Consider the following 56,417-nt stretch of genomic DNA (forward strand, 5'->3'; position numbering starts at 1 on the left):
CGATCAGGAACAACTCTTTGCGGGTCTGCTTGCGCTTACCGGCGTACTCGGCGTCGGCGAAGGTCATCTGCTTCATCGGAAAACTCGGCGGGTGGAGTCTGGGTATTTTGCCAAAATCAGGAAGTCTTTTTCAGAGTTTCCCTCACTGAGCGGGCTGTTTCATTGTGTAGTACTACATTACCAACCGACCCCGAAGCCCAGGCTGTAGCGAGTCTCGTCCAACTCACCTTCAGAACCGCTGACCAGATCCTTCTCGGCCTTCATATTCAACGAGGCCCAGTCGGTAAGTTTGTAGCGCAAGCCCACCGCCGCATCGAGTGTGTAATCGGCGACATTATTCAATGGCTTGCCCACCTCGCCATCACTGAACAGCTCGACACTTTTGCCGATCAGGTAACGGTTGTAATCCCACTTCATGCTTACCGCATAGAAATTTTCACGCTCACCCGTGTCGAATTCATAGTCAGAACGGTTAATCAGCCCAGCAATGGAGAAAGCGCCCAACTCGTTATCCCAGAACTGATAACCCGGACCTGTACCCAGCGTCCGCTGCCGGCGCACTTCTTCGATGCGGTCACGCTTGTACTCCAGACGCCCCTGCCAAAACCATTTCTCCGTGAGAAAACGGTCCAGCGCATATTCGGCGCTCCAGTTATCCGTGGTCACCACGTCGTCTTGGTACTCACGGTTGTAATCCGCTTGCGCGTTATGCCGCCATAGGCCGTGCCGAGCCTGGGTTTTCAGGCTGATATCGTAATCATCGGTGTCGCGCTCAGCACGCTTGTAGTCCAACGAGGCATCGACATTGCCTTTCCAGACAAGATCTTCAACCAATGGCTTGGGCTTGAGAATTTGCTGAATACTGGCCAGTTCGACCGTTTTGGGCGCTCCGCCGTTGGCCAGCGTGACCTTGCCGGGCTCAGCCGATTGCAGGGACTTGGTGCGCTCACCAGTGATGGCATTTTCCTTGATCAGCAACTCCTGATCACTTTCCAGGGTCGCGATTTTGTTCCAGTCCAGAGCAATCGCTCCACCGTAGTCGGTGGCCAGCAGTAATTTGCCGCCATCATAGAACTTGATTTGGCCGGTCAGGCGATCGCCATTTTTCAGCCAAACGGTATCCGCAAAAGCGGAGGTAGCAGCCACAGAAAGGGCCAGGCACAACAGGGATCTGGATAGCATAAGGAAGATGTGTCTTTCTTAGGGTGGCGAAAGGTCGAGCATTATCCGTAAGCACGACACCAGAGCAAGCAAAGACCGACGGAATCATCGTGAGTTCACTCGTTTAACCTACCAACCCACCCCCACGCCCAACAGATAACGCCGCTCACTGCTGGTCTGCCCAAGTCCACGCGCCTGATCCAGCTCATACAGCAGTGATAGGCGTGCCCAGTCCGTCAGCCGGTAACGCAGGCCCATTTCACTGTCGAGCACATAGTCAATTTCATCTATATCTGGCAGCTGCAGCTCGGCCGTACTGTAGAACTCCAGGCGGGTGCCCCAGAGCAGGCGTTTGTAATCCCATGAGAACGAGTAGGTATTCAACGCCAGCTCGCCGGCACGAGTGTCTAGCTGCAGGCGATTGAACTGGCCAATCACATCCAACCGGCCCAGCTCATTATCCCAGAAGCGATAACCCGGACCGGTACCCAGCGAACGCTGACGATTCAGGAAGGCGAACTCGTCCTCGTCCTGCTCGGCACCGACCCGCCAGAACCAATGGTCCGTGATAAAGCGATCGAGATCGTATTCCAACTGCCAGTTACCGGCAGTCTTCGCGTCATTTTTGACCTTGCGTTCCAGCTCACCGGCTAACACGTGACGCCAGCGGCCGTGTTCCATACGCGTATTGCCTTTGAGCTTCCACTCATCGCTTTCGCTGTCATCGCGTTTCATTTCCAGTTTCGCGTCCAGATTGCCTTCCCATAAGCGGTCCTGTAGCACCGGGCGCGGAGGAATCAACCGATTGATGCTGGCCAGAGGAATGGTTTGCGTACTGGCGTTGACCATCCGCACCATGCCTTTACCGGCCGCCTCCAACTGTTTGCTGTGTTCACTGTCGAAGCCTTCACGTCGGACCAGCAAAGGTTTCTCGGAACGCAGGGTATCGATATCCTTCCAGGCAATCAGTACCTGGCCGGCATACCTAGTTTTAAGCGCCAGCTTGCCGCCATCAAGCAAGATGATCTCGCCCGTCAGCCGGTCACCATTATTCAACCAGACCGTATCAGCCCAAGTCGGCGCGCCTAGCGCAATAAGTAGTAAGAAACACAGGGTACGTAGCCACATGATAAAAAAGCCGAATAACGAGCCCAAACAAGGAGCCAAGCATGCCGGCTCTGACCTGCATACAGCAAGCCAGGCCGAGCGGCGTACGGCTCTGTTTAGCGTGCTCGCGCACGTGCCAGCGGGCTGCGTGGTGAGTTATGGGCAGTTGGCTGCATACGCTGGCCTAGGTCGCGCCGCACGCTGGGTTGGCCGCACGCTCAGTCAATTGCCAGAAGGCAGTACGCTGCCCTGGCACCGGGTCATAGCAGCCGGTGGCCGCCTCAGTTTGCCCGCCGGCAGCCCCAGCGGGGACGAACAGCGAAACCGCTTACGTGACGAAGGCGTGCACATACACAACGATAAGGTGGACATGCCGCGCTATGGCTGGCGCCCAAGAGAGCACAGCGGGTAAGGTCTGCTGCAGTTTCATCGCCACCGCGCCTAGCCTGGCGAGATTTTTCGCGGCAACGCGGCTTGCACTTAAACGGCAACAGCCCCTAGAGTGCGCCCTTTATTAGGTCAACCTCAGGCTGATACCTCTGCAAATGCCCCGTAAAAGCTGGCGCGATGCCATTGCTGCCTACTCCAGCCCCTCAACACTGGTGCTACTGCTTCTAGGGTTTGCCGCTGGCTTGCCCTATATGTTGGTATTTTCCACCCTTTCCGTCTGGTTGCGCGAAGCCGGCGTGGCCCGCGAAACCATTGGTTTTGCCAGCCTGATAGGGCTTGCCTATGCCTTTAAGTGGGTCTGGTCACCGCTGCTCGACCAATGGCGCCTACCTCTGCTCGGAGGCCTGGGCCGACGTCGCTCTTGGTTGGTGCTGTCACAAATCCTGATCGCCATTGGTCTGGCCGGCATGGCCCTGTGTGACCCGCAAACACAACTGACCGGGTTGATATCCTTGGCGGTGCTGGTGGCTTTTGCCTCTGCCACCCAAGACATCGCGGTCGACGCCTACCGCCTAGAGATCGTCGACGACACCCGCCAAGCCGCACTGGCAGCCAGCTACATGGCTGGCTACCGCGTTGCCGCACTGCTGGCCACCGCAGGCGCACTGTATTTCGCCGAAGGGTTCGGCTCCACAGCCCTGCTCTATCAGCACGATGCCTGGGCCGGTACTTACCTGCTATTTGCCCTATTGATGCTCCCGGGCCTGCTCACCAGCCTGTGGATGCGCGAGCCGGCCGTACCACTACGCACCCAATTGGCCGCCGCGAGCTATGGCTTCAGCCACCAGATTGCCTCGGTACTGGTGCTGATCGTGCTACTGGTGTCGGTACCTGCGATGTTTACCCAGTTCTACAACACCGACTTCGCCAGCCTGATCAACGGCGAGGCCAGCCTGCTTGACCTGCTGCTGGAAGACCGCGCCTTCCTGCGCGCCCTGCTCTACACCATCCTTACCGCAGCCTGCCTGTCATCCATGGGCCGTCGTGGGCTGGCGCCCGTGCTAACCCCGGTTAATGACTTCATCCTGCGCTACCGCTGGCAGGCCTTTCTGCTCTTGGGCCTGATCGCCACCTATCGCATGTCGGACACCGTAATGGGCGTGATGGCCAACGTGTTCTACATCGACCAAGGTTTTACCAAAGATCAAATCGCCAGCGTCAGCAAGCTGTTCGGCCTCGTCATGACCCTGATTGGTGCGGGCTTCGGGGGGCTGTTAATCGTCCGCTTCGGCATCCTGCCGATCCTGTTTATTGGGGGTGCGACTTCGGCAGCCACCAACCTGCTGTTCCTTATGCTCGCCGGCATGGGTGCAGATTTGCAGATGTTGATATTCACCATCTCTGCCGACAACTTCAGTGCCGGACTGGCCACTGCAGCATTTGTCGCCTACCTCTCAAGCCTGACTAACCTGAAGTTCTCTGCCACGCAGTACGCCCTGCTCAGCTCGATCATGCTCTTGCTCCCGCGCCTAATCGGTGGTTACTCAGGGGTAATGGTAGAAAAGCTCGGCTACGCCCAGTTCTTCCTGATCACAGCGCTGTTAGGCGTGCCAACACTGATTCTGATTATTCTGCAGTGGCGGCGCGAACGAGCCCTTTAGATCCACGCGATTAACGTAGCAATCCTGACACCCTCCAAAAATCTGGCAAGAGTCTTGCTTGCACCCTGAGATTCGCATAGGGACATACCATGACAGTGGAATTCAGTAACGCTAGCTATTTCAACAACCCCACCAGCCTTGATAGCTGGTGGGAAATTCAGGGTGAATGGGTAGAAGAGCCGAACGATCGCAGAGGTGGTTGTAGCGGTGTTCAACGGATCCATAAAGACGGAAAGTTGCTCTACGCTAAACGCCAAACCGGGCACATACACCGCAGCCTACGCTACCCTCTGGGCCGCCCAACCGTGCTACGCGAACAAGAAGCGCTACTGGGTGCCCGAAAAGCAGGGGTAACAGTTCCCGAGATTGTCTATTGCGCGGCCGAACAGAGCGCTGAAGGCTGGCGTGCACTGTTAGTTACTAAAGCACTGGCTGGTTTTCAACCTATTGATGAGTGGTATACCGAGAATGACCGCGAGCAGTATGGCGAAACATTGCACCAACAACTGCTGGTTGAAGTAGCCCTAACGCTTGCACGGTTACACACTGCTCGCTGGCAACACGGCTGCATCTATATCAAGCATATTTTTGTGCGCATCAACACCGAGGGCTCTGCGCCGATACCGGAAGTAGCACTGCTTGATTTAGAAAAATGCAGGCGCCGCCTGACCAGTAAACAAGCCGCGTTGCACGACATGCTGCAGCTACGGCGCCACTCGCCCTGGGACCAAGACGACTGGCAAAGCTTAATAAGCCATTACCAGCAAGCCATGGGCCGCGACTTCAAGAGCATCTACAACGCCACTCGCCGCTAATGCGGCGAGGGCTCGTTAACGGGCGAGAGCTCAGCTGCTCTGCTGCACCAGATGCACAACCCGTTGCGGGAATGGAATACCGATGCCCGCCTCAGTCAAGCGCTCCTTGGCCTGCTCGGTAAAGGCAAAGGTTACCGGCCAGAAGTCCGCAGTATCCACCCAAATACGCAGCGACAGGTTGATCGCGTTATCGCCTAGCCCAGTGACAAACACCACCGGCGCAGGGTCGCGGTGCACGCGCGGGTCTTCGGCAATCTTCAGCAGCACTTCACGGGCCTGCTTGATGTCACTGGAGTAATCGATGCCCAGGCTGATATCAACGCGACGTTTGGGCTCGCGCGAATAGTTGGTGATATGACCATTCGACAGACTGCCGTTAGGCACGATCACCACTTTGTTATCAGCAGTCTTCAATATGGTGTGGAAAATATGGATGCTGTCGACACTGCCGCCAACACCTTGCGCCTCAATCCAGTCGCCGGCACGGAACGGACGGAACAGCATGATCAGCACGCCACCGGCAAAGTTCGCCAAACTGCCTTGCAATGCCAGGCCAATCGCCAAACCGGCCGCACCGATCATGGCAATGAATGAGGTGGTTTCTACACCGATCATTGAGGCCACGCTGACCAACAACAGAACTCTCAGCACAATACTAACCAGACTGCCGATAAAGCTACTCAGCGCCCGGTCAACCTGACGCATCTCAAGCAGACGGCCAATGCTGGCGGTGAGCCGACCGATCAGCCACCAGCCGATCAGCAGCGTGAACAGAGCCAAGGTCAGTTTGCCGCTGTACTCCAGCACAACAGGCAACCAAGCCTCCGACAATTTGACCAGTTGGTCGATGTTCATCTCCATGGGGTACTCCTGTTTCCTGTGCATAAAACGCAACCGCCATGGCTTGCCATGGCGGTTAAACGGATAGAGTTGGTTGCGACACTACTGCGCCACCATGGTTCAATCGCGAAAATTGTTGAACTGCAGCGGCATGCCGAAATCTTTACTGCGCAGGGCGGCAATGGCCTCCTGCAAGTCATCGCGTTTTTTCCCGGTGATACGGACCTGCTCGCCCTGAATGGCCGCCTGCACTTTGAGCTTGCTGTCCTTGATGTGCGCGACAATCTTCTTGGCCAGGTCCTTCTCGATGCCCTCACGCAAGACAGCCTCTTGCTTGACGCTCTTGCCTGACGGGTAGGCATCCTTGAACTCTACGCACTGCACATCGATCTTGCGTTTGATCAAGGCCAGCTTGAGAATCTCGACCATCTGCTCCAACTGAAAATCCGCATCAGCTGTCAGGTTGACAGTCAGCTCTTTCAGTTCAAAGCTACCTTTACCGCGTAGATCATAACGACGCTCCAGCTCTTTGATGGCGTTGTCGATGGCGTTGGTAACTTCATGTTTGTCCAGCTCGGACACCACGTCGAACGAAGGCATGGGTTTGCTCCAGATAGACGGCGCGCCCTACATCACGAATGGGACACGCCTGGCTTGACGATAAAAAAACGCGGCCATTATATAGCGGTAGCAACAAACACTGCCCGACGAAGTAGCGGGCCTATACGATTTCCCTCTAGTGAGCCTGCCCATGCCTAACCCCCACCTGAGCATTTTGGTCGTCGATGACGCCAAATTCTCCAGCGCTATGATCGGGCGTGCCTTGAGCCAGGCGGGCTATCAGGACTTACGCTTTGCCAGCAGCGCCGCCGAAGCGATCAAACTGCTTGAGCAACGCCCCGCCAGCGTATTGCTAGCCGACTGGTTGATGCCTGAAATGAACGGCCTGGAGCTAACGCTGCAGGTGCGCCAGTTTGACGAAATGGCCCATCACTACACCTACGTCATCCTCCTCACCGGCAAGGAGGGCGAGAACGTACTTAGCGAAGCCTTCGACAGCGGTGTCGACGACTTCATCAGCAAAGCCGCAATGAGCGAGCAACTGGTACCAAGGGTCTACGCCGCCGACCGCCTGTGTAACAACCTGCAGCGCCTGCTGCAGGAAAACCGCTTACTCACTGAAAACATTGCCAGCCTGGAAGAGCGCAACCTGATCGACTCACTCACTGGCCTGGGTAACACGCGCTACCTGCACCAGAAAACCCTCGGTAGCCTGCGCCAGATCGAGTCCCGCGGCGGTGCATTGTGTTACCTGCTGATCGGCCTGCAGGACATACACGAGCTGCATCAACAGTATGGCGATGCGTTCTACAACGAACTGCTGACTGGCGTGGCCCGTCGCCTGCAACAGCTAGTGCGGCCACTGGATGTACTGGTACGTATGGATGAAAGCCATTTCGCCTTGATCACCCTACTGTCAGACCTGCACGAATGCTCGCCGAGCAGCTTCAAACGCCTGCATGAGGGTATAAACCTCAAGGCGTTCAAAACCAGCGAAGGCTTTATCAGCCTCAAGGCGGGGATCAGTCTGGTCGGCCTGGATGCCAAGGGCCTGCCCTGCACGCCCGAGCAGATCATCGCTCACGCAGAACGTCTCCTGCCCGAATCGTACAGCAGCGGCCGGGTTACAGCCTTACGCCTGCCACTGCCGCACTAAGGGGCGCGTTTAATGTGGCATATCCTCGGCGCGGGCAGCCTCGGTACATTGTGGGCAACCCGTTTGGCACGCGCCGGTTTGCCCGTGCAACTGATTCTGCGCGATCAAGCACGCCTGCAGAGCTACCAACACGCTGGCGGTCTTACCCTGATTGAACAGGGCCAGGCGCAGCACTACCCCATAGCAGCCCAAACAACAGAGCATCCGCAGCCGATTCAGCGCCTGTTGCTGGCCTGCAAAGCCTACGACGCCGCCCCGGCAGTGGCCCAACTGACGCACCGGCTCAGCCCCGGCGCGGAAATTCTCTTGCTGCAAAACGGCCTGGGTAGCCAAGATGAAGTGGCACGCGAAGCCCCTCACGCTCGCTGCATAATGGCCTCCAGCACCGAAGGCGCATTTCGCCAGGCGGATTTCCAGGTGGTATTTGCTGGCCACGGTCATACCTGGCTCGGCGACCCGCTTGATCTGCAGCCACCCGCCTGGCTGGCAGACCTGCGTAAGGCCGGAATTGCCCATGAGTGGAGCCTGGATATCCTCAGCCGCCTGTGGCGAAAGCTAGCGCTGAACTGCGCGATCAACCCGCTAACCGTACTACACGACTGCCAAAACGGCGGGCTGCGCGAGCACCCCGCACACGTTGCCTGCCTGTGCAGTGAGCTGGTCGAGTTGCTGCAGCAATGTGGCCACTGCGCTGCAGCAGAGAACTTGCTGGAGGACGTGCAGCGGGTGATTGAGGCCACAGCGGCCAATTACTCATCAATGCACCAGGATGTCAGCCAAGGCAGGCGCACGGAAATCGCCTATTTACTGGGCTACGCCTGCAACGCGGGGCAACGTCACCAGTTGCCACTACCGCACCTGCAAGCCCTGCATAACCAACTACTGGCTCACCTCAACGCACGCGGTTTGCCCAGTCACTGAGCCGCGCGTTAACCTGCCTGCACGCTCACCACCACGACACACCTCAACATGCCTCTGCGTCAGCGCCTTGAAAACCTTCCTGTAGGCCGCAAACTGCTGGTCGCCCTGCTGGCCCTGCTGGCCACCGTACTGCTGGTGGCCAATCTGGCCTTTATCAGTGCGGCCTACTGGATATCCCAGGAAAGTGTCACGCCCCAAGCGCTGCACACGCTTGGTCGGTTGATTGCCAGCCCACCGCTGAGCGATCAGGCACTGAGTTCCCCGGTAGCCGCCAAAGCCCTCCTCAAACGCCTGGATGACTACTCACCTTTACGCGCAGCGGTGATCTATGACGCTGACGGCCTGAACCTGGCGCAATTGCAGCGCGGCGAAAAACTAGATCTACCGCAACATATCGAAGAAGTTGAGTCCTGGCGCTACAACGAATTTCGTATCAACCAACTGGTCGAGTTGCCACAAGCCACGGGCAAACCTGGCCATTTGCTGTTGGTGGCGTCCAGCGAGCTGCCCGGAGCGTTTTACACCGGTACCCTGACCGCCAGCCTGGTGATTCTTATCCTGAGCGTATTCTTCTGGCTGATCGTCTCGCGCCAGGTACGCCGCCTGATTACCCGGCCAATCCGCCGCCTGGAAGAACTCTCCCGCCAGGTCACCCGTGAGGAGAACTACGCCTTGCGCGCTCGGCGTGGCAACCACGACGAAATCGGCAGCCTAGCCGATGCGTTCAACACCATGCTGGTGCGCATTGAGGCTCGCGAGCAACAGCTCAAGCGCGCCCGTGATGACGCCCAGGAAGCCTTCGACCACGCCCAGCACCTGGCTGAGGAAACCCGCCACTCCAACCGCAAACTGGAGCTGGAAGTGCAGGTGCGCAGCAAGATCGAGAAAAAGCTCACCGGTTTTCAGAACTACCTCAACAGCATCATCGACTCCATGCCCTCGGCGCTGATCGCCCTTGATGAACAGCTCTACGTCACTCAATGGAACCAGGAAGCCAGCAGCCTCTCCGGCACCCGCATGGACGAAGCACTGAATCAGCCCATTTTTCTCGCCTTTCCACCGTTAAAACCCTTCCTGCCGCAACTGAAACGCACCGTCGAACGCCATGAGGTCGAAAAGATTGAGCGCGTGACCTGGGGCGGCAATGAGCAACCGCACCACTTCGCCCTGACTTTCTACCCGTTAGCAGGCGGTAGCGGGCGCGGCGTGGTGATCCGCATCGACGACATAACCCAACGCCTGAACCTCGAAGAAATGATGGTGCAGTCAGAGAAGATGCTCTCGGTCGGTGGCCTGGCCGCAGGCATGGCCCACGAGATCAACAACCCACTGGGGGCGATCCTGCACAACGTGCAAAACATCCGCCGACGCCTTTCGCCCGAGCTGGACAAGAATCGCGAACAGGCCGAACACGCCGGCATCTGCCTGGAGGCCATCGACCGTTACCTGACCGCCCGAGAAATTCCGCACCTGCTCGATGGCATTCAGCAGGCCGGCACTCGCGCGGCAAAAATCGTCAGTCACATGCTCAATTTCAGCCGCCGCAGTGATCGCCAGCTAGCACCTTGCCACTTACCGGCCTTGATCGATCAGGCAGTGGAAATCGCCAGCAACGACTTCGACCTGACCGACAGTTTCGACTTTAAGAGTCTCAGTATTCAACGCGAGTTCGCCACCGATCTACCCGCCGTGCCGGCCACCGCCAATGAACTGGAGCAAGTACTGCTCAACCTGCTGAAAAATGCGGCCCAGGCCATTCACCAGCGCACCGACAACCATCAGCCGGGGCAAATTATCCTGCGCGTGCGCCTGGCTGCGCCCTGGGCGGAAATTCAGGTGGAAGACAACGGCGTCGGCATGTCCGAGCTGGTGCGCAAGCGCATTTTCGAACCCTTCTTTACCACCAAGGAAGTCGGCCAAGGCACCGGGCTCGGCCTGTCAGTCTCCTACTTCATCATCACCAACAACCACAAAGGGCAGATGGAAGTGCAGTCCAAACCCGGCCAGGGCACCTGCTTCACGCTGCGCCTGCCGCTGGCCACCTCCTACCCCGACACAGGTCTCTGAACATGGGCTACCGTCTCTCGAAAATCTATACCCGTACCGGTGATACCGGCGAAACCGGCCTGGCCGATGGCCGTCGCGTGACCAAAGACCACCCGCGCGTGGATGCGATGGGCGAAGTGGATACGCTCAACAGCCATATTGGCCTGTTGCTGGCTGATCTGGCCGAGCAACAGGCGGCATGCCCGGAATTGTCGGAAATCATCGAGGTGCTCGCGCACTGCCAGCATCGCCTGTTCGACCTCGGTGGCGAGCTGGCCATGCCCGACTACCAAGCCCTGCAAACGCCCGAAATCGAGCGACTGGAAGCCGCCATCGACCGCTGGAATGAAGAGGTCGGCCCGCTGGAAAACTTTATTCTGCCCGGTGGCTCACGCCTGATTGCCCAAGCCCATGTGTGCCGCAGCCTGGCCCGCAGTGCAGAGCGCCGCTGCCAACACCTGAATGCAGTGGAGCCAATCCGCGACGTCGGCCTGGCCTACGTCAACCGCCTGTCCGACCTGCTGTTCGTCGCAGCACGGCTGATCGCCAAACGCCAAGGGATTGATGAAGTGCTCTGGCAGGCGGCGGCAAAGCCAGCGGTCTAGCGCGCAGCGCCGAGGTAATTGAGCGGCGACCTCAAAGCAGACTGAGGCGACTCTCGAAGCTACGCCGCTCGCCTGTAATGGGGTCATCGAACGCTAGACCGCGAGCCAGCAGCTTCAGTGGCTTGCTGTAGTCATCAGGGCTATCCGGCGCATCCGTGACTTCGGGATAGAACGGATCATTGAGGATCGGCGCGCCTAAAGCTGCCAAGTGCACGCGTAGTTGATGCTTCTTGCCTGTCACCGGGTAAAGCCGATACAGCCAATGTTCGCCGAGTCGCTCGGCGACTTCGATGCGCGTTTCGGTATTGGCTTGCCCGGCCACTTCCTGCATGCGAAAGAACGGCTCTGCGGCGTCCAAGCGCGTGGCCCGCAGCAAGGGAAAAGTTAACTGCGGCAGTGCTTGCGCCAAGGCCTCGTAGCACTTATCCATCTGCCGCAGGCGAAACAGCGCCTGATACTGGCCACGGCTCTCGCGGTTGGTGGAAAACAGCACCAAACCGGCAGTGTGTCGATCAATCCGATGCAGCGGCACCAGGTCCGCGTTATTCAGACGCTTAGCCAGACGCGCCTGCAGCGTCTGCTCGACATACTCCCCTGCCGGCATTACCGGCAAAAAATGTGGCTTATCCGCGACCAGCAGATGCTCGTCGATATGCAACAGGGCTTCCTCGAAGGGGATCGGCGTCTCGGCTGGCACTTCGCGAAAGTAATGCACCTTGAGCCCTTCACGATAAGCCGTGAGCATCGTCAGCGGCTGCCCTTGTGCGTCCAATACTCGACCACGGGCAATACGCTCTTGCCACACCGCCGAGGCAATCGCCGGAAAGTGCGCGCACAGGCACTCGAACACCGTAGTCCAGTCGCCGCGCGGCAGGTGCAGCGTACTAGGACGCATATTCGAAGGGGAACGCTGGGACACAGACATGGCAGAACTCACAAAAACCGAATGCTATTAGGCCGCAGCCACAGGCGGCCCGTCAAAGCCGGCCTAGCCAGCGCTGCCAATCAGGTACAGGCATAGCGACAAGCTCAGTAGTGAGCCAAGGGTCGAAAAGAGAATCGTATGAGAGACCACAGTCGCCTCACGCCGATAAAACTCGGCGAGCATGAACGGCCCCGTGCCCGTTGGCAAAGCACTCATCAATAAGGCGGCAGATGCCCAAAGCGGCGGCAAACTGAACACGTGAAAGGCCAGAATCCAAGTGATTAGCGGATGCACGATCAGCTTGATCAACACCAGCGCAACACTGCCCTCTCCTCGCCCCACCTGTTTATGCGCGAGAAACAGCCCCAGCGAGATCAGGGCACTGGGCGCAGTGGCACTCGCCAGCAATGTTAAGAACTGCTCGACCGGCACCGCTAAGGTCTGCCCGCCTGCCGCCCAAAACCCACCGAGCAGCGGCGATACCACTAATGGATTTTTCGCCAGGGCCAGCAGCACTTTAACCACAGCCCGGAGCAGGTTTTTCTCACCCTGCAAAGCAACTTCGATACACACCACTGCCAGGGCAAACAACACACAGACCACAATCAGCGTGGCAACCAGAGCCGGTTGCAACCCGGCCTCCCCCAGCACCAACAGACACAAGGGGATGCCCATATAGCCGGTATTGGCATAGGAGGCGCTGAGCCCCTGGATACTGGCATCTGCCAGGTTACCGGTATGGCGCAAACGCCACAGCAGCGTCGCCACAAAGACCAGCAACGTGGCAATGCTGTAAACCAGAATAAATTGCGGTTGCCAGATTTGTTCCCAGGCCGCCGTAGCCGTGGCCTTGAACAGCAAGGCTGGCAGGCATAGCCAAACCACCATACGGTTGATTTCCGACGCGGCGTTTGGCCCGAGGATGCCGAACCGCCGGCATAGGTAGCCGGCCAGGATCAGAGCAAAGATTGGCAGAATGACATTGAAAACGGAGGCCATCACACACTCAGTTCACGATCACAAAAGGTCGGTAAGCGTAGAGGCTGACAATAGGTACCGTCTAACTCTATTTGAGATAAACACTCTTACCGAAAAAGAATCAATGATCGATTTTCGCCAGTTACGCTACGCCATCCTGCTGCCAAGAACCTGCCTATGGCCGGCGGTGCAGGTGCAACCTTTCAGAGCGCGTTGAGCGAAGGCAGCACGCGCATAGGCATTGCCGCTCTAGCCACCTGCCACGCCATTTGCGCTGCCTGGCCTTGCAAAGCGTACTGTTCACGTGCTGCCTTGAGCACTGCTTCACTCACCCGCCAATCCGCCTGAAAGCCCATCTGCAACAAACCCTCAGCAATCTGCTGGTGGCTGGACTGGGCGCAGCCCTGGTGCCGAACTCGATGCGCCGGGATAACGCTCCAGTGACACCCGGAACAGCGCCGCCACCAAGTCTGACTGGGTGACGATACCGAGTAGCCGCCGGTGCTCATCAAGCACAGGCACCTTGTGCTCAAGCCCGCTGGATAACGTATCGACCAGGTAGGTAATTGGCCAGTCTGCACGACAACAGGCGACCTGACGGCGCATTAGGCTGCGCACAGAGGTGGGGACGACCGGATCAACAGCCAGCAGGTCATGCAGGTCAAGCATGCCCTGCAACTCATGCCCCACATCGACAACCGGTAATGCCCCCAACCGATGCTCGCGGAGCAGTTGCAGAGCGGCCTGCACGCTGGCACCGGGATCGATATACAGCACGTCGCGGGACATGATGTCGGCGCAGAGGATTTCTCCGAAACGCCGGCGGTACGCCCGCAACTCGGTCTGCTGAAGGATTTCCTCGAGGTCATCGCGGCTGATGTCCAACAGTTCGCCACGAGCCTCCAGCACAGCATCCAAGTCTTCGGGAGTGAAACCCAGGCGATCGCGCGGGATGGCGTCACGGGTGCCGTGAATATTGGCGTGCTCTGTCGGACGATGGGGATAGCGGCGGCGCAGGGCATTGTTGAAGAACAAAGCAATCAGCAGCAGGCCCAACGAGTTGAGTGCCACCGGATACAACGCAAAATGAAAGCCCAGATGGGCGATGTCCTCCCCCGCCAGCACAGCCGTAAGGGCCACGGCACCGCCAGGTGGATGCAAGCAGCGCAGAGAGAACATCGCAGCAATCGCCAGGCCACCAGCCAGGGCCGCGACAGCGGCACCATGCCCTAGCCAGGCAGCACAGGCGACGCCGACCAAAGCACTGATGGTATTGCCGCCAAGGATCGACCAAGGCTGGGCCAGAGGACTGGCGGGCACGGCGAACAGCAGTACAGCGGAAGCCCCCATTGGCGCGATCAGCCAGGGGTTGTCTATCCCCTGCGTGTAGCTGCACAGCCAGGCGGTGAACAGCAGGCCGAGGCAGGCACCCAAACAACTCAACGCCTGTTCGCTGCGTTTCACCGGCATTGCCACAGGCCAGAACGCCCGCAACCAATCTTGGAACGTACTCACCGACCACACACCCACACGCACCATTTAGGGGCGCTAACTATAGCGCAACGCTGTGCGCCAGGATCAAGTCGCCGTTACACCGGCCAGAACGCGCGGATGCCCGCCACACCCTGGGCGCCCGCCTGCCTGGCTTGTTCAAGGTCATCAGGGCCAACACCACCCAGCACATAGGCCGGCTGATTGAAGCCTTGCAGCCACCCGGCTACCTGCGGCCAACCGAGCGGAACGGCATCGGGATGGGTCTGGGTGGCCTGCACCGGCGACACCGTCACGAAGTCCACGCCCATGCGCGTCGCCAGTTGCAACTCTTCAACACTGTGACAAGAGGCAGCAAGCAGGCGCGACGACGGAAATGGCCGGCCATGCTCGACGTACTTACGCAACTGCTCCGCCGTCAGGTGCCAGCCCGCAGCAGGGAAATCGCCCAACCACTCCAGCGGCCCCTTTAACATCAGTTGCGCCTTGCCGGCACACAATCCCTGAATATCGATTGCCAGGTCGCGGTATTGGGCGTCAAACATGCCCGGCGCGCGCAACTGGATCAGACGAATGCCGTTGGCCAGGGCCTGCCGTACACCGCTCAACAATTCACTAGGCGTCAGATCTTGCGGGGTAATCAGGTAGCGATCCGGCAACCGTGCCGCCATCACAATCGGCTTATTGGCAGCGGGAAACGCATAGTCATCCAACTGCCGAGGGCTGACCCAAGCCAGAGGCTGGCCTTCGGCACCGTGGGGCTCGCCGGTATAGGCGCAAACGTCCCAGACATCCAGCAACACCTGTTTGTCCGGGTAGTCGTGGCGTATCTGAATCAACGGTCGCGCAACGCTGGGACGAATGCCCAGCTCTTCTTCCAGCTCACGGGCCAAGGCCGCCTGCACTGTTTCACCGGCCTCGACCTTGCCACCGGGAAACTCCCAAAGGCCGCCCTGATGTTTATCGTCGGAACGCTTGGCGAGCAGGATCTGCCCGTCAACGCTGCGAATAACGGCAGCGGCTACATGAATACGCTTCACGCCAGATGTTCCTCCTGAGCGGCCTGATACCAGCGCTGGAACGCTGGCCATTGATAAATAGTTTCGACATAAGCAGCGGCCTCAGCCGACAGCACAACCTGATAACTGCGCAGACGCGCCGCAACCGGGGCAAAGTAGGCATCCGCCAGGCTGGCCTGACCAAACAGAAATGCACCATCCTGAGCAAAGCGCTGCCGACACTCAGCCCACAACGCACAGATGCGCTGAATATCCGCCATGGCATCAGCCGGTATCTCGGCTAATGCCTGATTGCGCTTGAGGTCCATCGGCAGATGGCTGCGCAGCGCCACAAAACCGCTGTGCATCTCAGCGCAAGCACTGCGCGCCAACGCCCGAGCATCCCGCGCCTGCGGCCACAGCTGCGCAGCGGGGAAGCACTCCGCCAGGTATTCACCAATCGCCAGCGAGTCCCAGATAGCGCCATCGTTGCTGATCAGCAGCGGCACCTTGCCGGTCGGCGAGTACTGCAAAATCTGCGCGCGGGTATCGGGTCGGTTCAGTGCAATCAACTGCTCGGTATAAGGCGCGCCGGTCAACTCCAGTGCCAGCGCTGCCCTTAGCGACCAGGACGAATAGGTTTTGTCACCGATGATCAGAGTTAGGGACATGGGCTGCGCTCGTTGCGGGAAGGTCAAACGACCTTAAGAGGCGACCCCCGCAATAGCAAATTCCCGTTGTTCATGGGGGCATGAACAACGGGAATGCGGGAATTAAACAGCAGGCACGGCAATGATCAGGTGCGGTATTCGGCGTTGATCTTCACGTACTCATGGGACAGGTCAGTGGTCCAGATCGTCTCACTGCAAGTACCACGGCCTAGCTCGATGCGAATGGTGATTTCCGCCTCAGCCATCACCGCTGAGCCCTGCTCCTCGGTGTAGCTGGCAGCACGGCAACCGCGGCTGGCGATGCAGACGTCACCGAGGAACACATCGATCAGGCTGACATCCAACTGCGCCACGCCGGCCCGGCCAACGGCAGCGAGGATGCGCCCCCAGTTAGGGTCAGAGGCAAACAGTGCCGTTTTGATCAACGGCGAATGCGCCACGGCATAACCAACGTCTAGGCATTCCTGATGGGTCGCCCCGCCATTGACCTGCACAGTGACGAATTTGGTCGCGCCTTCACCGTCGCGCACGATGGCCTGCGCCACCTCCATGCACACGCCGAACACCGCGTCCTTGAGCTTGGCAAACAGGTCACCACTGGCCTGAGTGATTTCCGGCAAGGCTGCCTTGCCAGTGGCGATCAACATGCAGCAATCGTTGGTCGACGTGTCGCCATCAATGGTGATGCGGTTGAACGATTTGTTCGCCGCATCGCGCAATAGATCCTGCAGCACAGCCTGGGACACTTTCGCATCGGTCGCGATATAGCCGAGCATGGTCGCCATATTCGGCTTGATCATCCCCGCGCCTTTGGAAATGCCGGTCACAGTGACGGTAACGCCATCGTGAACAAACTGGCGGCTCGCGCCCTTGGGCAGAGTGTCGGTGGTCATGATGCCTGTGGCAGCTTCGGCCCAATTGCCTTCACCGAGGTTATCCAGAGCAGCCTGCAGCGCGCCTTCAATCTTCTCCACCGGCAGCGGCTCGCCGATAACCCCAGTGGAGAACGGCAGCACGGCGCTTTCATCGACACCGGCCAATTGCGCCAGGGCCGCGCAGGTGCGCGCGGCATTCTGCAGGCCCGGCTCACCCGTGCCGGCGTTGGCATTGCCAGTGTTGGTCAGCAGGTAACGCACGTTACCCAGCACCCGCTTCTTGGCCAGAATCACCGGCGCAGCACAGAACGCATTGAGGGTGAACACGCCCGCTACGCTGGAGCCATCAGCACATCGCATGACTACCACATCCTTGCGCCCCGGACGCTTGATGCCCGCCGAAGCGATGCCCAATTCAAAGCCAGGAACCGGGTGCAGGGTAGACAACGGGCCAAGACCAACAGCCATAGAGAACACTCCTTGAGGTGGTAGAACATAAGAGAGGGCGCTCATGGTGCACCGTCTCTGATTGCGATGGTAAAACGCCGCGAGCGGTCAGACCGTTCGCGGCGTTAATCAAGCAGGCCAAGCATAGCCAACTTCACTGTCGGCTCAACCCGCTCTACACAGTAGGCTTAGAACCTGTTCTGGATTGCCAGCTAGAGACGCAACATCGCTAGCAAACCCAGACAGCGGCTTAGTTAACCTGACCGTGGCAGTGCTTGTACTTCTTACCCGAGCCACATGGGCACGGCTCATTGCGGCCGATCTTCGGCTCGCTGCGCACCGGCGCAACAGCAACCGCTAGATCACCTTCTTCTTCAATTGCTTCTGGCAGCAGGGCCGAGGCCTCTGCGTGCTGGAATTGCATGCGTTCAGCCATGGCTTCAGCTTCACGGCGCAGGCGCGCCTCTTCTTCGGCTGGGTCTTCACGACGAACCTGCACATGCGACAGCACACGAATGGTGTCGCGCTTGATTGAATCCAATAGTTCCTGGAACAGGGTGAAGGACTCGCGCTTGTATTCCTGCTTAGGATTTTTCTGCGCATAACCGCGCAGGTGAATACCGTGACGCAGGTGATCCATGGTCGACAGATGGTCTTTCCACAGATCGTCGAGGACGCGCAGCAGGATCTGCTTCTCAAACGTACGCAGCGCTTCGGCGCTAGCCTCGCTTTCTTTCTCGTTGTAGGCCGTGATCAGCTCTTCAAGAATGCGTGCCCGCAGGGTCTCTTCGTACAGTTTGTGGTCATCGTCGAGCCACTGCTGGATCGGCAAGCGCAGGTTAAAGCTGCTGTACAGCGCCTCTTCCAGGCCAGCGATATCCCACTGTTCAGGCAGCGACTGCGGCGCAATATGCTGATTGATGGTGTGATCCAGCACTTCCTGGCGGAACTCAGCAATGGTCTCGCCGATGTTATCCGCAGCCAGCAGCGTGTTGCGCATGTGATAGATCACCTTGCGCTGCTCATTGGCTACGTCATCGAACTCCAGCAGTTGCTTACGCATGTCGAAGTTGCGCCCTTCAACTTTGCGCTGAGCCTTCTCGATGGCATTGCTGACCATGCGGTGCTCGATGGCCTCACCGGACTGCATGCCCAGCGCCTTCATGAAGTTCTTCACCCGGTCAGAGGCAAAAATACGCATCAAGCTGTCTTCGAGCGACAGGTAGAAACGGCTAGAACCTGGATCACCCTGGCGACCGGAACGACCACGCAACTGGTTGTCGATACGGCGCGATTCGTGACGCTCAGAGGCAATCACATGCAGACCACCCGCTTCAATAACCTGCTGGTGACGCTTCTGCCAATCGGCCTTGATCTGCGCGATCTGCTCAGGCGTGGCGTTTTCCAGGTTGGCCACTTCAACTTCCCAGTTGCCGCCCAGTAGGATGTCAGTACCACGACCTGCCATGTTGGTGGCAATGGTTAACGCCCCCGGACGACCGGCCTGAGCAATGATCTCCGCTTCTTTCTCGTGGAATTTGGCGTTGAGCACCTTGTGCTCGATACCTTCCTGATTGAGCAGCGTGGACATGTGCTCGGAGGTTTCGATGGTGGCCGTACCGACCAACACTGGACGCCCCAGCGCCATGCTTTCCTTGATATCGGTAACGATGGCAGCGTACTTCTCGTCCGCAGTCAGGTAGACCAGGTCGTTGAAGTCTTTACGCGCCAGAGCACGGTTGGTCGGGATGACGATCACCGCCAGACCGTAAATCTGATGGAACTCAAACGCTTCAGTATCCGCAGTACCGGTCATACCCGACAGCTTGGTATACAGACGGAAGTAGTTCTGGAAAGTGGTTGAGGCCAGGGTTTGGCTCTCGGCCTGAATCGGCAAGCCTTCTTTAGCTTCGATCGCCTGATGCAGGCCTTCGGAGAGGCGGCGGCCCGGCATGGTGCGCCCGGTGTGCTCATCGACCAGCAGCACCTGATCCTTCTGAACGATGTACTCGACGTTGCGATGGAACAATTTGTGCGCACGCAAGCCCGAGTAAACGTGGGTCAGTAGACCCAAGTTGTGCGCCGAGTACAGGCTCTCGCCTTCAGCCAACAGGCCAACCTCGGTGAGCATTTCCTCAACATACTGGTGGCCGGCTTCATTCAGCTCGACCTGACGCGCCTTCTCGTCGACCTTGTAGTGGCCTTCTTGAGTGACAACGCCCTCTTCTTCCTCGATATGCAGCTTGAGGCGCGGGATCAGCTTGTTGATTTCGATGTAGAGACGCGAGCTGTCTTCGGCCTGGCCGGAGATGATCAGCGGGGTGCGCGCTTCGTCAATGAGAATGGAGTCAACTTCGTCGATCACGGCGAAATTCAGCTCTCGCTGGAATTTTTCGTCCAGGCTGAAGGCCATGTTGTCGCGCAGGTAATCGAAACCGAATTCATTGTTGGTGCCGTAGGTAATATCGGCAGCGTACGCTTCACGCTTCTCGTCGGGCGGCATAAACGGGGTGACAATACCAACGCTCAGGCCGAGAAACTCATACAGCGGACGCATCCAGTTGGCGTCACGGCGAGCCAGGTAGTCGTTGACCGTGACCACATGCACGCCCTTGCCGGACAGTGCATTGAGGTAAACGGCCAAGGTCGCTACCAGGGTCTTACCTTCACCGGTACGCATCTCGGCAATCTTGCCTTCGTGCAAGGTCATGCCACCGATCAACTGCACATCGAAGTGACGCATACCCATGACCCGCTTGCCCGCTTCACGGGCCACAGCGAAGGCCTCAGGCAGCAACTGATCGAGTGTTTCACCTTTGGCCAGACGGGCTTTGAATGCCTCCGTCTTGGCGCGCAGTTGCTCATCGGAAAGGGCAAGCATCTGCTCCTCGAAGGCATTGACGGCTTGAACCGCCTTGAGCATGCGTTTGACTTCACGCTCGTTCTTGCTTCCAAAAAGTTTCTTCAACAAAGGCGCAAACATATCGACAGGATCTTCCAGACGTATGGATTGAGGGCAACTGAACAGCAGCCCATGCAGCCTTATGGCTGCGTGCGAAGGGGGCATTCTACCCGGAAACGCAACAGAGGAAAGCGGCGTTATTCTACGCCAGCAACTCGGGCGATGTAGCTGGCCGGATTGACTACCCGACCATTCTTGCTGACTTCAAAGTGCACATGGTAGCCAGTGGCGCGCCCACTGCGCCCTACCCGGGCAATGGTCTGGCCACGCTGCACCAGATCACCGATCTGCACCACATTGCTCTGATTGTGCGCATACAGCGTGGTATAGCCGTCGGCATGACTGATCTCTACAACATGCCCATAACCAGTGCGATCTCCGGAAAAACTCACCACGCCGGCCGCTACAGCCACCACATCACTACCAGGTTTAGCGGCAAAGTCGGCGCCTTTATGCAGCGTATTGCGCCCAGTCAGCGGATGCACACGACGACCGAAAGGTGAAGACATATAGCCGTGACGCACCGGCATACCGGAGAGGTATTCAGCCTCACTCAACTGACGCTCGCCAATAAGCTGCTCAAGCACTTCGAGCTGCTGCTCACGACTGTCCAGGCGCAGGCTTAATTGATCCAGCGCATCCATAAACGGCGGCGGCGCATAGGCAGCGTCACCGAGAGCATCCTCAGCACCGCCCTGACCAACATTAAGAGAGAAATCAAATTCGCTGGAATCCAGATCTGCCAGCTCGGTCAGGCGTGCACCCAGGGCATCCAGACGAATTAGACGAGCTTGTAGTTCCGCGACATGCACGGCAAAGGCATCCAACTGACGCTGGGCGTCGCGCCGCACCTCACCCACCTCGGCACGCTGTTGGTCCAAAACCTGATTGAGTTGCGCGTCGTCGCGCACTGCCACAGTCGCCGGAGCCCACCAGGCACCTACAGCCACGCCACCAGCAAGCGCAACAGCGAGCAGCAACATAACCGCCAGCAGCAACCAGCGCAGGTCCAGACTGAGGGATCGCGCAGCACCATGATGCCGGCTAAGTAAAATAATATGCATGGCCTTCCCTTAGTGGTGAAGCATCAGCCGGAGGCAGCGATTCTGCTACCATGGCGGCTTCACTTTTTCAGGCGTCCTGCCATGTCTTTTCGTCCTTTGCCGGCCAAAGCTCCCGCCGCGCTACTGCGCGAAGCGAAACCCCTGAAAGCACTGTTCAATCAAGCACAACGCATTGATCGTCTACAGCACTTAGTGGAAAGCCAGCTACAACCTGCGGCCCGCGAACACTGCCATGTGGCTTCATGGCGCGAGGGCTGCCTGCTGCTGATAATCACCGATGGCCACTGGGCCACCCGCCTACGCTATCAACAGAAGCGTTTGCTAAAACAACTACAGGCACTTGAGCAATTCGCGACCTTAACGAAGATCCTGTTCAAGGTGCAACCTCCAACCGTCGAAAGCCGTGTAGCGAGTCGCACAATCAGCCTCTCCGACAGTGCCTCAGAGAACATCCAGGCAACTGCCGAAGGCATTAGCGACCCCAAGCTGCGCGCCGCCCTTGAGCGCTTGGCTAATCACCGCAAGACCGACTAGCCAATACCCACTCCGGGCAAACACCCCCACTCCAATCAATTCTTGCTGATAAAAAAAGGCCACCCAAAGGCGGCCCTTAAAAGCAAAAAAGGAGGGTATTGCGTTATACGGCCGCAACCGGACGCATATAAGAGATCGGCGCAGTGTTGGGGTCATCAAAGGTGACAACTTCCCATGCATCAGGTTGTTCGATCAGGGTGCGCAGCAGGCGATTATTCAACGCATGCCCCGATTTGAAACCCTTGAACTCGCCAATCAGGCTGTTACCCAGCAGGTAGAGGTCGCCAATGGCATCGAGAATCTTGTGTTTAACGAACTCGTCCTCGTAACGCAGGCCGTCTTCATTCAACACGCGGAACTCATCCACCACGATGGCGTTATCTACGCTGCCGCCGAGCGCCAGGTTCTGTGAACGCAGGAACTCGATATCACGCATAAAACCAAAGGTACGGGCGCGACTGACTTCCTTAACAAAAGAGGTGCTAGAGAAGTCAACGCTGGCCGACTGGGTACGATTGCGGAACACCGGATGATCGAAATCGATCTCGAAGGTCACCTTGAACCCTTCGAAAGGCACGAAGGTGGCACGCTTGTCGCCCTCTTCAACTGTCACTTCACGAAGGATACGGATGAACTGCTTGTGGGCATCCTGCTCTTGCAGACCAGCAGATTGAATCAGGAATACAAAGGGGCCCGCACTGCCATCCATGATCGGCACTTCGGACGCGGAGAGCTCGACGTAGGCGTTATCGATGCCCAGGCCAGCCATGGCCGAAAGCAGGTGCTCTACCGTATCCACCTTGACATCACCATTGACCAGTGTGGTCGACATTGTGGTTTCACCGACATTACCTGCACGCGCGGGAATTTCCACGACAGGGTCCAGGTCGGTACGACGGAACACGATACCGGTGTCCACGGGTGCCGGCTTCAGGGTCAGGTATACCTTCTCCCCGGAATGCAGGCCGACGCCAGTGGCGCGGATAATGTTCTTCAGGGTGCGTTGTCTGATCATGGCTTTGGCCGCTATAGCGCTAGTTGCGAATTGTTTTCAACAATGGCCGGCGATAATAGCAGAACCGGCCTTTGCTGAACACCAATCGCCCCAATGCTCCTGATACATTTCATCAATCAGCCTGACGACGCAGGAAGGCTGGGATATCCAGATAATCCAGGTCATCCTGCGGGTTCATCTTCGCAGCTGTGGCTGCGCCGCCGTGGCTTTGACGCTGAACGGTAGGACGCTCGTAGTCTTTATAGTTAACGCTATGCTCGCCGCGCGCCGGAGCTGCTGCGTTACTGCCAGTGCTGGCAGAAACCTGCACAGTATTGTCGATAACCTTGACCGGCTTCTCGATACGCGCCCCCAGACCGGTGGCAACCACAGTGACATGCAGCTCGTCGCGCATATCCGGGTCGATCACGGTGCCGACCTTAACGGTGGCATGTTCGGATGCGAACTGCTCAATGATGTTACCCACATCAGAGTACTCACCCAGCGACAAGTCAGGACCAGCGGTGATGTTCACCAAAATGCCGCGCGCGCCTTGCAGGTTGACATCTTCCAGCAGCGGATTGCGAATCGCTGCTTCGGTCGCTTCACGAGCACGGTTCGGACCGCTGGCGCAGCCAGTGCCCATCATCGCCATGCCCATTTCGCTCATCACGGTTTTCACGTCAGCGAAGTCGACGTTGATCATGCCTGGACGCTTGATGATGTCGGAGATACCGCGCACGGCACCAGCCAGTACATCGTCAGCCTTAGCGAAAGCCGACAGCAAGCTGGCGTCTTTACCAAGGATGGTCAGCAGTTTTTCGTTGGGGATGGTGATCAGCGAGTCGACGCTTTCCGACAGGGCACGAATGCCTTCTTCGGCGATCAGCATGCGCTTCTTGCCTTCAAACGGGAACGGACGAGTCACTACTGCAACGGTGAGGATGCCCATTTCCTTGGCCACCTGAGCAATAACAGGCGCAGCACCAGTACCGGTACCGCCGCCCATGCCGGTGGTGATAAAGACCATATCAGTGCCCTGCAGCACTTCAGCGATACGCTCGCGGTCTTCCATCGCAGCCTGACGGCCAACTTCTGGGTTAGCGCCCGCACCGAGACCTTTGGTCACTGCAGTGCCTAGCTGCAGAACAGTACGTGCACCAATGTTTTTCAGTGCTTGTGCATCCGTGTTGGCGCAGATGAATTCAACGCCTTCAATGTTGTTTTTCGCCATGTGATTAACAGCATTACCGCCGCCGCCACCCACACCGATGACCTTGATAACTGCACTTGCTGGAGCGCTGTCTACGAGTTCAAACATTTTCCCTCTCCTTTACTTTCTAGTTGTAACGCCTACTGCAAAATCAGAAATTGCCCTGAACCCAGCGTTTAAGCCGTTCCAGAACAGGTTGTTTGGGTTCATCGTTGAAACTGCCAAGTGCAGACATGGAGATGCCGTCGGCCTGCTTCTGCAGTCCGTACAGCAACAGGCCTACACCCGTGGAATAGATGGGGTTACGCACAACGTCGGCCAATCCTTTGACACCCTGAGGCATCCCCAGGCGTACCGGCATATGAAAAATTTCCTCGGCCAGCTCGACGGCTCCTTCCATCTTCGCTGTACCGCCAGTAAGGACGATCCCGGCCGGGATCAAATCCTCATAACCACTGCGCCGCAGCTCAGCCTGAATCAGGGTGAACAGCTCGTCATAACGTGGCTCAACCACTTCTGCCAGGGACTGTCGCGACAAATCGCGCGGCGGACGATCACCGACGCTCGGCACCTTGATGGTTTCGCCAGCGCCGGCCAGTTTGGCAAGCGCGCAAGCATAACGAATCTTGATCTCTTCGGCATACTGAGTTGGCGTGCGCAGGGCCATGGCGATGTCATTTGTGACCTGATCGCCAGCAATTGGGATCACCGCCGTGTGGCGAATCGCGCCTTCGGTGAAGATGCAGATATCCGTGGTGCCGCCACCGATATCGACTAGGCAGACGCCCAGCTCTTTTTCATCGTCAGTCAGCACTGCATACGCCGAGGCCAACTGCTCAAGAATAATGTCGTCGACTTCCAGACCGCAGCGACGCACGCACTTCTCGATGTTCTGCGCAGCATTCACCGCGCAGGTCACCACGTGCACCTTGGCTTCCAGGCGTACGCCGGACATGCCCAGCGGCTCACGCACGCCTTCTTGGTTATCGATCACGTAATCCTGCGGCAGCGTGTGCAGTACCCGCTGATCAGCCGGAATGGCCACAGCCTGGGCAGCGTCGAGGACACGCTCCAGGTCGGCAGGGCTGACTTCGCGATCACGGATCGCAACGATGCCGTGGCTGTTGAGGCTGCGGATATGGTTACCGGCGACACCGACGAAAGCCGAGTGAATACGGCAGCCGGCCATCAGCTGCGCTTCTTCAACAGCGCGCTGAATCGACTGCACGGTCGACTCGATATTCACCACCACCCCCTTCTTCAGGCCGCGCGACGGATGAGTACCAATACCAACGATTTCCAGCTGGCCGTCCGCATTCACCTCGCCGACCAACGCCACCACTTTCGAGGTGCCGATGTCGAGGCCGACGATCATTTTTCCGCTCTGCACGCTTGCCATGGCTCTTGTCATCTCCTAATTCACTGCACGACAGCGGTTTCAGCCGCCGTGGGCGCAACCGGCTCACGCCATGCCACAGCGAGGCCGTTGGCATAACGCAGATCGATTCGCGCGATATTCGCTTGCTGCTCTTTCAAGGTCTTTTCGTAAATAGCCGTGAAACGCCGCATCTTCTCTACTAAATGGTCTCGCCCCAACAGCAGTTCGATGCCCTGCCCGGTAGACAGAAACCAGCTGCCGCGCTCACGCAACTCCAAGCGCGCGATAGAAAACCCCACTGGCCGCAGCATCTGGCTGAGCACCTGGTATTGCTGCATCACTTGCTGCTGCGCACGCTTAGGACCGTAAAGCTGCGGCAAGTGCTGATAATTAGTCACTTCCTGCGGCGCGAACGCCTCGCCCTGGTTGTTCAACAAGGCTTCATCACCCCAGCGGGCAATTGGCAGTTGTTCTTCCAAGCGCACCACCAACTGATCCGGCCACACGCGGCGCACTTGCGCGCTGGCGATCCACGGCATCTGCTCCAGCTCACGGCGTAGGCTCAGCAGGTCGACGCTGAAGAAGCTTGCCGAGGCGTAGGGCGCAATGCGCTGCTGCACCGCTTGCTGATTGATGTAGCTCAGATCGCCCTCCACGCTGATCTTGGCAATCGGCTGATCGGCATAGGGCAATGCGCGTAACGACAGCTCATACGTGCCGTAGCCAAGACCGAGCAACAGCAACGGCCAGGTCAGGCGCTTAAACCAAGTCCCCAGCCAGGTCAGACGGGCTTTCGGCAGGCTCACCCGCAGACTGATCGGCTCCTTCGCCACCAAACGGCTTGCGCCGCGCTGCGCAGGCTTGCCGCGCACGGGGGCGCGGGAAGAACCTGGCTGATGACGCAACGTGGCGACCATGAGTTAACCCCGTGCCTCAAGGCTGTCGGCAAGAATCGCCAACACCAGTTGCTGGAAATCCAGGCCGGCAGCGCGGGCCGCCATCGGCACCAAACTGTGGTCGGTCATGCCTGGCACGGTATTAACTTCCAGCAGCCAGAACTGGCCGTCGGCATCTTGCATCACGTCGGCGCGAGCCCAGCCCTGAGTACCGACCGCTTCGCAGGCACGTGCTGTGAGGTCTTTCAACTCGGCTTCCTTCTCTGCCGAGAGTCCGCAGGGAATCCGGTACTGGGTGTCATTGGCCAGGTACTTGGCGTCGTAGTCGTAGAAACTGTGTGGCGTGCCTAGGGCAATCGGCGGCAGCACTTGGCCACGCAGCATGGCGATGGTGAATTCCGGACCGGCGATCATCTGCTCGACCAGCACCTGCGAGTCGTAACGACTGGCATCCTTCCAGGCGGCGATCAGGGCAGCGACATCGTTGACCTTAGCCATGCCAATGCTCGACCCTTCGTGGGCCGGCTTGACGAACAACGGGAAGCCCAGCTCGGTAGCCGCCGCATGGCAATCTGCTTCGCAGGCCAAGGCAGCGTGATTAGGCGTCGGCAGGCCGAGGCTCAGCCACACACGCTTGGTGCGCAGCTTGTCCATTGCCAGGGCCGATGCCAGGATGCCGCTGCCGGTGTAAGGAATACCGGCACACTCGAGCAGCCCCTGCATCGAGCCATCTTCACCACCACGGCCATGCAGGACGATAAAGGCACGATCGATTTTCTCAGCAGTCAGACGCTGCAGCAGGTCATCGCCGGCATCGATACCGAAAGCATCCACGCCAGCAGCCAGCAGCGCTTGCAGCACGGCATTACCGGACTTCAGCGAAACCTCGCGCTCAGCGCTCTTACCGCCAAACAGCACAGCGACACGCCCGAAGGCGCTGACCGGATACTGAGATTTCAAGCTATCGGCACTCATTTTGACTCCCCTGACGACTCGCCGCCGGCTGTGGCGAACAAAGGGCTTTGCAACAATTGCGGAGCCAGGCCACCGATATCACCAGCACCTTGGCAAAGCAGAATGTCGCCAGCGCGCAGCAGCGGCTTGACGATGGGCGCAAGGTCCACGCCGCGTTCGATGTAGATCGGGTCAAGCTGGCCGCGCTGACGGATGCTGTGGCATAGGTTGCGGCTGTCAGCCCCCGGAATCGGTGCTTCACCGGCCGGATAGACCTCCATCAACAACAGCACCTGGGCGTCCCCCAGCACCTGAACGAAATCGTCATACAAATCGCGGGTACGGCTGAAGCGATGCGGCTGGTAAACCATGACCAAACGGCGCTCAGGCCAACCGCCACGCACAGCCTTGATTACGGCGGCAACTTCACGCGGGTGATGGCCGTAATCGTCGACCAACATCACCGTGCCGCCCTCTACGGGCAGCTCGCCATACACCTGGAAGCGTCGGCCCACGCCCTGAAAGCCCGACAGTCCCTGAAGAATGGCTTCATCGCTGATGCCTTCATCGCTGGCGATAGCGATGGTGGCCAGGGCGTTCAATACGTTGTGGTTGCCCGGCATGTTGACCGATACATCCAGCGGTTCGCGGTCACGGCGCAGCACGGTGAAGAAGGTTTGCATACCCTGCTGACGCACATTGATCGCGCGTACATCGGCACCTTCATCGAAGCCATAGGTCACGGTCGGACGGGCCACCTGCGGCAGAATCTCACGCACGATCGGGTCATCCACGCACATCACCGCCAGGCCATAGAACGGCAGGTTGTGGAGGAACTCGATGAAGGTTTTTTTCAGCTTATTGAAGTCACCGCCATAGGTGCTCATGTGGTCCATGTCGATATTGGTAACCACCGAGACCATCGGCTGCAGGTGCAAAAAGCTGGCGTCACTCTCATCGGCTTCGGCGATCAGGTAACGACTGCTGCCCAGCTGCGCGTTGGTGCCAGCAGCATTCAGCCGGCCACCGATAACGAACGTCGGGTCCAGGCCGCCAGCAGCGAACACCGAGGCCAGCAAGCTGGTGGTAGTGGTTTTGCCGTGGGTACCGGCAACAGCGATGCCGTGGCGATAGCGCATCAGCTCAGCGAGCATCTCGGCGCGTGGCACTACTGGAATACGACGCTCCAGAGCGGTAGCCACTTCCGGGTTGCTGGTGTTGATCGCGCTGGACACCACCAGCACATCGGCCAGCTCGGCATTTTCAGCGCGGTGACCAATGAAAATCTGTGCACCGAAGCTTTCCAGGCGCTCGGTTACGGCCGATGTTTTCAAATCGGAGCCGGATACTTCGTAGCCGAGATTGAGCAACACCTCGGCGATGCCGCACATGCCAGCGCCACCGATGCCGACAAAATGAATACGGCGAATACGCCGCATACGGCGGATTTCCGAGCGAGCAGCAGCGGGAGACTTAGCCACGGGCCACCTCCAGGCAAATATCGACAACCGTGCAGGTTGCATCGGGCTTGGCCAGACGACGAGCTGTCTGGGCCATTTGAGTAAGTTGTTCGGGGTGCATCAAAACCTCGGTCAGCTGCGCGGCCAGCTTGGCGGCGTCAGTGGAGCGTTGTGGCAGCAGTACGGCAGCGCCGGCACTGGCCAGATAATCGGCATTGCGCGTCTGGTGATCGTCGATGGCATGCGGCAGCGGCAGTAAAAATGCCGGCAGGCCTGCAGCAGCCAGCTCGCTAACGGTCAGTGCGCCAGCGCGGCAGACCACCAGATCGGCCCAGGCATAGGCCCGCGCCATGTCCTTTATAAACGGTGCGACCTGCGCTTCGACGCCAACAGCGCGGTAGCGTTCAGCAGTAATTTCGTCATGTTGCTTGCCGGCCTGATGGAACACTTCCGGGCGCAACTCGGCAGCCACCAGCGCGAGGGCTTCGGGCAGCAATTTATTCAGCGGTTCGGCGCCTAGGCTGCCACCGAGCACCAGCAAACGCGGCTGGCGATTGCGCAGCGAATCACGCGGGGTTTCCAGGAACAGCTCTTCACGCACCGGATTGCCGGTGGTGCGACGCTTGCCGCTGCTGCCGAAGGTATTTGGGAAGGCTTCGCACACGCGACTGGCGAAGGGCACCAGGCTGCGGTTGGCTGTACCGGCCACAGCGTTCTGTTCGTGGATGATCAGCGGCGCGCCGTTCAGCCGCGCGGCCAGGCCGCCTGGCCCAGTGACATACCCCCCCATACCCAACACACACACCGGCTGCAGCTCGCGCATCACCTTGCGCGCCTGGAACAAGGCTTTCAGCAACTGGAATGGCGCTTTCAGCAGTGACAGTTTGCCTTTGCCGCGCAGGCCGGTGACGTCGATCAGATGCAGCGGCAAACCCGCCGCCGGCACCAATTCATTCTCGATACCGCGCGGCGTACCCAGCCAATGCACGCTGTAACCACGCGCTTTGAACTCACGAGCACAGGCCAGCGCCGGGAACACGTGGCCGCCAGTGCCGCCAGCCATGATCAAGACATTACCGCGCATGGCGAACCTCCTCGGCGGGTTGGCCATCGAAGAAATCGGCTTCGCTGAAATCAACATCTTCACTGCCTAGATGTGTGCGGCGCTCCCATTCAATACGTAACAGCAACGCCAGGCTGATGCAGCAGATCACCAGCGAGCTGCCGCCGTAACTGAGGAACGGCAGGGTCAAACCCTTGGTCGGCAACAAACCGACGTTCACGCCGATGTTGATCAGCACCTGGCCGATCCACAAAAAGGCCAGGCCATAAGCCACATAAGCGGAGAAGAACTGCTTGGCTTTCTCGGCCCACAAACCGATATACAGGGCGCGCACGCTGACGAAGACAAACAAGCCAACCGTGGTCAACGCACCGACCATGCCAAGCTCTTCGGCCAGCACGGCAAACACGAAGTCGGTGTGCGCTTCTGGCAGGTAGAACTGCTTCTGCACGCTATTACCCAAGCCGACGCCAAACCATTCACCGCGGCCAAACGCGATCAACGCCTGGCTCAGTTGGTAGCCGGCACCGTATTGGTCAGCCCAAGGGTCAACAAAGTTGGTCAAACGCTCCAGACGATAGGCCTGACTGGTCATCACCAATACGCCGAGCCCCAACACGCAGGCCGCTAGCGGAATAAAGCGCACCAGATTGACCCCACCGAGGAACAGCATGGCAATCGCCGCCCCGACCAGTACCACGGTGGCACCGAAGTCGGGCTCAGCCAGCAACAACGCAGCGATGGGCCCCAGCACCAACATGGGCTTAATAAAACCGGTGAGCTTCTCGCGTACCTCTTCCTGGCGGCGCACCAGGTAGGCGGCAATAAACATCACACTAAACAGCTTGGCCAACTCCGACGGCTGCAGGTTGAAGATGCCGAAGCCGATCCAGCGTTTAGCGCCGTTAATTTCGCGGCCAATACCCGGCAGCAGCACCAGAATCAGCAGCACCACCGCGATTACCAGCAGCATGCCGCTGTAACGCTGCCACAGCGCCATTGGCACCAGCAGGGTAACCAGCGCAGCACCCGTGCCGATGGCCAGGTAAATCAAATGACGGATCATGTGATACAGCGGGTTACCTGATTGCAGCGCAGCCACTTCCGAAGAGGCAGAAGCAATCATCACCAGGCCCAGGCCCAGCAGCGCCAAACAACCTGCCAGCAGCGGGAAGTCCAGATCAATACCGTGCTTGGTATGCAGCGGCGACGGCGCCGAGAGCAGGTGACGGATCATCAGCACAAACCCTCCACTGCCTGAGCGAACAAACGGCCGCGCTCTTCAAAATTCTTGAACATATCCAGGCTGGCGCAGGCCGGCGACAGCAGCACAGCATCACCCGCCTCGGCCAATTCGGCGGCGCGTTGCACAGCCTCTTCCAGGGTGTTGACACGGATCAGCGGCGCAGCATCGCCCAAGGCGTCAGCCAACCGGTCTGCATCGCGGCCAAGCAGCAGCACAGCGCGGCAGAATTTGCCGACCGGCGCTTTCAGCGCAGAGAAATCTGCGCCCTTGCCATCACCACCGGCAACCAACAGCAATTTGCCGGCGATATCCGCCCCCAAGCCTTCGATAGCCGCCAGTGCAGCACCAACGTTGGTGGCTTTGGAGTCGTCGTAGTAATTCACCGCATTGCGCTCGCCAACCCACTGGCAGCGGTGTGGCAAGCCGGCGAACTGCTTAAGCGCAGCCAGCATTGGCGCAAACGGCAGGCCCACGGCATGGCCCAACGCCAATGCAGCCAGGGCATTGGACTGGTTGTGTGCGCCACGTATTTTCAGCTCACGCACCGGCAGCAACGCGTCGAACTGGTACGCCAAGGACTTCTCACCGCTGTCCTCTAGCAAGCCAAAACGTTTGAAGTCCGGCTTGCCCAGGCCGAAATACCAGCACGGCAACTGATCAGCCACCAACGGCCGCGACAACGCGTCATCGCGATTCACCACCACCTGATGCGCACCACGGAAGATGCGGTGCTTGGCCAGGTGGTAGGCCGGCAGATCGGCGTAGCGGTCCATGTGGTCTTCGCTGATATTCAGGCAGGTCGCCACTTGCGCATTGAGCTGGTCGGTGGTTTCCAGCTGGAAACTCGACAACTCAATCACATACAACTCAACCTCATCACTGAGCAGGTCCAGCGCCGGCGTGCCCAGGTTGCCGCCAACCGCGACCTTCTTACCAGCCACCGCCGCCATCTCGCCAACCAGCGTAGTCACGGTGCTCTTGGCGTTGGAGCCGGTGATGGCAACGATCGGCGCCTTGGCATAACGGGCGAACAGGTCGATATCGCCTGACAACTTCACGCCACGCGCAGCAGCAGCCTGCAGCGCCGGAGTGGCGACGGCCAAACCAGGGCTGACCAGCAACTCACTGGCGCGGCAGAGGAACTCCACATCCAGTTCGCCACAACGCACTTCTACCTGCGGGAACTGCTCACGCAAGGTGGCCAGCTCCGGCGGGTTGGCACGCGTGTCGACCACGGCAAACGGCAGGCCCTGGCGCGCGAGGAAACGCACCAGGGACATGCCGCTCTTGCCGAGGCCGACAACGATGCGGAAGTGGTCAGAAGCGATCAGGGTCATGGGTTCCTCAACGCAGTTTCAAGGTGGCAAGGCCGATCAGCACCAGAATCACGGTGATGATCCAGAAGCGCACGATTACGCGCGGCTCGGGCCAGCCTTTCAGTTCAAAGTGGTGATGGATCGGCGCCATGCGGAACACGCGCTTGCCGGTCAGCTTGAAGCTGGCAACCTGAATGATCACCGACAGGGTTTCCACCACGAAGATGCCGCCCATGATGAACAGCACCACTTCCTGGCGAACGATCACCGCGATGGTGCCCAGGGCCGCGCCCAAGGCCAGCGCACCGACATCACCCATAAATACTTGCGCCGGGTAGGTGTTGAACCAGAGAAAACCGAGGCCAGCACCGACCAGGGCGGCGCAGAACACGATCAGCTCACCCGCACCCGGCACGTAGGGAATAAACAGGTATTCGGCGAACTTCACGTTGCCTGACAAGTAGCAGAAGATCCCCAGCGCGCCGCCGACCATCACGGTGGGCAGGATGGCCAGACCGTCGAGTCCGTCAGTCAAGTTGACCGCGTTGCTCGAGCCGACGATCACAAAGTAGGTCAGCACCACGAAGCCCAAGCCCAGCTCCAGGCTGAAATCCTTGAGCATCGGCAGAATCAGGGTGGTTTCCACCGGGCTTTGCGCAGTCATATAAAGGAAGAACGCTGCACCGAGGCCGAACACCGACTGCCAGAAGTATTTCCAGCGGCTTGGCAGGCCCTTGGAGTTCTTCTCGATCACCTTGCGGTAGTCATCGACCCAGCCGATGGCGCCGAACAGCAAGGTCACGGCCAGCACGGTCCATACGTAACGGTTGGACAGGTCAGCCCAGAGCAGGGTGCTGACGGCGATGGCCGAGAGAATCAGCGCGCCGCCCATGGTTGGCGTGCCCTTTTTCGACAGGTGCGACTGCGGGCCGTCGTTGCGCACCGACTGGCCGATCTGGCGGATCTGCAGGGTGCGGATCATCCAGGGGCCGAGCCACAACGACAGCGCCAGCGCAGTGAGCACGCCGAGGATGCCGCGCAGTGTCAGGTACTGAAACACTGCGAAACCCTTGTGGAACTGTTGCAGGTATTCCGCCAGCAGCAGCAGCATTAGTGAATCTCCCCGAATGTGCCACACAGCGCCGCAACGACTTTTTCCATCGCAGCGCTGCGTGAGCCTTTAATTAGAAGGGTGGTGTCGCCCTGCTCGGTGCTTTGTTCTACGAGCAGCGCGTCGATCAGGCTGGCTTGGTCGGCGAAATGCCGGCCATTTGCGCCGAATTCTTCAATTGCGTGAGCCATCAGCGGGCCAACGGCATATACCGCATCAACCTTACTGCGCGCGTAACTGCCGACCTGGCGATGACCCTGCTCGGCCCACGCACCCAGCTCACCGATATCACCCAGCACCAGCACGCGACGACCTGGGAAACCGGTCAGGATATCGATAGCGGCGCAAACAGATGTCGGGTTGGCGTTGTAGCTGTCGTCGATCACTCGCAGGCCGTTAGACGCAATCTGCGCAACGGCGCGGCCTTTGACCGGTTGCAGACTTTCCAGCCCGGACTTGATCGCCGCAGGGGCCAGGCCCAGCGCCTGGGCCGCCGCCGCCGCCGCCAGGGCATTAGCGACGTTGTGTTCGCCTAGCAGGTTGAGCTGAATACGTGCCTGACCACTGGCGCAATGCAGGGTAAAGGCTGAGCAGCCACGGGCGTCGCAGGCCAGCTCACTGGCATAAACGTCAGCCGCCGGATTAGCCAGGGCGAAACTGCTGACGCGGCGACCTTTGGCGCGCTGCTGCCAGATGGCAAAGGCCCGATCATCAAGGTTGAGCACGGCCACACCGCTTTCGCTCAGGCCTTCGAGTATCTCGCCCTTGGCTTCAATAATTTTCTCAGGGCCGCCGAATTCGCCAACATGCGCGGTGCCGGCGTTATTCAGCACGGCCACTTGCGGCTGGGTCAGGCCAACGGTGTAGGCAATCTCGCCGACATGGTTGGCGCCCAGCTCGATCACTCCAGCAACATGCTCAGGTGCCAGCTCTAGCAGGGTCAGCGGTGCGCCAAGGTCGTTATTCAGGTTGCCACGGGTGGCCAGAACCGGACCTTGCAGGCCCTCGCGCAGGATGCTGGCGAGCATTTCCTTGACGGTGGTCTTGCCGCTGGAGCCGGTAATCGCCACCACAGGCGCGTTGAATGCCTGACGATTGAGCGCACCCAACTGACCCAGGGCCAGACGGGTATCGGCGACCAGCAGTTGCGGCAGCGGCGCATTCGCCACTTCACGCTCGACCAGTGCCGCCACTGCACCTTTGCCAGCGACTTCAGCCAAGTAGTCATGACCATCAAAGCGCGGGCCGGCCAGGGCGACAAACAACTGGCCCGGCTGAATCGCCCGGCTGTCGCTGCTGACGGCATTGAATGTCACGTCCGCACCGATCACCCGGGCGGCCAATGGTGCAGCCACTTCGCTCAACCGCAGCGCCTTAAGCATGCGCCACCTCCCATGCTGCCAAAGCGTTAGCCGCTTCGACCAGATCGGAGAACGGCTGACGCACGCCGTTGATTTCCTGATAGTCCTCATGGCCCTTTCCGGCCAACACCAGCACATCATCGGCACTGGCAGCGGCAATCAGCTGGGCAATCGCCTGGCCACGGCCATGGACGAACTGCACTGACTCCGGACTAGTGAAGCCAGCGCGGATGTCGCTGAAAATCTGCGCAGGGGTTTCCGTGCGCGGGTTGTCATCGGTCACCAGCACCGCATCGGCCAGGCGCTCAACCACTGCAGCCATCAGTGGGCGCTTGCCACTGTCGCGATCACCGCCGCAGCCGAACAGGCACAGCAGGCGACCTTTGACATGCGGACGCAGGGCTTCGAGAACTTTTTCCAAGGCATCAGGGGTGTGCGCGTAATCCACCACGACCAGCGGCTGCTTGACTCGCCCCGAAGTAGCACCGCCCAGGCGCTGCATACGACCAATTGGACCCTGCAGCTGTGGCAGCACCTTGAGAATTTCATCCAGCGGGTAATCCAGACCGAGAAGCGCGCCGACCACTGCCAGCAGGTTGCTCAGGTTGAAGCGACCAAGCAGCGAACTGCGCAGACTGCCTTCACCACGCGGAGTCACCAGCGTGGCGCGCACGCCCTGCTCGTCGAACTGCGCGTCGCGGCAATACAGGTAAGCATCAGCATCAATCAGGCTGTAGCTGATCAGGCGCGACTCGTGCTCTGCAGCGGCCAGTTCACGACCAAAAGCGTCGTCCAGGTTGAGTACGCGGCAACGCAGACCCGACCAGGCGAACAGCGCGGCTTTCGCCTCGGCGTAGGCCTGCATCGAACCGTGATAATCCAAATGATCACGGGATAGATTGGTCAACACAGCCACATCAAACGCCAGGGCGGCGACGCGGCGCTGATGCAGGCCGTGGGAAGAAACTTCCATCGCCACCGCACGGGCACCGGCTTTCTTCATATTGGCCAGGGTTGCCTGCACACCAATCGGGTCAGGCGTGGTGTGGAGACCCTGTTCCAGCGCGCCGTAGAAACCATTACCCAGCGTACCAACGATGCCGCAGCGCTCGCCGAGCAGATCCAGCGCCTGAGCCAGCAGTTGGCTGACGCTGGTTTTGCCGTTAGTGCCGGTGACACCCACCAGATGCAGACCACGGCTCGGCTCGCCATAAAAGCGTCCGGCAATGGCTGATAGCTGGCCAGCCAAGCCCTTGATCGCGACCAATTCACTGCTGCTGGCCGTCATTTCGGCAGCGCCTTCGGCCTCAAAGGCCACGGCAGCAGCACCACGTGCCACCGCATCGGCGATATGCACACGCCCGTCCTGCTGGGTCCCTTGCACGGCGAGAAACAGATCGCCCGGACGCACCTTGCGGCTATCCAGGGTCAACTCACGAATCAGCGTGGAACTTGCGGCTTCAGGCAATAACTGGCTGAGGGGCATAGGCATCAGATACGCCCTCCTTTAGTAACTTCGACCACGGCCGTCTGCGGCTCTGGCAGATTATCCGGGGCCACATTCATTAACCGCAGAGCACCGGCCATCACTTTGCCGAACACCGGAGCAGAAACTAGGCCGCCGTAATAGCCACCCTGACTCGGCTCATCAATCACGATAGCGACGGCGATACGCGGATCACTAACCGGGCCAAACCCAGCAAAAAGCGAGCGGTAGGCATTGTCCTTGTATCCGCGATGGCCCGTGGAAGCCTTACGTGCCGTACCACTCTTGCCTGCTACGTGATAGCCCGGAACCTTGGCGCGATACACCCCACCAGGGGCCTCAATCACCTGCTGCAACATGCCTTGCATGGTTTTCGCAATCGACTCAGGGATGACCTGCGCGGAATCTGGTTTACGGTCAACACGCGCCAGCGACAGTGGCGTGCTGCGGCCATTGTTGGCCAACACCGAATAGGCATGAGCAAGCTGCACAGCGGTTACCGACAGGCCATAGCCGTAAGACAAGGTTGCCGTTTCGGCCTTGCGCCACTCGCGGTAGTTCGGCAGGTTGCCAACGCGCTCACCAGGGAAGCCAAGTCCAGTATCCTGCCCAAGACCGACCTGCTGCATCACTTCGTAAATCGACTGACCGCCGATATCAAAGGCGACTTTGCTCATGCCGACGTTACTCGACTTGATCAAAATATCGGTGAGGTTGAGCGGACCACTGCTGCGTGACACGTCACGGATGGTGTATTTGCCAATTTGCAGGGTACCGGGGTAGACATCGACCGTATCCGAAGGCTTCCAACGGCCACTTTCCAGCGCAGCGCTCATGGAAAACGGCTTCATGGTCGAGCCTGGCTCAAACACGTCAATCATCGCCCGATTGCGCATCGCTGCAGGCTGCAGGTTACGCCGGTTATTCGGGTTGTAAGTTGGCTGGTTGACCATTGCCAGAATTTCACCCGTGCGCACGTCAACCATAACCAAGCTACCGGCTTTGGCACCAAACTCGAGCAGCGCATTGCGTAGCTCGCGGTGGGCCAGGTATTGCAGGCGCAAGTCAATCGACAATGCCAAGGTCTTTCCGGCCTTGGCATTTTGTGCAACCTGGACATCTTTGATTAGCCGGCCGCGCCTGTCTTTAAGCACTTGCCGCTTGCCGGGCACCCCAGCCAGCCAATTATCGAATGCCAGCTCCATGCCTTCGCGACCACGGTCATCAATGTCGGTAAAACCGACCACATGCGCGGTAACCTCACCGGCAGGATAGAAACGGCGGAATTCTTCAATGCCGTATACGCCAGGTACTTTCAGATCAAGAATGCGCTGCCCCTGCTCAGGCGTCAGACCGCGAACCAAGTACATAAACTCGCGCTCAGCACTGGCCTGCAAACGCGCACTGAAGGTACTGGACTCTTGCCCCAAAGCAGCTGCCAGCTCATTCCACTTGGCCTTGCCACTCTGCAGTTCTTTACCGTTAGCCCACAATGTGGTTACCGGAGTGCTGACGGCCAGCGGTTCACCATTGCGGTCAGTGATCAGCCCGCGATGGGCCGGAATCGGGATATGCCGCACGCTGCGTGCATCACCATGCGCCTGCAAGAAGCTCTGATCGAACACCTGCAAGTCGACAATACGCCAGGCAATGGCTCCGACCATCAGCGCCAACAGCAGCAGCACCAGGCGGAACCGCCAAGGGTAGAGTGCGCCCTCAAGACCGATCACGGAGCCACCATGCGCACTTCAGCCGCATCAGGGATGCGCATGCCTAGGCGCTCGCTGGCCAAAGCCTCAATGCGGTTATGGGCAGTCCAGGTGCTTTGCTCAAGAATCAGCCGGCCCCATTCAGCCTGTGCTTTGTCACGTACGCTCAGTTCGGCATACAGGTCATTGAGCAACTGCCGGTTCCAATGCGCGCTGTAGGAAACGCTTACGGCAGAAACCAGCACAGCCAGGAATAACAACAGCATCAACAAGCTGCCGCCTGGCAATGGCTTGGTGAAGAGCGCGCTCATCGCAGCTTCTCCGCAATGCGCATCACAGCACTGCGCGAGCGCGGATTAGCCTGCAACTCGGCCTCAGAGGCAAATACTGGTTTGCCGATCAACTTTAAACGCGGCTCAAAAGCCTTCGGAATAATCGGCAGGTCGCGCGGCAGCTTGTCCATCTCACCCTTGGCATGCTTGCGCATAAAGAGTTTGACGATGCGATCTTCCAGCGAGTGGAAACTGATCACCACCAGGCGACCACCCACTTCAAGGTTTTCCAGAGCCGCATCAAGGCCAAGCTCCAAATCACCTAGTTCGTTATTGATATAAATGCGCAGCCCTTGGAAGGCGCGAGTAGCTGGATTCTTGCCCTTTTCCCAGGCCGGATTGGCCACGGTCAGTACTTGAGCCAAATCGGCTGTGCGCTCGAACGGCTGCTCCGCACGACGCAGCACCACGGCACGCGCCATACGTTTGGCAAAGCGTTCTTCGCCGTACTCTTTGAACACCCGGGCAATTTCTTCCTCAGCGGCGCTGGCAATAAACGCGGCGGCACTGACACCGGCATCCGGGTTCATACGCATATCCAGCGGGCCGTCATGCATAAAGCTAAAGCCGCGATCGGCATCATCGAGCTGCGGCGAAGACACGCCTAAGTCCAGCAGAATGCCGCTGACCTTGCCGCCCAGACCGCGCAGTGCAAGCTCCTCAGCCTGCTCGGCAAAGCTGCGCTGCACAACGACAAAGCGGCCGTCTTCGGCCGCTAGCGCATTTCCCGTGGCAATTGCCAGGGGATCTTTGTCGAACCCTAGCAAGCGGCCGTCTGGGCCGAGCTTTTCCAAGATCAGCCGGCTATGCCCGCCACGACCGAAGGTACCGTCCAGATAGCAACCATCCGCGCGCACAGCCAGCCCTTCGACGGCCTCGTCGAGCAGCACAGTGATGTGGCGAAAATTGCTAGTCATGGTCACAGAATCAAGTCACGTAAGTCGTCGGACAGAGCACCCGGTTGCTTGATCGCGGCCAAATCGGCATCGGCCACAGCATTCCAAGCGTCCTCATCCCACAATTGAAATTTATTGAGCTGACCTACCAGCATCGCGCGCTTATCCAGCTTGGCGTAGTCACGCAAACGCGGCGGCACCAGGAAACGACCACTGGCATCCAACTCAAGGTCAACAGCATTGCCGATCAGCAAACGCTGCAGGCGGCGGTTTTCTTCACGAAAAGAGGCGAGCTCACGAAGCTTGGCTTCAATCAGCTCCCACTCGGCCAGCGGGTAAACACAGAGGCAAGGGTCGATGGCATCAATCGTCACGATAAGCTGGCCGGCACAACGCGACACGAGCTCGTCCCGATACCGACTTGGCATCGCGAGTCGCCCTTTGGCGTCGAGACTGATGGCGTTAGCTCCGCGAAACACGACTGCGCTTCCCCTTTTTATTAGCTATCCATGCCTAAAAAACCCACTTTGTGCCACTTCCTACCACCCGCGCACACTATAGGAACGCACGCCCCCCACCGTCAAGGCACGCAAGAACGGAAAAACCCTTACAGATCGGCAATTTAGCGCATCAAATCGAATGCAAAGACACAGCTCGCGCAGAAGCAAACAGACAAAAAACAGCATTAACAAGAAGCTGAGCTTCAAACTTAATGTGCTTTGTGAAGAGCTGGCATTTTCAGGTCGTGAAGCGCGGGGGGATAAACGGTCGCATGAAGCGTAAGAAAGGTGGAGAGTCGATCTGTAAGCCGGGTTCTGTCGAGGACAGTCATTCCTCTACGACGTACATCACTGCACGTCTTTAGCAACCTACCCGGTTCCAGCGCGGGCCACGCCAATGGAACCCTATTTGGTCTTGCTCCGAGTGGGGTTTGCCTAGCCACGAACTGTTACCAGTCGCGCGGTGCGCTCTTACCGCACCTTTTCACCCTTACCGGCACCGAAGCGCTTAGGCGGTTATTTTCTGTGGCACTTTCCGTAGGCTCACGCCTCCCAGGCGTTACCTGGCACTCCGCCCTATGGAGCCCGGACTTTCCTCCCCCGCATTTCGCAGAACGAAACACGGCAGCGACTGTCCGATCGACTCTCCGCCGGCAAGATTAACGGCACGCGCCTTATAGAACAAGGCTTAAAGGTCTTTCTGCTGCTCCAAAGCCACTTGGTAGAGCAAGTTCTTGCGCACCCCGGTGATCTCCGCCGCCAGGGCCGCTGCACGTTTGAGCGGCATTTCTACAAGCAACAGATTCAATACGCGAAGCGCTTCTGAGCTGACCGCTTCTTCACCCTCGGGCGCCTGCCAGCCGGCCACCAACACCACGCACTCACCGCGCTGCTGATTACTGTCGGCCGCCACCCATACCGCCAACTCAGCCAGCGGCAGCCCTTTGAGCGTTTCGAAGGTCTTGGTCAGTTCACGCGCCAGCAACGCAGGGCGCTCATCGCCAAATACCTCCTGCATATCCTGCAGGCACTCAAGAATGCGATGTGGCGCTTCATAGAAGATAAGTGTGCGCGGCTCTTCCTTTACCTGCTCAAGCCGAGCACGCCGCCCTGCAGCCTTGGCAGGAAGAAAGCCCTCAAAGATAAAACGATCCGACGGCAAACCTGCAGCGGACAACGCCGCAATCAGCGCACAAGCTCCCGGTACCGGCACCACTGCAACACCGGCAGCGCGAGCCTGGCGGACCAGGTGATAACCCGGATCGGAAATCAACGGCGTACCCGCATCAGAGATCAGCGCCACATCGTCACCAGCTAGCAACCGCGCCAAAAAGCGCCCTCCCTGATCACGCTCATTGTGTTCATGACAGGCTGCCAATGGTGTGCCGATGCCGAAGTGCTGCATCAGCCGCGCCGAATGACGGGTATCTTCTGCTGCGATAAGGGCCACGCTGCGCAGGATATTCAGCGCCCGCGCACTGATGTCATCGAGGTTGCCAATAGGGGTAGCAACCACATAAAGACTGCCCAAAGGCGAATTCGCAGCAGCGGAAGTGGTCACAGCACAGGCCTCTCAAAATCAGCAAAGCGCGCATTGTAGCCCGTTTCCAACCATCAACATCGCGTCACCCTGCTGGCTTGGGTACAATTCGACACTCAATTTGATCAAGTATCAGGAACGCTTACATGATCGCCTGCCTGCGCCCCATCTCCGCTCTCTGCCTTGCCGGCCTGCTCGCTGCTTGCGCCAACCAGCCGTCATCGACCCTGGGCGAGCTACCACGCACGCCGCAAGCCACTATCGAACAGCTGCTACAGCAAGCAGCGGACAGCACTAACGAACAAGCCGCACCACTGCGCCTGTCGGCTGCCGACCTGGCTTACACACAAAAGAACTTTTCCCGCGCCAGCAAGATTCTCGAACAAGTACAGCTAGAAAATCTAAAGCCAGCCCAGCAGATATACGCCAGCACGCTGCGCGCCGAACTGGACATGCGCAACGACAACCCCAAAGCCGCCCTGCGCGCCCTGAGCCACCCGAGCATGGAACGCCTCGGTGAGCTGCCGGTTGAACAGCAAGTGCGCAGCCAACTGGTACGCGCCGAGGCCCTACAAGCTGACGGCCAGACGTTAGCCGCTGCGCGTGAGCGGGCCTTTATTGCCCCGCTACTTAACGGCGCAAGCGCCACGCAGAACCATGAAACCATCTGGAGCCTCGTTTCAAGCCTGCCACTGAATGAACTACAAGCCAGCGGCGATGCAGACCTCGACGGCTGGCTGGAACTGGCCCGCGCATCCAAAAGCGCAAGCACGCTGGAACAGCAACAAGCCGCTATTGACGACTGGATTGCCAAAAACCCACAGCACCCTGCAGCCCAACAGTTGCCGCAAGCCCTGGTAGAACTGAAAAAAATCTCCAGCGAGCCACTGCACGAAATCGCCCTACTACTCCCGCTGGAAGGCCAACTGGCCAGCGTTGCCCGCGCACTGCGCGACGGCTTCCTAGCAGCGCATTACCAAGCTCAGCAAGCGGGGCAGAACCCACCTAACATTCAGGTTTTTGACAGCTCACGCATTGGCTCAATGGATGTGTTCTACGCCCAAGCACAGGCCGCTGGCGCGCAACTAGTCATTGGCCCGCTGGAAAAAAATCTGGTCAGCCAACTAAGCAGCCGTGAACAGCTACCAATCACCACGCTTGCCCTGAACTACAGCGAAAACACCCAAGAAGGCCCGGCCCAGCTATTCCAATTTGGCCTGGCTGCTGAAGACGAAGCACGCGAAGTGGCTCGCCGCGCCTGGGACGATGGCATGCGCCGCGCGGTAGCCTTAGTACCTGCTGGCGATTGGGGCAATCGCGTACTAGCCGCCTTCCGTCAGAGCTGGCAAGCCAAAGGCGGCACACTCATCGCCGCCGAGCACGTTGACCAGCCTGTGGAACTGGCCCAGCAAATCGCCGACCTTTTCCAGCTGCGCAAAAGCGAAGCCCGCGGTAAACGCCTACAGAACACCCTAGGCAGCGAAGTGGCAGCGGCACCTTCGCGCCGCCGCGACGTAGACTTCATCTTTCTAGCGGCGACGCCACAGCAAGCGCAGCAAATCAAACCGACACTGGCCTTCCAGTACGCTGGAGATGTGCCGGTTTACGCCACCTCGCACCTGTTTACCGGCATCTACAACCAAGCCCAGTACATCGACCTGAACGGCATCATGTTCTGCGAAACGCCTTGGCTACTGAACGTCAACGACCCGCTGCGCCAGCAAGCCACCACGCAATGGCCGCAGGCTGGTGGCAGCCTTGGCCGCCTGTATGCCATGGGGGCCGATGCTTACCTGCTAGCACCACGCCTGAATCAGCTCAAAGCCCTGCCCGACACTCACCTGGAAGGCCTCTCTGGCAACCTGAGCATGAACTCGACGCAACGCATTGAGCGACAACTGCCTTGGGCCGAGTTCCGTGACGGCCAAGTTCAACCCCTGCCAGAACGCATCAATTGAGCGAACGCATCAGCACCCAGCAACGCGGCGATGCTGCCGAAGCACTAGCACGGCAGCATCTTGAGCAGCACGGCCTACGCCTACTGGCGCAGAACTGGCGCTGCCGCCTCGGCGAGCTTGATCTGGTCATGCTCGACGCCGATACAGTAGTATTCGTAGAGGTTCGCTATCGGCGCTATAGCGCTTGGGGCGGCGCAGCTGAAAGTGTAGATGCGCGCAAACGTGAGAAGCTTAGTCGCGCCGCCCAGCATTTCCTGCAACAAGAATCGCGCTGGGCCAAGCACCCATGCCGCTTTGATGTGATTGCCATAAACGCTGACAGCCAAGCCCCGGCGAGACTGGACTGGATTCAAAACGCCTTTGATACCTGAACAGAAGCCACACTGAAGGTTATATCTCCAATGGATATGCAAGCCCGTATTCGCCACCTGTTCCAAGCCAGCATTGAAACCAAGCAGCAGGCTATGGAAGTGCTAATTCCCTTTATTGAGCAAGGCAGCAACGCCATGGTCCAGGCCCTGCTCAGTGAAGGCAAGATCCTCTCCTGCGGCAATGGCGGCTCAGCTGGCGACGCCCAGCACTTTTCCTCAGAGCTGCTTAACCGCTTTGAACGCGAGCGCCCTAGCCTACCCGCTATCGCCCTGACCACCGACAGCTCAACTATCACCTCGATTGCCAACGACTACAGCTATAACGAGGTGTTCTCCAAACAAATTCGCGCACTCGGACAACCCGGCGACGTGCTGCTGGCAATTTCTACCAGCGGCAATTCAGCCAACGTCATCCAGGCCATCCAGGCCGCCCACGACCGCGAGATGACCGTGGTTGCTCTCACCGGTCGCGATGGTGGTGGCATGGCCTCACTGCTGCTTCCCGAGGACGTAGAGATACGCGTCCCCTCGAAAGTTACCGCACGCATCCAGGAGGTCCACCTGCTGGCCATCCACTGCCTGTGCGACCTGATCGACAGCCAACTGTTTGGGAGTGAAGAATGACCCGCTCACCACTGATCCTTGCCGCCCTCGCATTGACCCTCACCCTCGCCGGCTGCGGTAATCGCAGCGTCGGCAACAAGATCGATGACCAATTCATCGACCCAGAGGTCAGCTCCAACGTTGAGCGCGCGCACATCGACCTGACCAGCCCCACATCGCATATCGTGGTCACCAGCTACAACGGCATAGTCCTGCTGGCCGGCCAGACCCCACGCAGCGACCTAAAGGCCATGGCCGAACAGGCTGCGCGCCGAGTCAATAACGTAAAGAAAGTACACAACGAACTGCAAGTACTGCAGCCAACCTCGCTACTGGTACGCAGCAACGACTCACTGCTGACCACCCGCATCAAGACGCAGATGCTCGCTGACAGCGCAGTACCCGGCACGCGCATCAAAGTAATCACCGAGAACGGCATCGTTTACATGCTCGGCCTGGTCTCACAGTCCGAAGCCAACCACGCCACGAGCTTGGTACAAAGCGTATCGGGCGTGCAAAAGGTGGTAAAACTGTTCCAGTACACCAACTGATTGCGATAGCCCATAGAGCCACCGCAACCACGACAAGTAATAAAAAAGGCGATCCTAGGATCGCCTTTTTTATTACTTGACCACTTTCAAACTAGGCCTGCCACTGGGGCGTGGCGGCTCGTCGGTAGGCGGATCCTGGTCATCAGGATCATCAATCTGCGCATCATCGAGCATTGATGGCTCTGCATCAAACACCATACCCTGGCCATTTTCCCGCGCATAAATCGCCAGCACTGCAGCCGCCGGGATATATAAGCTTTGCGGCACACCAGAAAAGCGGCCCTCAAAGCTAACTGCCTCGTTATCCATATGCAGATGACGCACAGCAGTGGGTGACACATTGAGGACAATCTGCCCATCACTGGCAAAGCCAGCGGGAACCTGAACACCAGCAAACTCGGAATTCACCAAAAGGTGCGGGGTACAGTCGTTGTCCACCATCCACTCATAGAGGGCGCGCACTAGATAAGGACGGCTCGATTTCATGGCTACCTCCTAGGATTAACGCATATCACGTTCAATAAGCGACAGGCTTGCTTGAAACGCCTCACGGGCAAACTGGCGATCCATATAATCAAGCAGCGGCTTGGCCGGTTTTGGCAACTCTATCCCCAGAATGGGTAAACGCCAAAGAATCGGCAGCAGACAGCAATCGACCAAACTCAATTCGTCACTGAGGAAATACGACTTATCGGCAAACAGTGGCGAAACACCGGTTAAGCTTTCGCGCAATTCCTTACGCGCCAGCGCACGCGCCGGCTCCTTACTACGCGAATCAAGAATCAGATCAACCTTCGCACACCAGTCGCGCTGAATGCGATGGATCAGCAGGCGACTGTTCGCCCTGGCCACCGGATAAACAGGCAACAGCGGTGGATGCGGGTAGCGCTCATCCAGATATTCCATTACCACAGTTGACTCATACAGCGCCAAATCACGATCGACCAACGTTGGCAAACTGGCATAGGGATTAACCTCAATCAGCCTGGCCGGATAGCGATCCTTCTCGACACTGATGATTTCGGCGCTGACACCCTTCTCGGCGAGCACAATACGTACGCGGTGGGAATAGTGGTCGGCGGGGTCGGAGTAACAGGCCAACCGATTGGTCACGCCCATGGCGGTCCTCCTCGCTTATAAAGTTATATGAAGCAGAAAAAATTGCCTGGAGCAATTTTTGACGTCGCTGGCGACGGCCCCGTAGGGGTGGCCGCCAGGGATGGCAGGGTTCAAAACCTGCGCGCCCAAAGGGGCGCGCAGGTCAACAGCGGAGATGCAAAGAATTAATGCACGTCCTTCCAGTATTCGCGCTTGAGCAGATAGGCGAACACGAAGAAGAAGGCAAGATACAGCAGAACGTAGGTACCGATACGCTGACTTTGCAATTTGACTGGATTGGCTGAGTAAGCGAGGAAGGTCACCAGGTTCTTGATCTTCTCATCGAACTCTTCAGCATTTAGCTGGCCAGTCTTAGGCTCAACCACCAACTGATCACAAGCCTCATGAGTAATCGGTGTGCCGGTCAGTGGGTCGAACAGCTTCTTGCCATCCTCAACCACTTGTACCTGCTTACAACCCATGTACTGACGCCCCTGCAAGCCCACCAACACGTTTGGCATGCCCACATTCGGGAACACCAAGTTGTTAGCACCCAATGGGCGCGCAGGATCTTCATAGAAGGTATGCAGATAGGTGTACAACCAGTCATTACCACGCACACGAGCAACCAAGGTCAGATCAGGCGGAGCAGCGCCGAACCAAGCTTTGGCATCAGATGGCTGCATGCCGATCTTCATGTGATCGCCAATCTTGGCGTCATTAAAAACTAGGTTATCCAGCATAACCTCATGCGGAATACCCAAGTCATTCGCGACGCGCTCGTAACGTTGGAATTTGGCGCTGTGGCAACCCATGCAATAGTTAGCGAAGGTTCGCGCACCATCCTGCAAGGCAACCTTGTCGGTCAGATCGATATCAACCTTGTCCAAGGGATGCTCAACACCACCGGATGCAAAAGCCAAACCTGGCAGAAGCGCAATAATTAGTGCTGCAAAATGCTTTTTCATCAGCCCGTCACCCTTTCCGGAACCGGTTTGGTTTTTTCCATCCTGGTGTAGAACGGCATCAGGATGAAATACGCGAAGTACAGGAAGGTACATACCTGCGACAACAGCGTACGACCCGGAGTCGGAGCCAGAACCCCAAGAACACCAAGAATTACGAAGGAAATGCAGAACACCAGCAACCAGATCTTGCTCATCCAGCCCTTGTAGCGCATGGACTTAACCGGGCTACGATCAAGCCAAGGCAGGACGAACAACACAGCAATTGCCGCGCCCATGGCAATTACGCCGAGCAGCTTGTCCGGCACCGCACGCAAAATCGCGTAGAACGGCGTGAAATACCAAACAGGGGCAATGTGTGCAGGTGTCTTGAAGGAGTTAGCCACTTCAAAGTTCGGCTTCTCGAGGAAATAACCACCCATTTCCGGGAAGAAGAAGATCACGAAGCAGAAGATAAACAGGAACACTACAACACCGACAATGTCTTTCACGGTGTAGTAGGGGTGGAAAGCGATGCCATCCAGAGGGATGCCGTTCTCGTCTTTCTTTTTCTTGATATCAACGCCATCAGGGTTGTTGGAGCCGACCTCATGCAGAGCCAGGATATGCAGCACAACCAGGCCAAGAATAACAATTGGCAGAGCAACCACGTGCAGGGCGAAGAAGCGGTTCAGGGTAATCCCGGAAATCAGGTAGTCACCACGAATCCACTGAGTTAGGTCCGCACCGACTACCGGAATGGCACCAAACAGCGAGATGATCACCTGGGCACCCCAGTAGGACATCTGGCCCCACGGCAGCAGATAACCCATAAAGGCTTCAGCCATCAGCATCAGATAGATCAGCATGCCGAAGATCCACACCAACTCGCGCGGCTTCTGATAGGAGCCGTAGAGCAGGCCACGGAACATGTGCAGATACACCACGATAAAGAATGCCGAAGCACCTGTGGAGTGCATGTAACGCAGAATCCAGCCGTACTCAACATCACGCATGATGTATTCGACCGAAGCAAACGCCTCTTCAGCCGACGGGGTATAGCTCATGGTCAACCAGACACCGGTAACGATCTGATTCACCAGCACCAGCAAAGCCAGGGAGCCGAAGAAGTAGAAGAAGTTGAAGTTCTTTGGCGCGTAGTACTTGGAGAGATGGTCTTCCCACATTTTGGTCGCTGGGAAGCGTGCATCGACCCATTCCATGAATTTACTCATCATGCTTGCTCCTGATCCACACCGATGATGATCACGGCATCCGTCTCATACGTATGCGGCGGTACCGGCAGGTTCAAGGGCGCAGGCTGAGCCTTGTACACACGACCTGCGAGGTCATAACGCGAACCATGGCACGGGCAGAAATAACCACCCACCCACTCAGCACCCAGATCAGCAGGTGCCACTTCCGGACGGAAGGAAGGCGAACAACCCAAGTGAGTACATAGACCTACCAGCAGCAACACTTCCGGCTTGATCGAGCGGGTTTTCGGATCAACGTAGCTTGGCTGCACAGACGCCTTGGAATCGAAATCAGCCAACTGGCCTTCGATTTTCACCAAGTTACTGAGAATCTCCTCAGTACGACGCACGATAAACACCGGCTGTCCCCGCCACTCTGCAACCATTTGCTGGCCAGGCTCAATTTTGCTGACGTTCACCTTAACGGGTGCTCCGGCAGCTTTAGCCTTGGCGCTTGGGAACCAGGATCCCACGAACGGGACCGCGGCACCCACCGCTCCTGCAGCGCCCACCACAGAGGTGGCCGCTACCAGAAAGCGACGCCGGCCTGCATTCACGCCGTCATTGCTCATTCAGTCGTCTCCCATCAGCTTTATGGCCTGTTGGTCAGGCCTATACTAGGTAAAAATCGAGTCGCGCAAAAAATTTGCCAAATGGTAAAGAAAAGCCCCTCTACTGACAAGGTAATTACCCACACAGAGCGGACGCAACCCCTTACAAATCAGGCCGTACATAGATGTGGCATGATGCCGCAGAGCAAATAATCACCCATAAAAAACGCCCAGCTCCGAAAGGAAACTGGGCGTTTTCTTGAACGTAGGTAGCGAATTAACGCTTGGAGTACTGCGGACGCTTACGCGCTTTACGCAGACCAACCTTTTTACGTTCAACTTCACGGGCATCGCGAGTCACGAAGCCAGCTTTACGCAGTGCAGGACGCAGAGCTTCGTCGTAATCCATCAGGGCGCGAGTGATACCGTGGCGGATTGCGCCAGCCTGACCACTTACACCGCCACCGATAACAGTAACGAAGATATCGAACTTTTCAGTCATCTCAACCAGCTCCAGCGGCTGACGAACTACCATGCGGGCAGTTTCGCGACCGAAGAAACCGTCAAGAGTACGGTTGTTGATGGAGATCTTGCCAGTACCAGCACGCAGGAAAACGCGAGCGGTTGCAGTCTTGCGACGGCCAGTGCCGTAATTTTGAGTCGCCGACATAATGAACTATTCCGTTAAAACTTCAGTTCTTGGGGCTGCTGAGCAGTGTGGGGGTGAGCAGCGCCCGCATACACTTTCAGCTTACGATACATGTCGCGACCCAGCGGGTTCTTAGGCAGCATGCCTTTAACCGCGGTCTCGATCACGCGCTCAGGAGCTTTAGCGATCAGCTTTTCAAAGTTGATCGACTTAATGCCGCCCGGGAAACCGGAGTGGGAGTAGTACATCTTGTCAGTGGTCTTGGCACCGGTAACGCGAATCTGCTCAGCGTTGATGATGACGATGTAGTCGCCAGTATCAACGTGCGGAGTGTATTCAGGCTTGTGCTTGCCACGCAGACGGCTTGCAACTTCGGTAGCCAGACGACCCAGGGTCTGACCTGCAGCGTCGACGACAAACCAGTCGCGCTTAACTGTTTCCGGTTTAGCAGTAAAAGTTTTCATTCTTTATAGCCTCAGGGGCCGCCCTGATAAATAAGACGGCGGATCTTACTGAATAGTGCGTGCTTTGACAAGGTCAAAGGCAGCCGAAAACAGGCGCTATCGGGGGCTCGGGTCAGCGCGACCGTAATACGGCAAGATTCTTCGGCAGGCGGCGCATCACTTCCACTGCAGAAAGAGGTGCGCAATTATGCAGATTGCGCTGAGAATATCAACACGATTATGCCAACAGGTACTTTAAGGAGCTTGCAATGGATTACCGCCAACTCGGCCGCACCGATATCAAGGTCAGCAGCCTGTGCCTCGGCACGATGACCTGGGGCGAGCAAAACAGCGCCAGCGAAGGTTTTGCCCAAATCGAACGCGCCAAAGCCTACGGCGTGAATTTTATCGACACGGCCGAAATGTACCCTGTGCCGCCACGCGCGGAGACCTACAGCAAAACTGAACAAATCATTGGCGATTACTTCAAACAACGTGGCGACCGCGCCGACTGGGTGCTGGCCAGCAAGATTGCCGGCCCAGGCAACGGCATCAGCCATATTCGCGACGGCCAGCTCAAACACAACCGCGCGCATATCGTTGCCGCACTGGACGCCAGCCTAAAACGCCTGCAGACCGACTGGATCGACTTGTATCAACTGCACTGGCCCGAGCGACCGACCAATTACTTCGGCCAACTCGGCTACCGCCACCAGGACAACGAGTTCACCCCTATAGAAGAAATCCTGGAGGCACTCGACGAGCAGGTCAAAGCGGGCAAGATCCGCCATATCGGCCTGTCTAACGAAACACCATGGGGCACGATGAAGTTCCTGCATCTGGCCGAGCAACGCGGCTGGCCGCGCAGCGTATCGATTCAAAACCCCTACAACCTACTCAACCGCAGCTTCGAAGTGGGCTTGGCAGAAATTGCCATCCGTGAGCAATGCGGCCTGCTGGCCTACTCGCCCCTAGCCTTTGGCATGCTCAGCGGCAAATACGCAGACGGCGCACGCCCGGCGAATGCACGCATTAGTTTATTCAGCCGCTTCACCCGCTACACAAACCCAGAGACGGAAACGGCTTGCGCACGCTATGTCGCCCTGGCGCGCGAACATGGTCTTGACCCGGCGCAAATGGCACTGGCCTTCGTCACGGCACAACCCTTCGTTACCAGCAACATCATCGGTGCGACTAACCTGGAACAATTGGAAAGTAATCTGACCAGCAGCGAGCTGACGCTCCCTACAGAGGTACTGGCTGGTATCGAGGCAATTCACAAGACCCAACCCAATCCCGCCCCCTAAGCAAGATTAGCCATACAAAAACGCCGCAATTGCCATTGGCATTGCGGCGTTTTTCATTCAGTTCGCGACTACAGTGAGCGGGCAATAATTTCTTTCATAATCTCGTTGGTCCCCGCGTAGATGCGCTGCACTCGCGCATCCGCCCAAGCACGTGCGACTGGGTACTCCCACATATAACCGTAGCCACCGTGCAGCTGCACGCATTCATCCAACACCTTGCACTGCAGGTCTGTGCCCCAGTACTTGAGCATGGCTGCCGTTGGCACATCCAGCTTGCCTTGCAGATGCAGCTCCAGACAGCGATCAAGAAACACGCGGCCGATCTGAATTTCGGTGGCCATCTCTGCCAGCTTGAAGCGAGTGTTCTGAAAATCCGCCACAGACTTGCCGAATGCCTTGCGCTCGCGGGTGTAGTCCAGCGTCCAGCGCAACGCCGCTTCCGCCGAAGACAGCGCACCAATACCCACCGTCAGGCGCTCCTGCGGCAACTCCTGCATCAAGTAAGCGAAGCCCATGCCTGCCTGACCGAGCAGGTTTTCCTTGGGCACACGCACATCCTGGAAGAACAGCTCGGAGGTGTCCTGAGCCTTCATGCCGACTTTTTCCAGGCGCTTACCCTTAGAGAAGCCCGGCGTGCTGGCCTCAACCAAAAACAGACTAGTGCCTTTGGCGCCAGCTTTCGGGTCGGTCTTGGCCACCACAACCACCAGGTCTGCCAGAAAACCATTGGTGATAAACGTCTTCGAGCCGTTGATCACGTAATCATCGCCGTCCAGCACGGCAGTGGTTTTCACGCCCTGCAGATCAGAACCGGCCCCGGGCTCAGTCATAGCGATAGCCGTGACCATCTCGCCGGACACCAGCTTGGGCAGGTAATGCTGCCTCTGCGCCTCACTGCCGTAATGCAGGATGTACGGCGCCACGATATCGGAGTGCAGCGAGAAGCCAATGCCGGTTAGCCCCAGGCGCCCCACCTCCTCGATCACCACAGTGCTGTAGAGGAAGTCCGCCGCCATGCCGCCGTATTCTTCCGGAATATGCGAGCAGAGCATGCCGGCCTCCCCGGCCTTATTCCACAGCGCCCGATCGATGTGACCGTCTTTCTCCCACTGCGAATGGAAAGGCACAGCTTCCTGCTCAAGAAACTTGCGCACGCTATCGCGAAACTGTTCGTGCTCGGAGCTGAAAAGCGTTCTGGGAATCATGGCGACACCTGTTGACGGGCTAACGTTTAAGTGAACCCGACTTTAGCCAAGCAAACGCTTGGTTACACTGGACACACACGCCAAAAAATAAGACGATCCAGCCAGCTCATGACCACTTAGCCTTAATAAGAACAATATCTATGCCTATCCAGTCACTAGCACCCCTGCATCGCGTCAGCATTCTTGCCACCGAAGGCGTGCTCGCCTCGACCCTGATGCAAGCCAAAGACTTCTTCCACATGGCCAGCCTGCGCTATGGCAAACAACAAGGCTTAGGACTGACAACAACCTTCGAAATCCACTTGGTCAGCCCGGACGGCCAACCCGTACGCAGCTTCAGTGATGTACTGATTCCGGTAGATGGCGCACTGGCGGATGCCGACGTAATCATCCTGCCCGCTTTCTGGGGGGACTTTGACGCCCTGTGCCAACACTACCCACAGGTACTCACCTGGCTGAAACAACGCCACGCGGCTGGTAGCGCGATCTGTGGCGAGGCTACCGGAGTGTTCTGGATGGCCCAGGCAGGTCTACTCGACGGCAAGGAAGCCACCACCTATTGGCGTTTTTTCAACGAGTTTGCCGAGCGTTTCCCCAAGGTGCTGCTGAACCAGGAAAAACACCTGTCAGACGCCGACAACCTTTACTGTGCCGGCGGCACCACCTCGGCCTGCGACCTGTACATCTATCTGATTGAACGCTTCTGCGGTGCCAGTGTGGCCCAGGGTGTTGCCCGCGATATTCTCTATGAAGTGCAGCGCAACTATGCCCCTGGACGCATCGGCTTTGGCGGACAGAAGCTGCACCACGACATGACCATCCTGCAGATCCAACAGTGGCTGGAAGATCACTTCGCCGATAAATTCCGCTTCGAGGATGTGGCCCGCGAACACGGCATGAGCATTCGCAACTTTATGCGCCGTTTTCAAACCGCCACCGGCGACAAGCCACTGCATTACCTACAACGCCTACGCATCGAAACCGCCAAAGGGCTGCTCAGCGCCACCCGCAAGAGCATCAAAACAATCAGCTATGAAGTGGGGTACGACGACGCCAGCTTCTTCGCCAGACTGTTCCGTCAGCACACAGAACTGTCACCGAATCAGTACCGTCGGCAGTTCCAGCACAAGGACAACCATGCTTAAGACCGGCATACGCGCCCAATAACCCAACTAAAAAGCAGCGGACTCATCCTTGGATAGGTGGGACACAAACGCTAGCGTTCTATGATCTGGGCATACATACAACAACAATCAGGTCCCACCATGCGTCGCACTTTTATTGCCCTACTTGCCGCCTGTAGTTTCAGTGCTGTAGCCGCTGACAACTGGAACCCCTTCCCTTACGACCAAAGCGCCTACGACTACTCGGGCGACAAGCTTCGCCAGGCCTGGCCGCAACTAACCCGCGGCTTTGGTTCCGACTACCCCTTCCCCGACGCCGAATGGGTAATAAACATGGCTACCAGCTACCCACAAGCGCTGGAGAAAACCGTACTGGCCAATACCGGCTTTACCGGTAAGCCGGAAGAAGCCAAGGTATACGCTGAGAAATTGCAGGATGTCTGGCGCTTGACGTTCCGTGGCGACTTCGCCGAAGCGAAGCAACAGGGACTGGCGCTGGGCATTGGCGGCCAGGTGCCAGCGATGCTAGCTCAAGTGGTGTACGCCATGTTTCTAGTCCCCGACCAGGCCGAGAAGCACAAACTACTGGAAGAAGTGATCAGCTACACCGACCAGGCTGGCGAGCTGGTACAAGCAGATACCGTGGCTCAATTCGGCCGTATTTACGCTAAAGCGCGCCTGGGCGAAGAGCTTTCAGTGCCGGTAGTGCTCAAGCGCGGCTACACCTCGCAAATCCCCGAAGAACTCAATGCCCTGCTCGCCAAACATCCGCAGCAGCCTTACGCCTTGGCGCTGTATGGCGGCTATGAAGCTGGAGTGATCCGCAAGGTTGGCAAGTTAGTCGGACGCATGACCTATGGGGTCAGCGCCGACAAAATGGAGAAGTACTTCAGCAGTAGCTTCAAGGCCCAGGACAACCTGCCCATCGGCCATTATGAATATGCCAACGCCCTGACCTACGTGTATGGCGACGATGAACAGGCTAAAGCCTTGCAACACCTCAAGCTCGCCGTGGCGATCAAACCGATCAACGCCATGGAAGCACTGGAAGTGGCCCAAGCGAAGAAGATGCTCGCCCAGTACGAGCAGAAGCTGGCGAATAATTGAACGCACGCAGAAATGCAAAAGGCTGCCCTAGGCAGCCTTTTTTATTTCCCCGCGATGCTTATCAGGGCTTGGCGCGCTCCAGCGGCTCAAGCTGGGCCCACAGCTCCTGCGCCTCCTCGCTCAACGTGGCATAACTGCGGATATCACCATTGCGCTGAGCGAGCATGGCCTCTTCCAATTTGGCGCTGTATTGCTTGCGCAGCTTTTTTACGGGATCGCTTTTAAACAAACCGAACATGCTTGATGCCTCTGCCGAGAAGACGCAGGGATATGCGCCCGACCAGCTTAATCCAGCCATGCCATCAGCTCGGCTTACAGATGTAACAAGCTGCTAGGGTCTGTTGCCGTTTCATCGCGAGCCGCGTTGCCGCGAGTGAAACGGCAACAGCCCCTGGGCTTTACTTCAGCCAAACGCGTGATCGCGGATTTTCTGCAAGGCTTGCGACATCTTGGCTGCCGGCACCCGCTGCAGGTTGCACAGCAACTCATGGGAAATATCAGCAATCCCGTGGCGCTCACGCAGCAGAGCCGCCATAAAACAGGTCAGATTGGCGGCCATCTCCGCATCGGCCAACGCCCGGTGCGCCTTGCCGGTATCCGGCAGGCCGGCCCAGCGATTGAGGTTGCCCAATTTGTGGCTGGGAGCCAGTGGCAGCAAACGCCGCGACAACAACAAGGAACAAGCAAACGGCTGTACCCGACGACGACGGATCAGCGCTAACTCGGCATCCCAGAACTTCTGGTCGAAGCTGGCGTTATGCGCCAGCAGCGGGCGCTCGCCGACAAACTCGGCGACTTCCTGCATCACCTGCGCGGCAGGCGGCGCGCTGCGCAGCATGGCGTTGCTGATACCCGTGAGCTGCTCAATAAACGGCGGCACCCAGGCACCACTGTTCATCAGGCTCTGATAGCGGGCGACAATCTGCCCGCCCTCGACAATCACCACGCCAATTTCTGTAGCACGGGCCTGCTGGGCCGGTGACATACCAGTGGTTTCAAAGTCGAGTACAGCGATGGAATCGGCAAGCATTAATCAATTTCTCAACAGCAATGCGCCGTCGATCGGCACATAGCGACTGGCTGCGCGTACCAGCGATTGCGCGGTCAGCCCCGGCACGCCATAGGCAACAGCCTCGACGCCATGGCTGCTGCGGATTTTCTCCAGCAGCAGATCAAAATCGCCATCGCCCGAGGCCAGCACCACTTCATCCACGCGTGGCGCGGCGTCCATGATGTCGATGGTAATGCCGACATCCCAATCGCCCTTGGCCGAACCGTCGCTACGCTGGATATAGGGTTTGAGCTTTACGGTAAAACCGAGGTTACGCAGGATCTGCTGAAACTGCTGTTGCTTATGATCCCCCCGATCGATGGCATAGGCATAGGCTTCCACAATCTGCCCGCGTTGGCTGATATCAGCCCACAACGCGGCGTAGTTGAAGTGGCAAGCATAGGCCTGCCGCACCGTGTAATAGAGGTTCTGTACATCGGCGAATACGGCGATCTTCTTCACCGGCAATCCTCATAGCAGGGCATAAGCGCTGGGCAGTATGCCAGAAGGTGAACCCTTGCAGAGCCGGCATCAAT

General features: G+C 58.2%; 55 protein-coding genes and 1 other RNA gene. 15 read left to right on the forward strand and 41 right to left on the reverse strand.

Going from position 1 to position 56,417, the window contains the following annotated elements; all coding sequences use genetic code 11:
* Positions 1-177 precede the first annotated feature (177 nt).
* Entirely contained in the window at positions 178-1,182 is a 1,005-nt protein-coding gene (locus VCA57_RS10455; protein WP_411184957.1) for a DUF481 domain-containing protein, read from the reverse strand.
* A 108-nt stretch (positions 1,183-1,290) separates the two neighbouring features.
* The gene (locus VCA57_RS10460; protein WP_411184958.1) at positions 1,291-2,289 is read right to left on the reverse strand and encodes a DUF481 domain-containing protein; all 999 of its coding nucleotides are present in this window, start codon (positions 2,287-2,289) and stop codon (positions 1,291-1,293) included.
* Between VCA57_RS10460 and VCA57_RS10465 the strand changes: the two genes are divergently transcribed.
* From VCA57_RS10465 to VCA57_RS10475, 3 genes are all read left to right on the forward strand, one after another.
* Entirely contained in the window at positions 2,288-2,680 is a 393-nt protein-coding gene (locus VCA57_RS10465; protein ID WP_411184959.1) for an MGMT family protein, read from the forward strand. The genes VCA57_RS10460 and VCA57_RS10465 overlap by 2 nt on opposite strands.
* Before the next feature lie 133 nt (positions 2,681-2,813).
* On the forward strand, positions 2,814-4,319 hold the full coding sequence (locus VCA57_RS10470; RefSeq protein WP_411184960.1) for an AmpG family muropeptide MFS transporter: 1,506 nt from the start codon (positions 2,814-2,816) through the stop codon (positions 4,317-4,319).
* Positions 4,320-4,408: 89 nt separating this feature from the next.
* Positions 4,409-5,134, forward strand: a complete 726-nt coding sequence (locus tag VCA57_RS10475) for a lipopolysaccharide kinase InaA family protein (RefSeq protein WP_411184961.1) — start codon at positions 4,409-4,411, stop codon at positions 5,132-5,134.
* Between the two features lie 30 nt (positions 5,135-5,164).
* Here the strand turns inward: VCA57_RS10475 and VCA57_RS10480 are convergent, their stop codons facing one another.
* Positions 5,165-5,995: a mechanosensitive ion channel family protein gene (locus VCA57_RS10480; protein WP_411184962.1), complete on the reverse strand. Its 831-nt coding sequence runs from the start codon at positions 5,993-5,995 to the stop codon at positions 5,165-5,167.
* Between the two features lie 99 nt (positions 5,996-6,094).
* Positions 6,095-6,574 carry a YajQ family cyclic di-GMP-binding protein gene (locus tag VCA57_RS10485; protein ID WP_411184963.1) on the reverse strand — a complete coding sequence of 160 codons (480 nt, stop codon included), beginning with the start codon at positions 6,572-6,574 and terminating at the stop codon, positions 6,095-6,097.
* 151 nt (positions 6,575-6,725) lie between these two features.
* Here VCA57_RS10485 and VCA57_RS10490 point away from each other — a divergent pair, with 151 nt between their 5' ends.
* From VCA57_RS10490 to VCA57_RS10505, 4 genes are read left to right on the forward strand one after another with little or no spacing between them, the layout of a single operon-like run.
* Positions 6,726-7,691, forward strand: a complete 966-nt coding sequence (locus VCA57_RS10490; protein WP_411184964.1) for a response regulator — start codon at positions 6,726-6,728, stop codon at positions 7,689-7,691.
* A gap of 12 nt (positions 7,692-7,703) precedes the next feature.
* A complete protein-coding gene (locus tag VCA57_RS10495; RefSeq protein WP_411184965.1) occupies positions 7,704-8,612 on the forward strand; it encodes a putative 2-dehydropantoate 2-reductase in 909 nt (302 codons plus the stop codon).
* 48 nt (positions 8,613-8,660) lie between these two features.
* Positions 8,661-10,679, forward strand: coding sequence for an ATP-binding protein (locus VCA57_RS10500; protein ID WP_411184966.1), 2,019 nt, complete (start codon positions 8,661-8,663; stop codon positions 10,677-10,679).
* Between the two features lie 2 nt (positions 10,680-10,681).
* Positions 10,682-11,263, forward strand: a complete 582-nt coding sequence (locus tag VCA57_RS10505) for a cob(I)yrinic acid a,c-diamide adenosyltransferase (protein ID WP_411184967.1) — start codon at positions 10,682-10,684, stop codon at positions 11,261-11,263.
* Positions 11,264-11,294: 31 nt separating this feature from the next.
* Here VCA57_RS10505 and VCA57_RS10510 read toward each other — a convergent pair whose 3' ends face one another.
* From VCA57_RS10510 to VCA57_RS10545, 8 genes are all read right to left on the reverse strand, one after another.
* Positions 11,295-12,188: an RluA family pseudouridine synthase gene (locus VCA57_RS10510; protein ID WP_411184968.1), complete on the reverse strand. Its 894-nt coding sequence runs from the start codon at positions 12,186-12,188 to the stop codon at positions 11,295-11,297.
* A gap of 63 nt (positions 12,189-12,251) precedes the next feature.
* Positions 12,252-13,187 (reverse strand): AEC family transporter, encoded by a 936-nt coding sequence (locus tag VCA57_RS10515; protein WP_411184969.1) that lies wholly within the window; start codon positions 13,185-13,187, stop codon positions 12,252-12,254.
* Between the two features lie 348 nt (positions 13,188-13,535).
* Positions 13,536-14,681 carry an HPP family protein gene (locus VCA57_RS10520; RefSeq protein ID WP_411184970.1) on the reverse strand — a complete coding sequence of 382 codons (1,146 nt, stop codon included), beginning with the start codon at positions 14,679-14,681 and terminating at the stop codon, positions 13,536-13,538.
* Positions 14,682-14,755: 74 nt separating this feature from the next.
* Complete coding sequence (locus VCA57_RS10525; protein WP_411184972.1) at positions 14,756-15,697, reverse strand: Nudix family hydrolase; 942 nt, start codon at positions 15,695-15,697, stop codon at positions 14,756-14,758.
* Positions 15,694-16,326, reverse strand: a complete 633-nt coding sequence (locus VCA57_RS10530; protein ID WP_411184973.1) for a glutathione S-transferase family protein — start codon at positions 16,324-16,326, stop codon at positions 15,694-15,696. Before VCA57_RS10530 ends, VCA57_RS10525 begins: the two co-directional genes overlap by 4 nt.
* Positions 16,327-16,451: 125 nt before the next feature.
* The gene (gene argJ / locus VCA57_RS10535; protein ID WP_411184974.1) at positions 16,452-17,669 is read right to left on the reverse strand and encodes a bifunctional glutamate N-acetyltransferase/amino-acid acetyltransferase ArgJ; all 1,218 of its coding nucleotides are present in this window, start codon (positions 17,667-17,669) and stop codon (positions 16,452-16,454) included.
* Positions 17,670-17,898: 229 nt separating this feature from the next.
* Positions 17,899-20,631 carry a preprotein translocase subunit SecA gene (gene secA / locus VCA57_RS10540; RefSeq protein ID WP_411184975.1) on the reverse strand — a complete coding sequence of 911 codons (2,733 nt, stop codon included), beginning with the start codon at positions 20,629-20,631 and terminating at the stop codon, positions 17,899-17,901.
* A gap of 116 nt (positions 20,632-20,747) precedes the next feature.
* Positions 20,748-21,674 (reverse strand): M23 family metallopeptidase, encoded by a 927-nt coding sequence (locus tag VCA57_RS10545; RefSeq protein ID WP_411184976.1) that lies wholly within the window; start codon positions 21,672-21,674, stop codon positions 20,748-20,750.
* Positions 21,675-21,755: 81 nt separating this feature from the next.
* Here VCA57_RS10545 and VCA57_RS10550 point away from each other — a divergent pair, with 81 nt between their 5' ends.
* Positions 21,756-22,208: a DUF721 domain-containing protein gene (locus VCA57_RS10550; RefSeq protein ID WP_411184977.1), complete on the forward strand. Its 453-nt coding sequence runs from the start codon at positions 21,756-21,758 to the stop codon at positions 22,206-22,208.
* Between the two features lie 103 nt (positions 22,209-22,311).
* Here the strand turns inward: VCA57_RS10550 and lpxC are convergent, their stop codons facing one another.
* From lpxC to rsmI, 18 genes are all read right to left on the reverse strand, one after another.
* Positions 22,312-23,223, reverse strand: a complete 912-nt coding sequence (gene lpxC / locus VCA57_RS10555; protein WP_090249100.1) for a UDP-3-O-acyl-N-acetylglucosamine deacetylase — start codon at positions 23,221-23,223, stop codon at positions 22,312-22,314.
* Positions 23,224-23,335: 112 nt separating this feature from the next.
* Positions 23,336-24,523 (reverse strand): cell division protein FtsZ, encoded by a 1,188-nt coding sequence (gene ftsZ / locus VCA57_RS10560; protein WP_411184978.1) that lies wholly within the window; start codon positions 24,521-24,523, stop codon positions 23,336-23,338.
* Between the two features lie 43 nt (positions 24,524-24,566).
* Positions 24,567-25,814 (reverse strand): cell division protein FtsA, encoded by a 1,248-nt coding sequence (gene ftsA, locus VCA57_RS10565; protein ID WP_411184979.1) that lies wholly within the window; start codon positions 25,812-25,814, stop codon positions 24,567-24,569.
* Between the two features lie 20 nt (positions 25,815-25,834).
* The gene (locus tag VCA57_RS10570) at positions 25,835-26,710 is read right to left on the reverse strand and encodes a cell division protein FtsQ/DivIB (protein ID WP_411184980.1); all 876 of its coding nucleotides are present in this window, start codon (positions 26,708-26,710) and stop codon (positions 25,835-25,837) included.
* 3 nt (positions 26,711-26,713) lie between these two features.
* Positions 26,714-27,664 (reverse strand): D-alanine--D-alanine ligase, encoded by a 951-nt coding sequence (locus VCA57_RS10575; protein WP_411184981.1) that lies wholly within the window; start codon positions 27,662-27,664, stop codon positions 26,714-26,716.
* Positions 27,661-29,082 (reverse strand): UDP-N-acetylmuramate--L-alanine ligase, encoded by a 1,422-nt coding sequence (gene murC / locus VCA57_RS10580; RefSeq protein ID WP_411185022.1) that lies wholly within the window; start codon positions 29,080-29,082, stop codon positions 27,661-27,663. The genes VCA57_RS10575 and murC overlap by 4 nt, the downstream gene beginning before the upstream one ends.
* Positions 29,083-29,116: 34 nt before the next feature.
* A complete protein-coding gene (murG, locus tag VCA57_RS10585) occupies positions 29,117-30,187 on the reverse strand; it encodes an undecaprenyldiphospho-muramoylpentapeptide beta-N-acetylglucosaminyltransferase (protein WP_411184982.1) in 1,071 nt (356 codons plus the stop codon).
* Positions 30,177-31,403, reverse strand: coding sequence for a putative lipid II flippase FtsW (gene ftsW / locus VCA57_RS10590; RefSeq protein WP_411185023.1), 1,227 nt, complete (start codon positions 31,401-31,403; stop codon positions 30,177-30,179). The genes murG and ftsW overlap by 11 nt, the downstream gene beginning before the upstream one ends.
* On the reverse strand, positions 31,403-32,749 hold the full coding sequence (gene murD, locus VCA57_RS10595) for a UDP-N-acetylmuramoyl-L-alanine--D-glutamate ligase (protein ID WP_411184983.1): 1,347 nt from the start codon (positions 32,747-32,749) through the stop codon (positions 31,403-31,405). Before murD ends, ftsW begins: the two co-directional genes overlap by 1 nt.
* Positions 32,750-32,756: 7 nt before the next feature.
* Positions 32,757-33,839, reverse strand: a complete 1,083-nt coding sequence (gene mraY / locus VCA57_RS10600) for a phospho-N-acetylmuramoyl-pentapeptide-transferase (RefSeq protein ID WP_397492708.1) — start codon at positions 33,837-33,839, stop codon at positions 32,757-32,759.
* On the reverse strand, positions 33,839-35,221 hold the full coding sequence (locus tag VCA57_RS10605) for a UDP-N-acetylmuramoyl-tripeptide--D-alanyl-D-alanine ligase (protein WP_411184984.1): 1,383 nt from the start codon (positions 35,219-35,221) through the stop codon (positions 33,839-33,841). The genes mraY and VCA57_RS10605 overlap by 1 nt, the downstream gene beginning before the upstream one ends.
* The gene (locus tag VCA57_RS10610) at positions 35,214-36,692 is read right to left on the reverse strand and encodes a UDP-N-acetylmuramoyl-L-alanyl-D-glutamate--2,6-diaminopimelate ligase (RefSeq protein WP_411184985.1); all 1,479 of its coding nucleotides are present in this window, start codon (positions 36,690-36,692) and stop codon (positions 35,214-35,216) included. The genes VCA57_RS10605 and VCA57_RS10610 overlap by 8 nt, the downstream gene beginning before the upstream one ends.
* Positions 36,692-38,350 carry a peptidoglycan D,D-transpeptidase FtsI family protein gene (locus VCA57_RS10615; RefSeq protein ID WP_411185025.1) on the reverse strand — a complete coding sequence of 553 codons (1,659 nt, stop codon included), beginning with the start codon at positions 38,348-38,350 and terminating at the stop codon, positions 36,692-36,694. Before VCA57_RS10615 ends, VCA57_RS10610 begins: the two co-directional genes overlap by 1 nt.
* Before the next feature lie 62 nt (positions 38,351-38,412).
* Positions 38,413-38,706: a cell division protein FtsL gene (gene ftsL / locus VCA57_RS10620; protein WP_411184986.1), complete on the reverse strand. Its 294-nt coding sequence runs from the start codon at positions 38,704-38,706 to the stop codon at positions 38,413-38,415.
* Positions 38,703-39,644 (reverse strand): 16S rRNA (cytosine(1402)-N(4))-methyltransferase RsmH, encoded by a 942-nt coding sequence (gene rsmH / locus VCA57_RS10625; RefSeq protein ID WP_411184987.1) that lies wholly within the window; start codon positions 39,642-39,644, stop codon positions 38,703-38,705. The genes ftsL and rsmH overlap by 4 nt, the downstream gene beginning before the upstream one ends.
* A gap of 2 nt (positions 39,645-39,646) precedes the next feature.
* Complete coding sequence (gene mraZ, locus VCA57_RS10630) at positions 39,647-40,102, reverse strand: division/cell wall cluster transcriptional repressor MraZ (RefSeq protein ID WP_411184988.1); 456 nt, start codon at positions 40,100-40,102, stop codon at positions 39,647-39,649.
* 309 nt (positions 40,103-40,411) lie between these two features.
* Positions 40,412-40,770, reverse strand: an RNA gene (gene rnpB, locus VCA57_RS10635) — RNase P RNA component class A.
* A 41-nt stretch (positions 40,771-40,811) separates the two neighbouring features.
* Positions 40,812-41,654 (reverse strand): 16S rRNA (cytidine(1402)-2'-O)-methyltransferase, encoded by an 843-nt coding sequence (rsmI, locus tag VCA57_RS10640; protein WP_411185027.1) that lies wholly within the window; start codon positions 41,652-41,654, stop codon positions 40,812-40,814.
* A 155-nt stretch (positions 41,655-41,809) separates the two neighbouring features.
* Here rsmI and VCA57_RS10645 point away from each other — a divergent pair, with 155 nt between their 5' ends.
* The 4 genes from VCA57_RS10645 to VCA57_RS10660 are packed head-to-tail and all read left to right on the forward strand — an operon-like array spanning position 41,810 to position 45,146.
* Positions 41,810-43,621, forward strand: coding sequence for a penicillin-binding protein activator (locus tag VCA57_RS10645; protein WP_411184989.1), 1,812 nt, complete (start codon positions 41,810-41,812; stop codon positions 43,619-43,621).
* Positions 43,618-43,992 carry a YraN family protein gene (locus tag VCA57_RS10650; RefSeq protein ID WP_411184990.1) on the forward strand — a complete coding sequence of 125 codons (375 nt, stop codon included), beginning with the start codon at positions 43,618-43,620 and terminating at the stop codon, positions 43,990-43,992. Before VCA57_RS10645 ends, VCA57_RS10650 begins: the two co-directional genes overlap by 4 nt.
* A gap of 30 nt (positions 43,993-44,022) precedes the next feature.
* Positions 44,023-44,616 (forward strand): phosphoheptose isomerase, encoded by a 594-nt coding sequence (locus VCA57_RS10655; RefSeq protein ID WP_411184991.1) that lies wholly within the window; start codon positions 44,023-44,025, stop codon positions 44,614-44,616.
* Complete coding sequence (locus VCA57_RS10660; RefSeq protein ID WP_411184992.1) at positions 44,613-45,146, forward strand: BON domain-containing protein; 534 nt, start codon at positions 44,613-44,615, stop codon at positions 45,144-45,146. Before VCA57_RS10655 ends, VCA57_RS10660 begins: the two co-directional genes overlap by 4 nt.
* Before the next feature lie 72 nt (positions 45,147-45,218).
* Here VCA57_RS10660 and VCA57_RS10665 read toward each other — a convergent pair whose 3' ends face one another.
* The 7 genes from VCA57_RS10665 to rplM form a co-directional block, all read right to left on the reverse strand.
* Positions 45,219-45,632, reverse strand: coding sequence for a ClpXP protease specificity-enhancing factor (locus VCA57_RS10665; protein WP_411184993.1), 414 nt, complete (start codon positions 45,630-45,632; stop codon positions 45,219-45,221).
* Positions 45,633-45,647: 15 nt separating this feature from the next.
* The gene (locus tag VCA57_RS10670) at positions 45,648-46,265 is read right to left on the reverse strand and encodes a glutathione S-transferase N-terminal domain-containing protein (protein WP_411184994.1); all 618 of its coding nucleotides are present in this window, start codon (positions 46,263-46,265) and stop codon (positions 45,648-45,650) included.
* A gap of 164 nt (positions 46,266-46,429) precedes the next feature.
* Positions 46,430-47,212, reverse strand: coding sequence for a cytochrome c1 (locus VCA57_RS10675; RefSeq protein ID WP_411184995.1), 783 nt, complete (start codon positions 47,210-47,212; stop codon positions 46,430-46,432).
* Positions 47,212-48,423: a cytochrome b gene (locus tag VCA57_RS10680; protein WP_411185028.1), complete on the reverse strand. Its 1,212-nt coding sequence runs from the start codon at positions 48,421-48,423 to the stop codon at positions 47,212-47,214. Before VCA57_RS10680 ends, VCA57_RS10675 begins: the two co-directional genes overlap by 1 nt.
* Complete coding sequence (gene petA, locus VCA57_RS10685) at positions 48,423-49,016, reverse strand: ubiquinol-cytochrome c reductase iron-sulfur subunit (RefSeq protein WP_411184996.1); 594 nt, start codon at positions 49,014-49,016, stop codon at positions 48,423-48,425. The genes VCA57_RS10680 and petA overlap by 1 nt, the downstream gene beginning before the upstream one ends.
* A gap of 256 nt (positions 49,017-49,272) precedes the next feature.
* Positions 49,273-49,665 carry a 30S ribosomal protein S9 gene (gene rpsI, locus VCA57_RS10690; RefSeq protein WP_090249150.1) on the reverse strand — a complete coding sequence of 131 codons (393 nt, stop codon included), beginning with the start codon at positions 49,663-49,665 and terminating at the stop codon, positions 49,273-49,275.
* A gap of 14 nt (positions 49,666-49,679) precedes the next feature.
* Complete coding sequence (gene rplM / locus VCA57_RS10695) at positions 49,680-50,108, reverse strand: 50S ribosomal protein L13 (RefSeq protein WP_090249152.1); 429 nt, start codon at positions 50,106-50,108, stop codon at positions 49,680-49,682.
* Between the two features lie 248 nt (positions 50,109-50,356).
* On the opposite strand from rplM, the gene VCA57_RS10700 reads away from it, so the two are divergent.
* Positions 50,357-51,394, forward strand: a complete 1,038-nt coding sequence (locus tag VCA57_RS10700; protein ID WP_411184997.1) for an NADP(H)-dependent aldo-keto reductase — start codon at positions 50,357-50,359, stop codon at positions 51,392-51,394.
* Positions 51,395-51,462: 68 nt separating this feature from the next.
* Here VCA57_RS10700 and VCA57_RS10705 read toward each other — a convergent pair whose 3' ends face one another.
* Positions 51,463-52,599 carry an acyl-CoA dehydrogenase family protein gene (locus VCA57_RS10705; protein WP_411184998.1) on the reverse strand — a complete coding sequence of 379 codons (1,137 nt, stop codon included), beginning with the start codon at positions 52,597-52,599 and terminating at the stop codon, positions 51,463-51,465.
* Between the two features lie 239 nt (positions 52,600-52,838).
* Between VCA57_RS10705 and VCA57_RS10710 the strand changes: the two genes are divergently transcribed.
* Positions 52,839-53,744, forward strand: a complete 906-nt coding sequence (locus tag VCA57_RS10710) for a GlxA family transcriptional regulator (RefSeq protein WP_411185029.1) — start codon at positions 52,839-52,841, stop codon at positions 53,742-53,744.
* A 120-nt stretch (positions 53,745-53,864) separates the two neighbouring features.
* The gene (locus VCA57_RS10715; RefSeq protein ID WP_411184999.1) at positions 53,865-54,830 is read left to right on the forward strand and encodes a hypothetical protein; all 966 of its coding nucleotides are present in this window, start codon (positions 53,865-53,867) and stop codon (positions 54,828-54,830) included.
* A 61-nt stretch (positions 54,831-54,891) separates the two neighbouring features.
* Here VCA57_RS10715 and VCA57_RS10720 read toward each other — a convergent pair whose 3' ends face one another.
* From VCA57_RS10720 to VCA57_RS10730, 3 genes are all read right to left on the reverse strand, one after another.
* Complete coding sequence (locus VCA57_RS10720; RefSeq protein ID WP_411185000.1) at positions 54,892-55,068, reverse strand: DUF6435 family protein; 177 nt, start codon at positions 55,066-55,068, stop codon at positions 54,892-54,894.
* 165 nt (positions 55,069-55,233) lie between these two features.
* Entirely contained in the window at positions 55,234-55,860 is a 627-nt protein-coding gene (locus tag VCA57_RS10725; protein ID WP_411185001.1) for a PolC-type DNA polymerase III, read from the reverse strand.
* Between the two features lie 3 nt (positions 55,861-55,863).
* Entirely contained in the window at positions 55,864-56,343 is a 480-nt protein-coding gene (locus tag VCA57_RS10730; protein ID WP_411185002.1) for an NYN domain-containing protein, read from the reverse strand.
* Between the last annotated feature and the right edge of the window lie 74 nt (positions 56,344-56,417).

The organism is Pseudomonas sp. (assembly GCF_046581935.1).
In the GTDB taxonomy this organism is placed as follows: Bacteria; Pseudomonadota; Gammaproteobacteria; order Pseudomonadales; family Pseudomonadaceae; genus Aquipseudomonas.

What these genes read in the sequence shown, in the direction of transcription:
- rplM (WP_090249152.1), bottom strand. Translation starts at nt 50,108, where the DNA reads ATGAAAACTTTTACTGCTAAACCGGAAACAGTTAAGCGCGACTGGTTT.
- VCA57_RS10475 (WP_411184961.1), top strand. Translation starts at nt 4,409, where the DNA reads ATGACAGTGGAATTCAGTAACGCTAGCTATTTCAACAACCCCACCAGC.
- VCA57_RS10575 (WP_411184981.1), bottom strand. Translation starts at nt 27,664, where the DNA reads ATGAGTGCCGATAGCTTGAAATCTCAGTATCCGGTCAGCGCCTTCGGG.
- VCA57_RS10720 (WP_411185000.1), bottom strand. Translation starts at nt 55,068, where the DNA reads ATGTTCGGTTTGTTTAAAAGCGATCCCGTAAAAAAGCTGCGCAAGCAA.
- VCA57_RS10530 (WP_411184973.1), bottom strand. Translation starts at nt 16,326, where the DNA reads ATGTCCCTAACTCTGATCATCGGTGACAAAACCTATTCGTCCTGGTCG.
- VCA57_RS10495 (WP_411184965.1), top strand. Translation starts at nt 7,704, where the DNA reads ATGTGGCATATCCTCGGCGCGGGCAGCCTCGGTACATTGTGGGCAACC.
- VCA57_RS10480 (WP_411184962.1), bottom strand. Translation starts at nt 5,995, where the DNA reads ATGGAGATGAACATCGACCAACTGGTCAAATTGTCGGAGGCTTGGTTG.
- rsmH (WP_411184987.1), bottom strand. Translation starts at nt 39,644, where the DNA reads ATGACTAGCAATTTTCGCCACATCACTGTGCTGCTCGACGAGGCCGTC.
- VCA57_RS10670 (WP_411184994.1), bottom strand. Translation starts at nt 46,265, where the DNA reads ATGGGCGTGACCAATCGGTTGGCCTGTTACTCCGACCCCGCCGACCAC.
- ftsL (WP_411184986.1), bottom strand. Translation starts at nt 38,706, where the DNA reads ATGAGCGCGCTCTTCACCAAGCCATTGCCAGGCGGCAGCTTGTTGATG.
- ftsA (WP_411184979.1), bottom strand. Translation starts at nt 25,814, where the DNA reads ATGGCAAGCGTGCAGAGCGGAAAAATGATCGTCGGCCTCGACATCGGC.
- VCA57_RS10570 (WP_411184980.1), bottom strand. Translation starts at nt 26,710, where the DNA reads ATGGTCGCCACGTTGCGTCATCAGCCAGGTTCTTCCCGCGCCCCCGTG.
- VCA57_RS10485 (WP_411184963.1), bottom strand. Translation starts at nt 6,574, where the DNA reads ATGCCTTCGTTCGACGTGGTGTCCGAGCTGGACAAACATGAAGTTACC.
- VCA57_RS10680 (WP_411185028.1), bottom strand. Translation starts at nt 48,423, where the DNA reads ATGAGTAAATTCATGGAATGGGTCGATGCACGCTTCCCAGCGACCAAA.
- VCA57_RS10465 (WP_411184959.1), top strand. Translation starts at nt 2,288, where the DNA reads ATGATAAAAAAGCCGAATAACGAGCCCAAACAAGGAGCCAAGCATGCC.
- VCA57_RS10500 (WP_411184966.1), top strand. Translation starts at nt 8,661, where the DNA reads ATGCCTCTGCGTCAGCGCCTTGAAAACCTTCCTGTAGGCCGCAAACTG.
- secA (WP_411184975.1), bottom strand. Translation starts at nt 20,631, where the DNA reads ATGTTTGCGCCTTTGTTGAAGAAACTTTTTGGAAGCAAGAACGAGCGT.
- VCA57_RS10510 (WP_411184968.1), bottom strand. Translation starts at nt 12,188, where the DNA reads ATGTCTGTGTCCCAGCGTTCCCCTTCGAATATGCGTCCTAGTACGCTG.
- VCA57_RS10470 (WP_411184960.1), top strand. Translation starts at nt 2,814, where the DNA reads ATGCCCCGTAAAAGCTGGCGCGATGCCATTGCTGCCTACTCCAGCCCC.
- lpxC (WP_090249100.1), bottom strand. Translation starts at nt 23,223, where the DNA reads ATGATCAGACAACGCACCCTGAAGAACATTATCCGCGCCACTGGCGTC.
- VCA57_RS10700 (WP_411184997.1), top strand. Translation starts at nt 50,357, where the DNA reads ATGGATTACCGCCAACTCGGCCGCACCGATATCAAGGTCAGCAGCCTG.
- VCA57_RS10715 (WP_411184999.1), top strand. Translation starts at nt 53,865, where the DNA reads ATGCGTCGCACTTTTATTGCCCTACTTGCCGCCTGTAGTTTCAGTGCT.
- murC (WP_411185022.1), bottom strand. Translation starts at nt 29,082, where the DNA reads ATGCGGCGTATTCGCCGTATTCATTTTGTCGGCATCGGTGGCGCTGGC.
- rpsI (WP_090249150.1), bottom strand. Translation starts at nt 49,665, where the DNA reads ATGTCGGCGACTCAAAATTACGGCACTGGCCGTCGCAAGACTGCAACC.
- VCA57_RS10615 (WP_411185025.1), bottom strand. Translation starts at nt 38,350, where the DNA reads ATGGTCGGAGCCATTGCCTGGCGTATTGTCGACTTGCAGGTGTTCGAT.
- VCA57_RS10610 (WP_411184985.1), bottom strand. Translation starts at nt 36,692, where the DNA reads ATGCCTATGCCCCTCAGCCAGTTATTGCCTGAAGCCGCAAGTTCCACG.
- ftsZ (WP_411184978.1), bottom strand. Translation starts at nt 24,523, where the DNA reads ATGTTTGAACTCGTAGACAGCGCTCCAGCAAGTGCAGTTATCAAGGTC.
- VCA57_RS10660 (WP_411184992.1), top strand. Translation starts at nt 44,613, where the DNA reads ATGACCCGCTCACCACTGATCCTTGCCGCCCTCGCATTGACCCTCACC.
- VCA57_RS10655 (WP_411184991.1), top strand. Translation starts at nt 44,023, where the DNA reads ATGGATATGCAAGCCCGTATTCGCCACCTGTTCCAAGCCAGCATTGAA.
- VCA57_RS10490 (WP_411184964.1), top strand. Translation starts at nt 6,726, where the DNA reads ATGCCTAACCCCCACCTGAGCATTTTGGTCGTCGATGACGCCAAATTC.
- mraY (WP_397492708.1), bottom strand. Translation starts at nt 33,839, where the DNA reads ATGCTGCTGCTGCTGGCGGAATACCTGCAACAGTTCCACAAGGGTTTC.
- VCA57_RS10645 (WP_411184989.1), top strand. Translation starts at nt 41,810, where the DNA reads ATGATCGCCTGCCTGCGCCCCATCTCCGCTCTCTGCCTTGCCGGCCTG.
- VCA57_RS10675 (WP_411184995.1), bottom strand. Translation starts at nt 47,212, where the DNA reads ATGAAAAAGCATTTTGCAGCACTAATTATTGCGCTTCTGCCAGGTTTG.
- VCA57_RS10705 (WP_411184998.1), bottom strand. Translation starts at nt 52,599, where the DNA reads ATGATTCCCAGAACGCTTTTCAGCTCCGAGCACGAACAGTTTCGCGAT.
- petA (WP_411184996.1), bottom strand. Translation starts at nt 49,016, where the DNA reads ATGAGCAATGACGGCGTGAATGCAGGCCGGCGTCGCTTTCTGGTAGCG.
- VCA57_RS10605 (WP_411184984.1), bottom strand. Translation starts at nt 35,221, where the DNA reads ATGCTTAAGGCGCTGCGGTTGAGCGAAGTGGCTGCACCATTGGCCGCC.
- ftsW (WP_411185023.1), bottom strand. Translation starts at nt 31,403, where the DNA reads ATGATCCGTCACCTGCTCTCGGCGCCGTCGCCGCTGCATACCAAGCAC.
- argJ (WP_411184974.1), bottom strand. Translation starts at nt 17,669, where the DNA reads ATGGCTGTTGGTCTTGGCCCGTTGTCTACCCTGCACCCGGTTCCTGGC.
- murG (WP_411184982.1), bottom strand. Translation starts at nt 30,187, where the DNA reads ATGCGCGGTAATGTCTTGATCATGGCTGGCGGCACTGGCGGCCACGTG.
- VCA57_RS10455 (WP_411184957.1), bottom strand. Translation starts at nt 1,182, where the DNA reads ATGCTATCCAGATCCCTGTTGTGCCTGGCCCTTTCTGTGGCTGCTACC.
- VCA57_RS10545 (WP_411184976.1), bottom strand. Translation starts at nt 21,674, where the DNA reads ATGCATATTATTTTACTTAGCCGGCATCATGGTGCTGCGCGATCCCTC.
- VCA57_RS10515 (WP_411184969.1), bottom strand. Translation starts at nt 13,187, where the DNA reads ATGGCCTCCGTTTTCAATGTCATTCTGCCAATCTTTGCTCTGATCCTG.
- VCA57_RS10710 (WP_411185029.1), top strand. Translation starts at nt 52,839, where the DNA reads ATGGCCAGCCTGCGCTATGGCAAACAACAAGGCTTAGGACTGACAACA.
- VCA57_RS10725 (WP_411185001.1), bottom strand. Translation starts at nt 55,860, where the DNA reads ATGCTTGCCGATTCCATCGCTGTACTCGACTTTGAAACCACTGGTATG.
- VCA57_RS10505 (WP_411184967.1), top strand. Translation starts at nt 10,682, where the DNA reads ATGGGCTACCGTCTCTCGAAAATCTATACCCGTACCGGTGATACCGGC.
- murD (WP_411184983.1), bottom strand. Translation starts at nt 32,749, where the DNA reads ATGACCCTGATCGCTTCTGACCACTTCCGCATCGTTGTCGGCCTCGGC.
- VCA57_RS10550 (WP_411184977.1), top strand. Translation starts at nt 21,756, where the DNA reads ATGTCTTTTCGTCCTTTGCCGGCCAAAGCTCCCGCCGCGCTACTGCGC.
- VCA57_RS10665 (WP_411184993.1), bottom strand. Translation starts at nt 45,632, where the DNA reads ATGAAATCGAGCCGTCCTTATCTAGTGCGCGCCCTCTATGAGTGGATG.
- VCA57_RS10460 (WP_411184958.1), bottom strand. Translation starts at nt 2,289, where the DNA reads ATGTGGCTACGTACCCTGTGTTTCTTACTACTTATTGCGCTAGGCGCG.